The organism is Streptomyces gobitricini, from assembly GCF_039532985.1.
GTDB classification, from domain to species: Bacteria; Actinomycetota; Actinomycetes; order Streptomycetales; family Streptomycetaceae; genus Streptomyces; species Streptomyces gobitricini.
Genome location: NZ_BAAASR010000018.1, coordinates 518514 through 576184 on the forward strand (window position 1 = coordinate 518514; position 57671 = coordinate 576184).

General features: G+C 74.7%; 43 protein-coding genes and 4 pseudogenes (1 of these 47 only partly in view). 21 read left to right on the forward strand and 26 right to left on the reverse strand.

Annotated features, from left to right (window positions below):
* Nucleotides 1–913 (reverse strand): DUF6777 domain-containing protein (locus ABD347_RS17745; RefSeq protein WP_344362224.1); only part of this gene is annotated, 913 nt, incomplete at its 3' end.
* Nucleotides 914–1058: 145 nt separating this feature from the next.
* Here ABD347_RS17745 and ABD347_RS17750 point away from each other — a divergent pair.
* From ABD347_RS17750 to ABD347_RS17760, 3 genes are all read left to right on the forward strand, one after another.
* Entirely contained in the window at nt 1059–1886 is an 828-nt protein-coding gene (locus ABD347_RS17750; protein ID WP_344362227.1) for a YndJ family protein, read from the forward strand.
* A 95-nt stretch (nt 1887–1981) separates the two neighbouring features.
* The gene (locus ABD347_RS17755; RefSeq protein ID WP_344362420.1) at nt 1982–2530 is read left to right on the forward strand and encodes a DUF1990 domain-containing protein; all 549 of its coding nucleotides are present in this window, start codon (nt 1982–1984) and stop codon (nt 2528–2530) included.
* A gap of 22 nt (nt 2531–2552) precedes the next feature.
* On the forward strand, nt 2553–3965 hold the full coding sequence (locus tag ABD347_RS17760; protein WP_344362229.1) for a lipase maturation factor family protein: 1413 nt from the start codon (nt 2553–2555) through the stop codon (nt 3963–3965).
* A gap of 276 nt (nt 3966–4241) precedes the next feature.
* On the opposite strand, the gene ABD347_RS17765 is transcribed toward ABD347_RS17760, so the two are convergent.
* The 3 genes from ABD347_RS17765 to ABD347_RS17775 form a co-directional block, all read right to left on the reverse strand.
* The gene (locus ABD347_RS17765; protein ID WP_336320076.1) at nt 4242–4412 is read right to left on the reverse strand and encodes a hypothetical protein; all 171 of its coding nucleotides are present in this window, start codon (nt 4410–4412) and stop codon (nt 4242–4244) included.
* Between the two features lie 260 nt (nt 4413–4672).
* A complete protein-coding gene (locus ABD347_RS17770; protein ID WP_344362234.1) occupies nt 4673–6139 on the reverse strand; it encodes an SDR family NAD(P)-dependent oxidoreductase in 1467 nt (488 codons plus the stop codon).
* A gap of 840 nt (nt 6140–6979) precedes the next feature.
* Nucleotides 6980–8233, reverse strand: a complete 1254-nt coding sequence (locus ABD347_RS17775) for a peptidoglycan DD-metalloendopeptidase family protein (RefSeq protein ID WP_344362237.1) — start codon at nt 8231–8233, stop codon at nt 6980–6982.
* A gap of 359 nt (nt 8234–8592) precedes the next feature.
* On the opposite strand from ABD347_RS17775, the pseudogene ABD347_RS17780 reads away from it, so the two are divergent.
* Nucleotides 8593–8767 (forward strand): annotated as a pseudogene (locus ABD347_RS17780) (NADP-dependent phosphogluconate dehydrogenase); the annotation flags it as partial.
* Between the two features lie 400 nt (nt 8768–9167).
* Here ABD347_RS17780 and ABD347_RS17785 read toward each other — a convergent pair.
* The 3 genes from ABD347_RS17785 to ABD347_RS17795 all read right to left on the reverse strand — a co-directional run bounded on the left by ABD347_RS17785 (nt 9168) and on the right by ABD347_RS17795 (nt 11050).
* Entirely contained in the window at nt 9168–10016 is an 849-nt protein-coding gene (locus ABD347_RS17785; protein WP_344362239.1) for a YwqG family protein, read from the reverse strand.
* Between the two features lie 66 nt (nt 10017–10082).
* Nucleotides 10083–10511, reverse strand: coding sequence for an aspartate 1-decarboxylase (panD, locus tag ABD347_RS17790; protein ID WP_344362241.1), 429 nt, complete (start codon nt 10509–10511; stop codon nt 10083–10085).
* Between the two features lie 347 nt (nt 10512–10858).
* Nucleotides 10859–11050, reverse strand: coding sequence for a hypothetical protein (locus ABD347_RS17795; protein ID WP_344362243.1), 192 nt, complete (start codon nt 11048–11050; stop codon nt 10859–10861).
* 459 nt (nt 11051–11509) lie between these two features.
* Between ABD347_RS17795 and ABD347_RS17800 the strand changes: the two genes are divergently transcribed.
* The 4 genes and pseudogenes from ABD347_RS17800 (at nt 11510) to ABD347_RS30710 (ending at nt 14352) form a co-directional block, all read left to right on the forward strand.
* A complete protein-coding gene (locus ABD347_RS17800; protein WP_344362245.1) occupies nt 11510–11737 on the forward strand; it encodes a hypothetical protein in 228 nt (75 codons plus the stop codon).
* Nucleotides 11737–13146, forward strand: a pseudogene (locus ABD347_RS30700) (ABC transporter ATP-binding protein); the annotation flags it as partial. The gene ABD347_RS17800 and the pseudogene ABD347_RS30700, both read left to right, overlap by 1 nt.
* Nucleotides 13147–13202: 56 nt before the next feature.
* A pseudogene (locus tag ABD347_RS30705) lies at nt 13203–13735 on the forward strand (AMP-binding protein); the annotation flags it as partial.
* A gap of 74 nt (nt 13736–13809) precedes the next feature.
* Complete coding sequence (locus ABD347_RS30710) at nt 13810–14352, forward strand: class I adenylate-forming enzyme family protein (RefSeq protein WP_425575679.1); 543 nt, start codon at nt 13810–13812, stop codon at nt 14350–14352.
* 432 nt (nt 14353–14784) lie between these two features.
* Here ABD347_RS30710 and ABD347_RS17810 read toward each other — a convergent pair whose 3' ends face one another.
* The 9 genes from ABD347_RS17810 to paaA form a co-directional block, all read right to left on the reverse strand.
* Nucleotides 14785–16044, reverse strand: a complete 1260-nt coding sequence (locus tag ABD347_RS17810) for a kynureninase (RefSeq protein WP_344362247.1) — start codon at nt 16042–16044, stop codon at nt 14785–14787.
* Nucleotides 16041–16889: an alpha/beta hydrolase family protein gene (locus ABD347_RS17815; RefSeq protein WP_344362249.1), complete on the reverse strand. Its 849-nt coding sequence runs from the start codon at nt 16887–16889 to the stop codon at nt 16041–16043. Before ABD347_RS17815 ends, ABD347_RS17810 begins: the two co-directional genes overlap by 4 nt.
* Nucleotides 16879–17727 (reverse strand): tryptophan 2,3-dioxygenase, encoded by an 849-nt coding sequence (locus ABD347_RS17820; RefSeq protein ID WP_344362251.1) that lies wholly within the window; start codon nt 17725–17727, stop codon nt 16879–16881. Before ABD347_RS17820 ends, ABD347_RS17815 begins: the two co-directional genes overlap by 11 nt.
* 25 nt (nt 17728–17752) lie before the next feature.
* Nucleotides 17753–18529, reverse strand: coding sequence for an SDR family oxidoreductase (locus ABD347_RS17825; protein ID WP_344362254.1), 777 nt, complete (start codon nt 18527–18529; stop codon nt 17753–17755).
* 74 nt (nt 18530–18603) lie between these two features.
* Nucleotides 18604–19764 (reverse strand): 2Fe-2S iron-sulfur cluster-binding protein, encoded by a 1161-nt coding sequence (locus ABD347_RS17830; RefSeq protein ID WP_344362256.1) that lies wholly within the window; start codon nt 19762–19764, stop codon nt 18604–18606.
* A gap of 10 nt (nt 19765–19774) precedes the next feature.
* On the reverse strand, nt 19775–20293 hold the full coding sequence (paaD, locus tag ABD347_RS17835) for a 1,2-phenylacetyl-CoA epoxidase subunit PaaD (RefSeq protein ID WP_344362257.1): 519 nt from the start codon (nt 20291–20293) through the stop codon (nt 19775–19777).
* Complete coding sequence (gene paaC / locus ABD347_RS17840; RefSeq protein ID WP_344362421.1) at nt 20290–21063, reverse strand: 1,2-phenylacetyl-CoA epoxidase subunit PaaC; 774 nt, start codon at nt 21061–21063, stop codon at nt 20290–20292. The genes paaD and paaC overlap by 4 nt, the downstream gene beginning before the upstream one ends.
* Nucleotides 21064–21094: 31 nt before the next feature.
* Nucleotides 21095–21406, reverse strand: coding sequence for a 1,2-phenylacetyl-CoA epoxidase subunit B (locus ABD347_RS17845; RefSeq protein WP_344362259.1), 312 nt, complete (start codon nt 21404–21406; stop codon nt 21095–21097).
* Nucleotides 21403–22470, reverse strand: a complete 1068-nt coding sequence (paaA, locus tag ABD347_RS17850) for a 1,2-phenylacetyl-CoA epoxidase subunit PaaA (protein WP_344362261.1) — start codon at nt 22468–22470, stop codon at nt 21403–21405. Before paaA ends, ABD347_RS17845 begins: the two co-directional genes overlap by 4 nt.
* Before the next feature lie 324 nt (nt 22471–22794).
* Between paaA and ABD347_RS17855 the strand changes: the two genes are divergently transcribed.
* The 3 genes from ABD347_RS17855 to ABD347_RS17865 all read left to right on the forward strand — a co-directional run bounded on the left by ABD347_RS17855 (nt 22795) and on the right by ABD347_RS17865 (nt 25461).
* Nucleotides 22795–23043: an acyl carrier protein gene (locus ABD347_RS17855; RefSeq protein WP_344362263.1), complete on the forward strand. Its 249-nt coding sequence runs from the start codon at nt 22795–22797 to the stop codon at nt 23041–23043.
* Nucleotides 23043–24527, forward strand: a complete 1485-nt coding sequence (locus tag ABD347_RS17860; RefSeq protein WP_344362266.1) for a class I adenylate-forming enzyme family protein — start codon at nt 23043–23045, stop codon at nt 24525–24527. The genes ABD347_RS17855 and ABD347_RS17860 overlap by 1 nt, the downstream gene beginning before the upstream one ends.
* Before the next feature lie 283 nt (nt 24528–24810).
* Entirely contained in the window at nt 24811–25461 is a 651-nt protein-coding gene (locus tag ABD347_RS17865; protein ID WP_344362268.1) for a 4'-phosphopantetheinyl transferase superfamily protein, read from the forward strand.
* Between the two features lie 51 nt (nt 25462–25512).
* Here ABD347_RS17865 and ABD347_RS17870 read toward each other — a convergent pair whose 3' ends face one another.
* The 4 genes and pseudogenes from ABD347_RS17870 to ABD347_RS17885 form a co-directional block, all read right to left on the reverse strand.
* Nucleotides 25513–25707, reverse strand: a complete 195-nt coding sequence (locus tag ABD347_RS17870; RefSeq protein ID WP_344362271.1) for an antitoxin — start codon at nt 25705–25707, stop codon at nt 25513–25515.
* 108 nt (nt 25708–25815) lie between these two features.
* A pseudogene (locus ABD347_RS17875) lies at nt 25816–25968 on the reverse strand (crotonyl-CoA carboxylase/reductase); the annotation flags it as partial.
* 22 nt (nt 25969–25990) lie between these two features.
* Nucleotides 25991–30025: an alpha/beta fold hydrolase gene (locus ABD347_RS17880; protein ID WP_344362272.1), complete on the reverse strand. Its 4035-nt coding sequence runs from the start codon at nt 30023–30025 to the stop codon at nt 25991–25993.
* A complete protein-coding gene (locus tag ABD347_RS17885; RefSeq protein WP_344362274.1) occupies nt 30018–38636 on the reverse strand; it encodes an amino acid adenylation domain-containing protein in 8619 nt (2872 codons plus the stop codon). The genes ABD347_RS17880 and ABD347_RS17885 overlap by 8 nt, the downstream gene beginning before the upstream one ends.
* A gap of 486 nt (nt 38637–39122) precedes the next feature.
* On the opposite strand from ABD347_RS17885, the gene ABD347_RS17890 reads away from it, so the two are divergent.
* Nucleotides 39123–40421, forward strand: coding sequence for a phthiocerol/phthiodiolone dimycocerosyl transferase family protein (locus ABD347_RS17890; RefSeq protein WP_344362277.1), 1299 nt, complete (start codon nt 39123–39125; stop codon nt 40419–40421).
* Nucleotides 40422–40481: 60 nt separating this feature from the next.
* Complete coding sequence (locus ABD347_RS17895; RefSeq protein ID WP_250079940.1) at nt 40482–41000, forward strand: RNA polymerase sigma factor; 519 nt, start codon at nt 40482–40484, stop codon at nt 40998–41000.
* Between the two features lie 61 nt (nt 41001–41061).
* On the opposite strand, the gene ABD347_RS17900 is transcribed toward ABD347_RS17895, so the two are convergent.
* On the reverse strand, nt 41062–41748 hold the full coding sequence (locus ABD347_RS17900; RefSeq protein WP_344362282.1) for a PAS domain-containing protein: 687 nt from the start codon (nt 41746–41748) through the stop codon (nt 41062–41064).
* Nucleotides 41749–42410: 662 nt separating this feature from the next.
* On the opposite strand from ABD347_RS17900, the gene ABD347_RS17905 reads away from it, so the two are divergent.
* Nucleotides 42411–43676, forward strand: coding sequence for a helix-turn-helix domain-containing protein (locus tag ABD347_RS17905; protein WP_344362285.1), 1266 nt, complete (start codon nt 42411–42413; stop codon nt 43674–43676).
* A 393-nt stretch (nt 43677–44069) separates the two neighbouring features.
* Nucleotides 44070–44981: a hypothetical protein gene (locus ABD347_RS17910; protein WP_344362287.1), complete on the forward strand. Its 912-nt coding sequence runs from the start codon at nt 44070–44072 to the stop codon at nt 44979–44981.
* A gap of 115 nt (nt 44982–45096) precedes the next feature.
* Here ABD347_RS17910 and ABD347_RS17915 read toward each other — a convergent pair whose 3' ends face one another.
* The gene (locus tag ABD347_RS17915) at nt 45097–48984 is read right to left on the reverse strand and encodes an nSTAND1 domain-containing NTPase (protein WP_344362289.1); all 3888 of its coding nucleotides are present in this window, start codon (nt 48982–48984) and stop codon (nt 45097–45099) included.
* 346 nt (nt 48985–49330) lie between these two features.
* Between ABD347_RS17915 and ABD347_RS17920 the strand changes: the two genes are divergently transcribed.
* From ABD347_RS17920 to ABD347_RS17930, 3 genes are read left to right on the forward strand one after another with little or no spacing between them, the layout of a single operon-like run.
* A complete protein-coding gene (locus tag ABD347_RS17920; RefSeq protein WP_344362291.1) occupies nt 49331–50191 on the forward strand; it encodes a glycoside hydrolase family 16 protein in 861 nt (286 codons plus the stop codon).
* 10 nt (nt 50192–50201) lie between these two features.
* Entirely contained in the window at nt 50202–50720 is a 519-nt protein-coding gene (locus tag ABD347_RS17925; RefSeq protein WP_344362293.1) for a hypothetical protein, read from the forward strand.
* A 6-nt stretch (nt 50721–50726) separates the two neighbouring features.
* Complete coding sequence (locus tag ABD347_RS17930; protein ID WP_344362295.1) at nt 50727–52184, forward strand: tetratricopeptide repeat protein; 1458 nt, start codon at nt 50727–50729, stop codon at nt 52182–52184.
* Nucleotides 52185–52446: 262 nt separating this feature from the next.
* Here the strand turns inward: ABD347_RS17930 and ABD347_RS17935 are convergent, their stop codons facing one another.
* A complete protein-coding gene (locus ABD347_RS17935; protein WP_344362297.1) occupies nt 52447–53052 on the reverse strand; it encodes a flavodoxin family protein in 606 nt (201 codons plus the stop codon).
* A 110-nt stretch (nt 53053–53162) separates the two neighbouring features.
* On the opposite strand from ABD347_RS17935, the gene ABD347_RS17940 reads away from it, so the two are divergent.
* Entirely contained in the window at nt 53163–53741 is a 579-nt protein-coding gene (locus tag ABD347_RS17940) for a DUF6328 family protein (protein ID WP_344362299.1), read from the forward strand.
* Between the two features lie 19 nt (nt 53742–53760).
* On the opposite strand, the gene ABD347_RS17945 is transcribed toward ABD347_RS17940, so the two are convergent.
* Genes ABD347_RS17945 through ABD347_RS17955 form a run of 3 tightly spaced genes read right to left on the reverse strand, consistent with a single transcriptional unit; the run spans nt 53761 to nt 55320 of the window.
* A complete protein-coding gene (locus tag ABD347_RS17945) occupies nt 53761–54186 on the reverse strand; it encodes an ATP-binding protein (RefSeq protein WP_344362301.1) in 426 nt (141 codons plus the stop codon).
* A 4-nt stretch (nt 54187–54190) separates the two neighbouring features.
* Nucleotides 54191–55072 carry an MEDS domain-containing protein gene (locus ABD347_RS17950; RefSeq protein ID WP_344362302.1) on the reverse strand — a complete coding sequence of 294 codons (882 nt, stop codon included), beginning with the start codon at nt 55070–55072 and terminating at the stop codon, nt 54191–54193.
* 56 nt (nt 55073–55128) lie between these two features.
* A complete protein-coding gene (locus ABD347_RS17955; protein WP_344362304.1) occupies nt 55129–55320 on the reverse strand; it encodes a hypothetical protein in 192 nt (63 codons plus the stop codon).
* Between the two features lie 327 nt (nt 55321–55647).
* Between ABD347_RS17955 and ABD347_RS17960 the strand changes: the two genes are divergently transcribed.
* Both ABD347_RS17960 and ABD347_RS17965 read left to right on the forward strand, forming a co-directional pair.
* On the forward strand, nt 55648–56685 hold the full coding sequence (locus ABD347_RS17960) for a LysR family transcriptional regulator (protein WP_344362306.1): 1038 nt from the start codon (nt 55648–55650) through the stop codon (nt 56683–56685).
* A gap of 108 nt (nt 56686–56793) precedes the next feature.
* On the forward strand, nt 56794–57671 hold the 5' portion of the coding sequence (locus ABD347_RS17965; protein WP_344362309.1) for a carbohydrate-binding protein. Its footprint extends 517 nt past the window's final position; 878 of the gene's 1395 nt are visible here — the first part of the coding sequence; its start codon is at nt 56794–56796; its stop codon lies off the right edge, out of view.

The window sequence follows — 57671 nt, forward strand, 5'->3', positions numbered from 1 at the left end:
CGGCCGCGGCCGCGAGGTCACGCTCACCGGGGGCGTAGGGGGGTGGCGCCTCGGGGCGCCTGTCCCGTGCGGCGCCGGTGCCGGTGAGGCGCTCAAGCCAGGTGTTGTTCCGGAGGTCCACGATGATGAGGCTGTGCACCACCTGCTGCGTGGGGGTGACGATCACGACTCGCCCGGGGTGGTAGCCGGCCCATGGCGCGGTCCTGCCCGCGGCGGCACCGGCGGCCGCGTCGGCACCGTCCGCACTCCCGGCGAGGCCCGGTGACCGCAGCGGGCCGCCACAGCCGCACCGCACCCTCGGCGCGCCGTACTGGTCGACCAGGACGGCGGTACCGGCCTGGAGGACCGCCGGGTACGGCACGGCCGAGCCGTCGCGGTAGCCGTGGCCGGTGACCCGGGTGTCGGCGCGCAGCACCACGGGGGTGAGGTCGCGCAGCCAGGAGGCGATTCCCGCCCGGCCGATGCCGGCGGCCTTCGCGAAGGCTTCCGCCCTGGCGTCGTCGGCGGTCAGCAGGCCGGCCTGCCGCTCGACGTCGCAGCTGGGAGCGGAGGGCGTACCGCCGTAGAGGCCGGGCGTGGACCCGGGGACGGTGACCGGGCCCCGCCCCTCCCCCGCCTGCCGAGGGGGTGCGGCGGGCCCGCCCGGTGACGAGCGGACCGTCGACGCGGTGAACGGGTGGGGCACCGGCGCGCCGGCCGGCTGGAGGCGCACCCCGCGCGGGTCCACCACCGCCGCCCCGCTCGTCTCCGCCCTGCCCCGGTCGCCGCCGCCCGGGCCGCCGCAGCCCGCGATCAGCAGACCGGCGGCCAGCAGCAGTACGGCCGGCGCGGCGGGGGCGGAGGAGGCGGAGAGGGCAGGGGGGACGGCGGTGGCGGGGGTGGCGTTCCGGCGGCGACGTATCGGTGAGCGCACGCGAACCTCCTTCTGTGGTTCCTGTCTGCCGGATCACGCGACGGCCCGCAACCCGGAGCGCCACCCGCACCACGGACTTGAACATGTTCAAAGAGAACCTTACGCTCAGCGGACTGAACACGTTCAAGAAAGGGGGTGGTGCGGCGTGTCCGTCCTGGTCGGCCTGATCGTGACGCTCGGCATGCTGGTGATCGTCCCAGCGGGACTCCGCCTGATGAACGCCCCGGACCTGGCGGCCACAGGACGCGTATGGCCACTGTTCGCCGTGCCGGGGGCCATCTGCCTGTGGCTGCCGCGCGGCGCCACGGCCGCCGCGCTCGCGGCGGGTTACGCGCTGGGCACCGTCCTCCTCGCCCTGCACGCCCCGCGCCGCCTGCTCCGCACGCGCTCGGTGGCGCCCGCCGAGGTCGCCGTGCTGACCGCCCTGGTCAGCCCGTCGGTCGCCGCACTCGCCCTGGTCGCCGAACGGCTGGGGCACCGGCTCTTCGGCTTCGGACTGGACATCCTCGCGCTCACCGTCCCCCACTTCCACTTCGCCGGCTTCGCCGCCGCCCTGGTGGCCGGACTGGTCTGCCGCGCGGTGGACCGCCCGGCAGCCCGCTTCGCCGCGCTCAGCGTGCCGCTCGGCACCCTGCTGGTCCTTCTGGGCTACTTCCTGAACGACTGGGCCGAACTGGCCGGCGCGCTCGTCCTCACCGCCGGCATGTGGACCGTCGCCCTGCTCACCTGGCGCGACGTCGCCGACGGAGGGCACGACCGGCTCACGCGCGTACTGCTCGGCGTCTCGGCCGCCGTCCTGGTGGCCACCATGCTGCTCGCCCTGAGCTGGGCACTCGGCGAGGCGACCGGCCTGCCCCACCCCGACCTGGCCTGGATGGCCGCCACCCACGGCCTCGGCAACGCCCTCGGTTTCGCCCTCTGCGCGGTACTGGCCTGGCGACGGCTCGAGGAGACCAAGGAGACCCCGGCATGACCCGCCCGACCCGACAGACCCGACAGACCCGGCTGACCCGGCTGACCCGGCTGACCCGGCTGGCCAGGCTGCCCCGCCTGGCCAGGCTGCCCCGCCTGGCCCGCGCCTTCGGCACCCCGGCCACCACACCGGCCGCCCTCTCCGGCTTCACCTACCCGGAGGTCGGCGCCACCCGGACGCTCCCCCTGCCCACCGGTTACCAGCACCTGCGCCACCGGGCCCTGATCGGGCACGGCCGGAACGCCTTCGAGACGGCGGGCGCGGCCGTCACCACCTGGGCCATGCACCGCCGGTCCGGCGCCCGGGTGCGGGCCGGGTCGGCGCGTGCCGAACCGGGCACACCGGTGGAGATCGCGCTCGGCGCGGGACCGCTCCAGGTCGGCGTGCCGTGCGAGGTGGTGTGGGCGGCGTACGACGAGGACCGTGTCGGCTTCGCGTACGGGACCCTGGCCGGGCACCCGGAGAGCGGTGAGGAGTCGTTCGTGGTCGAGCGGCGGCCCGACGGCTCCGTCTGGTTCACGGTCACGGCGTTCAGCCGGCCCGCCCGCTGGTACACCCGGGTCGCCGGGCCCGTCGTACCCGTGCTCCAGCGCGCGTACGCCCGGCACCTGGCCCGTACCCTGCGAAAGATCGCCACGGGCTGAGAGACGGCCGATACTGGGACCGATGGAGTGGTTCTGGTTCACATCGTCCGACTACTGGCTGAGCCGACTGGTCTTCCAGCGGGCACTCGCCGGGGTCTACCTGGTCGCGTTCCTCTCCGCCGCCCTGCAGTTCCGGGCGCTGATCGGTGAGCGGGGCATGCTGCCGGTACCGGCGTATCTGCGCCGGGTCCCGCCCAGAGCGGCGCCCAGCGTCTTCCACCTGCACTACTCGGACCGGTTCTTCGCGCTCTGCGCGTGGACCGGGGTGGCGCTCTCGCTGGCACTGGTCGCGGGGGCGGGCGACGCGGTGCCGCTCGGCGTCTCGATGCTGATGTGGGCGGTGCTGTGGGCGCTGTACCTGTCCATCGTCAACGTCGGCCAGACCTGGTACGGCTTCGGCTGGGAATCGCTCCTGCTGGAGACGGGCTTCCTCGCGGTCTTCCTGGGCAACGAGGACACGGCCCCGCCCGTACTGATCCTCTTCCTGCTGCGCTGGCTGCTGTTCCGGGTCGAGTTCGGGGCGGGCCTGATCAAGCTGCGCGGCGACGCCTGCTGGCGCGACCTGACCTGCCTGTACTACCACCACGAGACCCAACCGATGCCCGGGCCGCTGAGCTGGTTCTTCCACCACCTTCCCAGGCCGCTGCACCGGGTGGAGGCCGCGGCCAACCACGTGACGCAACTCGTCGTCCCCGTACTGCTCTTCACCCCGCAGCCCGTGGCGAGCGCGGCGGCGGCGCTCATCGTCCTGACCCAGCTGTGGCTGGTGCTGTCGGGCAACTTCTCGTGGCTGAACTGGATCACGATCGTGCTCGCCCTGTCGGCCGTGGACGGCTCCCTCGTCGCCGACGCGCCCGACCTGCCGCATCCGCCGCTCTGGTACGGGATCCTGGTCATCGCCGTCACCGCTCTGGTGGTGGTCCTCAGCCGGCGCCCGGCGCGCAACCTGCTCTCGCGCCGGCAGGCCATGAACCGCTCCTTCGACCCGCTGCACCTGGTCAACACCTACGGTGCCTTCGGGACGGTCGGGCGGATCCGGCTCGAGATCGTGATCGAGGGCACGGACGAGCCGACCGTCCACCCCGGCACCCTGTGGCGGGAGTACGAGTTCAAGGGCAAGCCCGGCGCCGTACGGCGGCTGCCGCGCCAGTTCGCCCCGTACCACCTGCGCCTCGACTGGATGATGTGGTTCGCCGCGCTTTCCCCCGCGTACGCCCACGGCTGGTTCGCGCCCTTCGTGGAGCGGCTGCTCGAAGGGGACCGCGACACGCTGCGGCTGCTGCGGCACAACCCGTTCCCGGACGCGCCGCCGGTGCGGATCCGCGCCAGGCTGTACCGCTACCGCTTCACGACCTGGCACGAACTGCGGGCCACGGGCGCCTGGTGGCACCGGACCCATGTCCGGGAGTTCCTCCCGCCCACCCGGCTGTCCTGACCGCAGGTGAGGCCGCGGGGAAGGGCCGGCCCGTCGGAGGCCTCGGGGAACGGCGGCGCCGGCGAGCCGAGCCGAGCTGAGCGGAAGCCGACGGCGTTCGGCCCGCCCTCGCCCTCTCCGGCCCTCTCCGGCCCCGCCCCGCCGCTCGCCGCGCCGCGTCCGGCTCCCGCCCGCCCGTCCCTGTGCTGCTCCGGACGCGCGCGTGCCCCCCGCCTGGGCGGCGGGGGGCACGGGGCGCACGGTGCGGACCGGCCGCGCGGGGCGGGTCCTGGTCGGTCAGTCGATGCCGGGCAGGATGTGCGGCTCGGCGAGGTCGTCCTCGTAACCGGCCAGCCGGATCGGGGCCGAACGGGCCCAGACTTCGAGGCTGCCGAGGGTGTCGGGTCTGGCGGATCGTTCGCCGTGTTCCGCCGGCCGCTGCTCCTGCTTGATGAGTTCTGGTGTCACCGCGCACTCCTTCGTGTCGCGAACCTATGAGGACATGTACTGCCGTCGGTCGCGGTGGCGCCGGTACTCGGGCGGAAACGCAGCCTTGGTGGCAGGCTTGTCCCCGGGGCCCGCCTGAGGGGGTTTCGTGGATCCCTGGCGGCGAGCCGTTCGCCTCAGAGTAACCAAATGAGCGCGCTTCCGCTCGATGGAACGCGTCACATAGTCAGGTTCCGGACACGTTGCCCGCTTCCGGACAAGGCGCGGCGGACCTGTGACGCTCACCACTTGGAGGGCGCGTAGTCCTTCAGGAAGCAGCCGTACAGGTCCTCGCCCATCTCGCCGCGCACGATCGGGTCGTAGACCCGGGCCGCGCCGTCGACCAGGTCGAGCGGGGCGTGGAAGCCCTCCTCGGCGAGCCGCACCTTGTCGGGATGCGGGCGCTCGTCGGTGATCCAGCCGGTGTCGACCGCCGTCATCAGGATGCGGTCGGACTCGAACATCTCCTGGGCGCTGGTGCGGGTGAGCATGTTGAGCGCGGCCTTGGCCATGTTGGTGTGCGGGTGGCCGGCGCCCTTGTAGCCGCGGCTGAAGACGCCCTCCATGGCGGAGACGTTCACCACGTACGTCCTGCGCGCCGAGGAAGCGGCCATCGCGGCGCGGAGCCGGCTGATGAGGATGAACGGCGCGGTGGAGTTGCACAGCTGGACTTCGAGGAGTTCGACCGGATCGACCTCGGAAACGGTCTGGATCCAGCTGTTGGTGTCGTGCAGGTCCGGCACCAGGCCGCCCGCGTCGATCGCGGTGCCGGCGGCGATGCGCTCCAGCGACGCGGAACCGCTGACCAGGGCGAGCTCCGTGACGTCCTGGGCGGTCAGGGCGTCGCCGCCGCGGGGGGACGGCAGGGCGGCCATCGTCTCCACGGTGCCGCTGCCGAAGGTGCCGATGACCTCGGCGGGCGGCAGCTCGCCCGCCGGCAGCGGGGCGGACTCGGCGGCGACCAGCTCGCTGTACGCCTGCGGTGAGCGGCGGACCGTCTGCGCGGCGTTGTTGATCAGGATGTCCAGCGGGCCCTGGGCGGCGACCGAGTCGGCGAGCGCGACGACCTGAGCCGGGTCGCGCAGGTCGATGCCGACGATCTTCAGGCGGTGAATCCACTCGTCGCTGTCCGGCATCGCCTTGAAGCGGCGGATCGCGTCGTTGGGGAACCTGGTGGTGATGGTGGTGTGCGCACCGTCCCGCAGCAGACGAAGCGCGATGTACATGCCGATCTTGGCGCGGCCGCCGGTGAGCAGGGCGCGCCGGCCGGTGAGGTCGGTGCGGGCGTCACGGCGGGCCCGGTTCTCGGCGGCGCACTTCTGGCACAGCTGGTGGTAGAACGCGTCGACCTCGACGTACCGGGTCTTGCAGATGTAGCAGGAGCGGGGTCGCTGGAGCACGCCCGCGATCTCACCGGCGACGGAGGAGGACGGCAGCAGACCCTGCGTCTCGTCGTCGATCCGTTCGGCCGAGCCGGTCGCGGTGGCCTCGGTGACCGCCTTGTCGTGCGCGGTCTTCGCGGCCCGGCGCTCCTGACGGCGGCGCTGCTTCACGGTGCGGTAGATGCCGGCGGTGGCACGGCGGACGGCGACGGCGTCCGGGTGGTCGACGTCCAGCGTGTCGAGCTCCTCGAGGACGCTCAGGCAGACGGCCAGGCGCTCGGGGTCGATTCCCGGCCCGTACGCCTGGCTCTCTTCAGTCACCGTCATGGCCGTTGCGTTCCTCGATCACTCGTATGCCACGTTTACTTTTCAAAAGCCGCACTTTACGTCAGCGGAGGGCCCGCCCGCCAAACGGACGTCCGGGTCGGTTGCCCGTCCGGTGCCGGTACGGAAACCGGTGCGGTGTCCGTCCGGTATCCGTCCGGTATCCGTCCCGGTAGCCGTCCGGTAGCCGTCCGCCGGGGGCGTACTCCCTCCCGTACGGGAGGGCAGGACGAACGTACGCGCGCCCGGGCGGCGGCGGGCCCGTCACGCGGAAGGGGGCCCGCCGCCCCTGCCGCCGTGGCCAGCGCGTCCTTCGCCGTCCCGTGGGTGGCCGTACCGTCGAGCGGCGTGGCCGCCGCGCCGCGCGTGGTGGCGCAGGCTGCCGGCCGGGCCCGGCCCGGTGCGGCCGCGCCCGGTGCGGCCCGGGGTGACCGCTGGGCGCGTCGGCAGGCGTCTTCGCCCCCGGCCGCCGGTGGCGGCGCGGTTGGCCGGCCGGCCGGCCGGACCGGCACCGGGCGGGGCGCGGGGCGCGGGCCGGGGGTGTGCGGTGGGCGTGGCCATCGGTACCGGCCCGGCGTTCACCAAGGCGGTGGCGGCGGGCTTTCCGGCCGACGCGACGTACCGCCGGACCAACGGCCGAGCCGCCCGGCGGTCGTGACGCTTGCGGCGCGGCGGGCACCGCCGCGGGCGCCCTGGCGGGCCTCCCGGCCGGCGGCGCCCCGGTTCGGTGAGCGGTCGATCGGTTAGCGGTCCCGGCACGGAGTGGCGGGCACCGCGATCGCGCCGGCGTGCGGCGTGGTGGCGGCGGGCGGGCCGATCCTCCTCACCGCCGCGCCGCCGCCGTCACAGCCGGACGCCGCCCGCCCTCAGATAGGCCAGGGGGTCGATGTCGGAGCCGTAGCCCGGCCCCGTACGCACCTCGAAGTGGAGGTGCGGCCCGGTGCTGTTGCCGGTCGACCCCGACCGGGCGATCCGCTGGCCGCTCGTGACCCGCTGCCCCTCGCGCACGGTGAGCGCGGAGAGGTGGGCGTACTGGCTGTACCTGCCGTCCTCGTGGCGGATGACGACCTGGTACCCGTAGGACCCGCCCCAGCCGGCGGAGATCACCCGGCCGCTTGCCACGGCCTTCACGGCGGTGCCGGTCGGGACCGCGAAGTCGACGCCGGTGTGGTAGCCGCTGGCCCAGGAGGAGCCGGCCTTACGGTAGGCGGTGCTGGGACCGGCGTCCACGGGCGCGCTGAAGCCGGCGGTCCGTGGCTTGGGCACGGCGGGCTTGGCGGTGACCGGCTTGGCGGGGGCCGGTTTCGCGGGGGCGGGCTTGGCGGTGACGGGCTTGGGCTTCGCGGGCTTGGGCGCCGCGGGCTTGGCGGCAGGGCGCTTCGGGGCCACCGTGGGCGGTCTCTCCGGCGCCGGCCTGGGCGCTGTGGCACGCAGCGTCAGTTTCTGGCCCGGCATGATGAGGTCGGGGTCGCTGCCGATGACCGTGCGGTTGTCCTCGTACAGGCGGTGCCAGCCACCTCGGACCTTCTCGGTCTCGGCGATGCCGGAGAGGGAGTCGCCCCGGGCCACCGTGTAGCTCTCACGCTTGCCGGGGACGGTGGTGGGGGTCGCGGGGGGCGACTGTGGCCGGGCTTCGCTCTTCGGCCGCGCCTGCGACTGCTGGCGCGCTTGAGCCTGCGCCGCCGCTCCCGTCCGCGGAGTGATGTCGGGCGCGTCGCCGCCACGGGTGAGCCCGGCCTTGACCGAGCAGCTGGGCCAGGCAGCAGGGCCCTGGCCCTTGAGCACCTTCTCGGCGATCGCGATCTGCTGGTCCCTGGTGGCGAGGTCGGCGCGCGGCGCGTAGCGCGTGCCGCCGTAGGCCTCCCAGGTCGACTGGGTGAACTGCAGCCCGCCGTAGTAGCCGTTGCCGCTGTTGATCTTCCAGTTGTTGGTCGACTCGCAGGCCGCGACCTTCTCCCAGACGTCCACCGAGGCCGCGTGGGCCGCGCCCGCTCCTATCAGCGGCAGCGCCATCCCGGCGCCGCTCGCCGTGACGGTGAGCGATGCCCGGTTGATACGGCTGGGCTGATACCGGCGGTGTCGTCCGCGTACGGCCATGGGTCGGTCCCCCCCTTGCACACGTCAGCAGCCGCCCAAGCTAGGGCCACTCGACAGGCCGTGACAAGGGGGCGCGGGGTCCGTCAAATCGCCGCACGGGAGCGCACGTTGGGCGCACAACGGTGAACGTCCTGCTCGCGCGGCCCGTACGGACGCGTGCGGGCACGGCACTCGCCCACGTAAGAAACCCACCGGGGAGGGGGCGGCGGCGTTGTGGCGGGCGGGCTGCATCATCCGGGCGGCGTTCCCGGACCGACTCCGGGGCGCGTACGCGTCGGAGCCGGAGCCAGGAGCAGGAGCCGGAGCAAGAGCCGGAGCCGGAGCCGGAGCCGGAGCCGGAGCCGGCGAACCTACCGAACGACGCGGGCTTCGCGGCGGAGCTCGGCGCGCCCCGGGGACGACTGGCCTGCGATCGTGGCGGCCGCCGCCCGGCGGGGCGTGCCCACGCCGGGCTTCGCGGCCGCCCTCGCGTTCTCCGACGCGCTGCGGGCGTCCCGGCTGCCCACCGCGCCCACGCAGGGGCAGCGCGACTTCTCCGAGGCGGGCGGCTGACGTCAGCTCGCCGGGCCGGGTTCCGGCTCCGGGCCCGGAACCGGGTCCGGTCCGGGCGGCTTGGGCACCGGGTCGGGGGCGGGCCCCGGCGGCGGCGGCCCCGGGTGGGGTGGCGGCGTCGGGGTCGGTACGGGGCCGGGGGCGGGGCCCGGTTCGGGGCCGGGCGGGCCGGGCTGCGGCACGGGCGTCGGCGGGACCGGGTCCGGCGGGCCGGGCGTCGGCGACGGTGCGGGAGGCACGGGGTCGGGCGGATACGGGTTAGGGCTGGTCATGTCGCGCTCCCTCGACGGTTCGTCCGTGTTCCTTCCAGGTTCTCGCGCTGCGCGTTCCCCCGCGCGGCGGGATCACTCATCGGGTGGCTGGCCGTGCGGCGTGGGTGCGGTCAGCCGCACTGCCAGGTGAACATCGCGCGGTCGAAGCGGCGCGCGGCCAGGTCCTCGGGGCGTATCAGCCAGTAGAGGGCGCCGCAGTCGCCCCACATCATGCCGACGTCGTCATCGGTGTCGATCTGGGCGAGCAGCAGCCAGCGGAGGGCCTCATCGTGGATGCGGGGGTCGTTCCACGGCGGGCTGCCCAGAGCGCCGCGGGCCACCTCGGTCTCCACCTCGTCCTGCACGGGGTTCGCATGACCGCCGATGCGGTGCTCCGTCCCCCCGGCGTGGTCCGACAGGGCCTCCAGGAAGTCCTCGCTCCACACCGGGTGGTCGTCGGGCATCGGCGCGAACTCCCGGTAGACCACCGGGTGCCAGGGGTACGGCGCCGTCGTCTCCACCCGCGCCGTCAGCGGCACCTCGGAATACGGGCGTATCCCCGCCGGCGCCGCCCGCTCCACGAGAGCGGCGCCGGCCGGCACGTACAGCACGCGCGCACCCGCCCATGTGCCGGGCTCATCGGGCGCGACCACCGCGTGGCCGTCGTCCAGCTGCCCGTCGAAGTAGAAGAACGCCAGCGTGCCGTCCGTCGGCAGGGCCATGCCGAGGGAGCCGGAGGGGAGCGCCGCACAGTCGAACGACGCCACGAAGGCGAGCGGGCCGTGGCCCTCCCAGACGGGCCACGGCGCGTCCTCCGGCAGCTCGGGCAGCCCGCCGAGCCTGCCGGCCACCGGGTCGTCCCCGGTGGCCTGCTCCAGGCGGAGGCCCGGCCGCAGCAGGCCGGTCCACCGCTCCGCGATTCCTTCGGGCAGATACTCGCGGGCCAGCGTGCGCAGCACGTCGGGGGTGCTCTGTGTCATGGGGACGATGATGCACGTCACCACTGACAATGAGCCGGCCGCGCCCCCTTCCGGCCGCCGCCGGGCTCAGCCGCGCGCCGCCGGAACCGCCTGGGGGCTCCGCTCGGTGTCACTGCCGGGCACCGGCTGCGACGCGTCGGAGCCGAGCTCCACGATCCGGTTGGCCGCGTCGACGTGGACGACCCTCGGCACCAGCGAACGGGCCTCGGCGTCGTCGACCTGGGCGTAGCTGATGAGGATCACCAGGTCGCCGGGGTGCACGAGGTGCGCGGCCGCGCCGTTGATCCCGATGACGCCCGAGCCGCGCTCGCCCTCGATGACGTACGTCTCCAGACGGGCGCCGTTGTCGATGTCGACGATGTGCACGAGCTCGCCGGGCAGCAGGTCGGCAGCCTCCATCAGATCGGCGTCCACGGTGACCGATCCGACGTAGTGGAGATCCGCCTGGGTCACGGTGGCACGATGGATCTTGGACTTGAACATGGTGCGCAGCATGTTGGACTCCTGGAAGACGGCTCCCTGCCTGCTTTCTGCAGGTCAAGGGCGGTCTCTACTCTACAACTGGCACACGCCGGACTCGAGGGCTGTGAGGAACATCGCTGCCCTCTGGCAAGGAGGCTCCCGCCTGCACTTCCGCACGAACGAGGCTGTTATGCCGTCGCTGAGAAGCCATGCGTCAACCGCCTTGCGCCGACCGTTCGAACGGGCCCGCGCATGGGTCCTGACGTTGAGAAAAGCCGACACTGTGCACCTGTCACCTCCCGCTCGCTGTTCCCGCCTGCTCCTGACCAGGGGGCTCTTGCTCGTCGCATGCGGTTCCGGCTCCGGCTCGTCCGCGAAAATCAGGAGGCCACGCCGCTGCCGGCGGCATGGAAGGGTGCTCGACCGGGGCGCCGGGCGCCCCGGTCGAGTGCACTGCCGGTCAGCGGGTCTATCTTCGGCCTGCCGTATCCCTTCTCCGCCAGGAACCCGGCCTGGGCCATGGGGGTGGCGTTCTCGAAGAGACGGTTGAGGAGTTCTCCCTCCCATTCCACCGACTCCACTTTGGTTCCGCCGGAACGGTCGGATCGCCCCGACAATGCCCGACGCGCACCCAATCCGGTACTGTTTAATTTTCACCTACTCGCTGGATTCGTACCTCCGAGGCAGACTTCGTTTTTCTCGAAAAACAAGTAGCTTCCATGCCGCGGCAGGCCCGCACCCCATTGCACTGCGGTGGGAAAACCCGATGAACCCCGACCCACGACGCCACCGACATGCCATCTGAGCAGGGGCAATGCCCGACCGACCCGGCGCGCCGCCGTCCCGGCCGCGGCACCTCGCCAGGCACCGGATGATCACACACCGGCCTCAACCCGTGGGCCGGCGCCCTGCTCGGACCTCCTGCACGCGGCATGCCCGCATAACGCATCGGAGAGCGGCGACCGCTTCCCGTGGCGCCAAGGGACAGCGACTGGGTGCGGATCTGGCGCACGGAGGCGTCGCGGTAGGCCGTGGCCAGTTCGGCGAACCGGCCGCGCTCCTGGGCGACGCCGCCGCTGTCCCGTATCCGTGCCGCGGACCACATCCTCGTCCTGGACGCCGGCCAGGTCGTCGGCCGGGGCAGCCACGAGCAGCTCCTGCGGGACTGCTCGTTCTACCGCCGGATCTTCGCGCCCTACCTGGAGGAGCCGGCCCCTGCCGGCCCGCGCACCGTGGGCGCCAAGGAGGAGAGCCACTGATGGCGCACTTGCTGGAGGGCATCGAGGCGGACGGCTACGACCGCCGCTACCGCGACCGCGAGTTGGCCCGCCGTATCGCCCCGTACTTCCGCGGCAGGGGCGGCACGGTGGCGTTCGTGGCCGTCGCCGTGGTCGTCGCCGCGACGGCGGGCAGCGCCGTACCCCTGCTGCTGGCCAGAACCGTCGACTCCGCCCTGAACGACGACGGCGGCGGCCGGGTGGCCTGGCTGGTGACGGCCATCCTCATCTCGGGCACGATCGCCTGGCTGTTCACCTATCTCCAGGAACGGATGGCCGGAACTCTGGTCAGCGACGTCGTCCTCAGCCTGCGCCTACGCGTGTTCGAGGCGGCCATGCCACAGGGCATGACCTTCCACGACACCTACGCCAACGGTGTGGTGGTCAGCCGGGTCACCAATGACACACAGGCGTTCGCGACGCTGATCAACCTGGTGCTCAGCCTGCTCGGCCGAGTACTGATGATCGTCATCCTGCTGACCGCGCTGTTCCTGATCAACGTGCCGCTGGCCCTGCTGACGACCCTCGTCGCCGCGGTCGTCGTCGCCGTCAGCCTCGCCTTCCGGCGCGCCGCGCGCAGCGCCTCCCTGCGACAGCAGGAGGCACTGGCCGAGGTCAACGGCTATGTGCAGGAGACCCTGCGCGGCATCGCCGTGGCGCGCAACCACAGCCATCAGCAGGCCGCGCAAGCCGGACTCGACGAGGTCAACCACCGCTGGTTCCGGGCGAGCGTACGACTGAACCGCATGTTCAGCGGCATCTTCCCGCCGCTGATCTCGCTGACCGGGCTGGGCACGGTCGCCGTGGTCCTGGTGGGCGGCCATGGCGTGGACTCCGGCAGTGTGTCGGGGGGCCAGTGGGTGCTGTTCCTGGAGGCGCTGGCCCTGTTCTGGTCGCCGCTCACCAGCATCGCGTCCTTCTGGAGCCAGCTCCAGCAGGGCCTGGCCGCCGGGGAACGGGTCTTCGCGCTCGTCGACCGCGAGCCCGCGGTGCGTCAGCGCGACCGCCTCCCCGTCCCGCGCCTGCGCGGCGAGATCACGCTGCGCGACGTCCGCTTCGGCTACGACGCCCAGCACCCCGTCCTCAAGGGCGTGAGCCTGACCGTCCCGGCGGGCCGCACCCTGGCGCTCGTCGGACACACCGGGGCCGGCAAGTCCAGCCTGGTGCGGCTGATCACACGCGCGTACGAGTTCCAGGAGGGAAGGATCGAGGTCGACGGTCAGGACGTACGCACCCTGGACCTCGAGCAGTACCGGCGCTGCCTCGGTGTGGTGACGCAGACCCCGTTCCTCTTCTCCGGGACGGTCGCGGACAACATCGCCCGCGGGCGGCCGGGCGCCACCCGCGAGGACGTGGAGGCCGCCGCACGCGCGGTGGCGGAGAGAAACAGGACGCACTCGGCGGCGGCGAGGAACGGGACCCGCTCGACGACTGCGTCCTCGTCCCCGTGGACGAGCCGGACGGCGCCGCGGACCGCCCCGGACGGCAGGGCTCCGCCCGGGAGCCCGGCGACGACGAGCCACGGACCGCCGCACCCGACGCCCCCTTCCTGTACCAGTACACCTCCGGCTCGACCGGGGAGCCCAAGGCGGCCGTCCACACGCAGCGCAACCTCGTCAACGGCGGCGAGATCTACACGCGCGCCTACGGCGTCACCGAGGACGACCGCGTCCTGGCCGCCGTCCCGCTGCTGCACTCCTTCGGCATGGTCGCCGGACTGGTCACCGCTCTGCGGGCCGGGGCGCAGCTCGTTCTCCTCGGCCGCTTCACCCCGCACGGCTCCTGAGCGCCCTGGACGAGCACGCCTGCACGGTGCTGGTCGCCGCCCCCATGGCCTACGACCTGACGACACCCGCGACCGCCGGCTCCCGTCCCCCGCGGCCGCCGCGTGCCCTGCGGCTGTGCCTCTCCTCGGGGGCCGCCCTGCCGCCGGCCGTGGCACAGCGGACCAGGGAGCGGCTGGGGCTGGACGTCCAGCAGGTCTACGGCTGGACGGAGGCCGGAGTCATCGCCGCGCACCGGCCCGAGGACGGCGCCCCGGCGCGGACCGCGGCGTGGGCCGTCCCCTGCCCGGCGTACAGGTCCGTGTCGTCGACGAACACGGACGGGAGGTACCGAGGGGCGAGGAGGGGGCGCTGCTGGTCCGCACACCGGCGATGTTCACGCACTATCTCGGCCACCCCGAGGCCACCCGGCGGGCCTTCCGCGACGGCTGGTACGCCACCGGCGACGTGGCCCGCCTCGGCCCGGACGGCCACCTGCACCTGGTCGGCCGCAAGGACTCCTTCATCAACGTGGGCGGCAAGAAGGTGAACGCCCTTGAGGTGGAGCAGGCCCTCCTCGCCCACCTGTCGGTCGCCGAAGCGGTGGTGTGGGGCGAGGAGACGGGTGACACCGGCGAACGCGTACGGGCCACCGTCGTCGCCCGGACTCCGTTGCCCGCGGCGGAACTGACGTCCCACTGCCGTGCCCGCCTCCTCCCCCACCAGGTCCCCACCACGGTCGACTTCGTCTCCGCACTGCCGAAGAACCCCATGGGCAAGATCCGACGTACGGCGGTACGCGCCGCCCCTGGCGCCGACGGCAACCGCGTGTAGGGGCGCCGCGCCCGGCAAGCCAACCGGCACGCCCAGGACTCGAAAGAGGGCCCCCGCCCGGGCTTCCGTGCGAACGAGACCGTTGTGACGCCACCGACCAAGCGCCTGTTCGGACACACGCCTCGCGATGTCCAGAAACCGATGCTGACACGCCGACTCAGCTGACGCCCTATCAGGGACATGAGGAGCACAGGGATGAGTCGACGCGGCGGGGGGGGCGCCGGCCACGCCGGGCCGCGACCGTGACGACCTGTCCCTGGTCCTGATCACCCACGTCCTGGACACGGGCGCCCTGGCCCACGCCGTCACCGTCCCGGACGCGGGCGCGTTCGTGGAGCGGGGCCCGGCGCGGCGTGTGCTGACCGGGCGGCGGCACTCCTTCGCCGTCTCCATGACGCAGACCACGGTGGGCCTGGCCGCCGCCCGGCCCCCTCAGGTCACCGGTCCCGCCGCGGGTGGCGCGGGGTCGTAGGCGGCGTCCCGGGTGAGGTCGCGCAGGCGCAGCGCGGCCGTCAGGAGGTCCCGGTGGGTGGTGAAGAGGGCGTTGACGCCGAAGCGCAGCAGGTCGGGTGCGCGCATGTCGGCGATCACGCCCCGCTCGGCGAGGGCGACGACCAGTCCGCGGGCGTGCGGATGGCGCAGGGTGACCTGGCTGCCGCGGCGGGCGGGGTCGGCCGGGGTGACGGAAGTGAAGCCGAGGGGGGTGAGGAGTGCGTCCGCGCAGTCGAGGAGGAACCCCGTCAGCGACAGGCTCTTGGCGCGGACGTCGGCCAGGTCGACGCCGTCGAAGGCGGTGAGGGCCGCTTCGAGGGCGAGCAGCGACAGGACCGGCGGGGTGCCGATGCGGGCACGGGCGATGCCGGGGGCGGGCGTGTACTCCTGCGCCAGGCCGAACGGGTCGGCGTGTCCGGTCCAGCCGGGCAGCGGCGTCTCCAGGACGGCGTGGTGGCACCGCGCCACGTACAGGAAGGCGGGGGCGCCGGGGCCGCCGGAGAGGAACTTGTAGCCGCAGCCGACGGCCAGGTCCACGCCGATCGCGTCGACGTCGAGGGGCAGGGCGCCGGCCGCGTGGCACAGGTCCCACAGCGCGAGGGCGCCGGCGTCGTGGGCGGCGCCGGTCAGTGCCCGCATGTCGTACAGCTCCCCGGTGCGGAAGTCGACGGGCGAGTAACTGACGACGGCGACCCGGTGGCCCTCGGCGGCGAGGAAGCGCGGGAGGTCCGCCGGCTCCACCCGCCGTACCTCCAGGTCCCGGCGGCGGGCGACCGCGTCGGCGAGGTAGCGGTCGGTGGGGAAGTGCCCGGGGTCGGTGACCAGCAGGGGGCGGTCCGGGCGGAGCGCGGCGGCGGCGTCGAGCGCGGTGAACAGCTGCACGCTGGTGGAGTCGCCCGCGACCGTCTGGCCGGGCGCGGCCCCGATGAGCGTGCCGATGGCGTCCCCCACCCGCAGGGGCGCCTCCCACCATCCGTTCGCGTTCCAGGAGCCGATGAGGCCGGTGCCCCACTGGCGCCGCACCACGTCGTCCAGGGCCGCGGGGACGGCGGCGGGCAGCGGGCCGAGGGAGTTGCCGTCGAGGTGGACGACGTCCGGAGGGAGCAGGAAGCGGGCGCGCAGGGGCGCCATGGGGTCGTCGGCGTCGAGCCGTGCGGCTCGAGCGCGCAGGGCGGCCGGGGCGGACAGTGCGGTGGTCATCGGTGTGCGGCCTCCTCGCCCGCGCGGCCGGAGTCCTTCGGGGGGAAGGCGGCGGCCATGTCCCGGAGGGTGTCGGCGACCGCGCGGGCGCCGGGCGCTTCCGGTTCGATGAGGGTGTAGTGGCCGGTGCCGGGCAGGACGACCGTCCTGAGGTCCCGGTGCACGGCCGCGTAGTCGCCGAACTGGGTGAGCGGGACCTCCTCGTCGGCGGCGCCGTGCAGCAGCACGGTGGGGACGCCGGTGGTGCCGGCGTCGCGCAGCAGGGTGAGCGGGTCGACCTCCGGCAGCCGCTGCGCGAAGTGCGCCTGGCCGCCCAGGAGTTGGAGGGCGGCGTCGTCGCTGAGGCGGTCGCGGCGGGTGGCGGTGAGATCGGTGATCGGCGCGAGGGCGAGGACGCTCGTCGGCAGGGTGCGGGTGTGCCAGCGGGAACCGGGCGGCAGCAGCCCCCGGGCGGCGCACCACAGCGCCAGGTGGCCGCCGGAGCAGTGGCCCGCCAGGACGTAGGGCCGGCCCTGGGGCAGGGTGTCCACGATGCGGGCCACGTCGTCGAAGGTCTCGGGGTAGCCGCCCGCGCCGCCGGAGCGGCGGAAGCCGGGGAGCAGCACCTCGAAGCCCTGCCGGGACAGCCAGGCCGCGAACGGGGTCAGGTGCATGCGGTCGTAGCGCCAGTAGCCGCCGTGCAGCAGGACGACCAGCGGGGCGCCGGGGTCGTCGGACGGCCAGGCGTCGTAGGACTGGTGGGGGTGGTCGCCGTAGCGGCCGTGCACCGGTGCCAGGACCGGCTTCAGGCTCAGGACCCGCTGCTCCTCCTCGGCCGCGAAGGCGGAGACGACCCTAGACGTCACCGCGCACCTCCCACAGTTCGGGGAAGACCGGGCGGGTCGCCCGCTGCTCCAGCCAGGCGAGCCCGGCGGAGCCGGCGCTGCCGGGTTTGGCGCCCATGGCGCGGCGGACCACCAGGACGTGGTCGAAACGCCAGCGGGTGACGAGTTCGGCGATGTCGGTGAGCAGTTCGCCCAGCGCCAGGTGGGGGTGGTGCTGCGGCCCGGCGTAGATCTGCCGCCACGCCTCGGTCACCCCGGGATCGCCGGTGTACGGGCTGGTCACGTCCCGTTCGCGGACGTGGAGCGGGACGGGCAGGCCCTGCCGGTGGAGGTAGTCCAGTACCTCGTCGTACAGGGACGGTTCGCGGTAGGTCTCGGCGAGCGCCTCGTGGACGGCCGGGTCGCCGCGGTGGGCGCGCAGCAGCCGGGCGGACTTGTCACCGAGGAGGAACTCCATGTGCCGGTACATCGCCGACTGGAACCCCGACGCCTGGCCGAAGGCGGCCCGGAAGCCGTTGAACTGGGCGGGCGTCAGAGCGGCGATGGGTGCCCAGGCGCCATTGAGAGCGGTCAGCGCGCGGCGGCTGCGCGTCAGGGCGTCCAGGGCCGCGTGCAGGTCGTCCTTGGCGAAGGCCACCCGTGCCGTGCGCCACTCGTGCACGATCAGGGTGAACCACAGTTCCATCACCTGGGTGGTGACGAGGAAGCCCATCTCGTCCGGGGCCTCGGTGAGGGGGCGCTGGAGGGAGTTGAGGACGGACGCGTGGACGTACGTGTCGTAGGGGCTGGCGCCCGCGAAGGGCCGGGTCAGGGCGTCGTCCGTCACCGGCTCGTCGAGGGCGGACGTGCGGTGGTTCATCACATCTCCTAGGGGTGCGGGCGGGTCACACACCGAGGTGGGCGCCGCCGGAGGCGTCGATCCACTGGCCGGTCACCCAGCGGGCGTCGTCGCTCGCGACGAAGGAGACGACGTCGGCGATGTCCACCGGGTCGCCGAGCCGGCCGAAGGTGGAGGCCTCGGAGTAGCGGCGGCGGATCTCCGGGACGGCGAGGGTGGGGTTGATCTCCGTCTCGGTGTAGCCGGGTGCGACGGCGTTGACGGTGATGCCCCGGGGGCCCAGTTCCTGGGCGAGGGAGAGAGTGAGGTAGTCGAGGGCGGCCTTGGTCATGGTGTACGAGACGATCGCCGGGAAGGCGACGCGGGTCGCGACGGAGGAGATGTTGACGATCCGGCCGCCGTCGCGCAGGCGGCCCAGGCCGCGCTGGACGATGAAGAACGGTGCCTTGGTGTTGATCGCGAAGACGCGGTCGTAGTCGGCCTCGGTCACCTGGGCGAGGGGGCGGGGGAGGGTGATGCCCGCGTTGTTCACGAGGATGTCCAGGCCCACCAGGGCGTCCTGCTCCGCCAGGGCGGCGTCGAAGGCGGACCAGAGGGTGTCGGCGTCGCCGGGGACGCCGAGTTCGGCGTGCACGGGGAAGGCGCGGCCGCCGTCGGCCTCGATCTCCTTGACGGTCCGCTCGGCGGCCGTCCGGTCGTGGCCGTAGTGGACCGCCACCAGGGCGCCCTCGCGGGCGAGGCGGTGGCTGATGGCTCTGCCGATGCCCCGGCTGCCTCCGGTGACCAGGGCGGTCTTCCCCTCGTGGCGGGCGGTGGCGGTCATCGTGGGTCTCCTTCGCTGAGTGGTGGGCGTGGCGTGGCGTCGCCGTGCGGAGGTGGCGCGGCGTGGTGTGCGGGTCAGGCGTCGAAGTCGAGGGTGATCTCGGGGCTGAGCGGCCGGGCGCGGCAGACGAGGGTGTAGCCGGCGGCGCGGTCCCGCTCGTCCAGGGCGTACTGACGGTCCGCCGTCACCCGCCCGGACAGGACCTTCGCCCGGCAACTGCCGCAGACGCCTTCGCGGCAGGCGTACGGCACGTCGGGGTGGGCGCGCAGCAGCGCGTCGAGCAGGGCCGGGTCGTGCGGCAGGACGCTGGCCGCCCGGCGGCGACCGTCGAGCAGGGCGGTGATCCGGGTCTCCCCCGGCTCCGGTGCCGGTCCGGCCGGTTCCGGTTCGGCCGGTTCCGGTTCGGCCGGTTCCGGTTCGGCCGGTTGTGGTGGCCGCTGTGCCGTCCCACCGGTCGTGAACAGCTCCCGGCGGACGAGCGCCGGATCGGCGCCCTCCTCGGCCAGGACCCGCCGCGCGGTGTCGACGAGGCCGGGCGGCCCGCACAGTGCGTAGGTGGTGTCCGGGCCGGGGCGGGCGTCCGCGGCCACCAGCAGGCGGCGCAGCCGGGCCGCGTCGAGCCGTCCCGCGAGCGGTCCGCCGCCACCCCCCCGGTCCTCGCGGGTCAGCACGTGCAGGACGGTGAAGCGGTCGACGAACTCGTCCTTCACCTCGGCCAGTTCGTCGGCCAGCAGGGCGTCGGCGGCGGTACGGACCGAGTGGACGAGGGTGACGCGGCAGGCCGGATCCCTGCGCAGCGCGTGGGCGGCCATCGGGGCCAGCGGGGTGATGCCGGTGCCGCCCGCGAGGAGGACGTGGTGGGCGCCGGGCAGCTCCGGCAGGGCGAAGGCGCCGGTGGGCGGGGAGAGTTCGAGGTGGTCGCCGGGTGCGAGGCGGGTGGCGGCGTGGGTTCCGAAGCCGTCGGGGTCGCCCCGCTTGATCACCAGACGGAGTGTCCCGGGGGCGTGCGGGGGCGGGCAGACCGAGTAGCTGCGGCGGAGTTCGCGGTCGCCGTGGCGGTGCCGGACGACGACGTGCCGGCCGGGGTGGTGGGCGAAGACCTCGCGCAGGGCCGCGGGCACGACGAAGGTGACGGCCACCGTGTCGGCGGTCGGGTGGCGGACCTCGGTGACGCGGAGCCGGTGCCAGCGGGTGCGGGGGGAGGCGGCGGGCGGGGCGGGGGCGGTGGTGTTCACGGTGTGTGCCTCACAGCGCGGTCAGGTGGGGGAAGGGCTCGCGGCACGCCGTGCACCACAGCACCGACTGGCAGCGGGAGGGCCCGAAGGGGCTGTGCGGCCGGGTGGCCCGTGAGCCGCAGTGCGGGCAGGGCACCTCGCCGAGACCGACGAGGACCGGGCCGGGGCCGCCGGGGGCCGGGGTGACGGGCGGGGCGATGCCGTGCGCGGCGAGCTTCCGCCGGCCCTCGGGGGTGATGCGGTCCGTCGTCCAGGGTGGCGCGAGCACCTGCCGGACGCGGCCGTCGGGGTGGCCGCAGGCGGTCAGGACCTCCCGTACGGCGGCGGCGATCTCGGGCAGCGCGGGGCAGCCCAGGTAGGTGGGCGTGATCTCCACCTCCAGTACGCCGTCGGCGGCCGGGGCGACGGAGCCCACCACACCGAGCTCCCCGAGGCCGATCAGCGGCAGCTCCGGGTCCGGGAGCGCCGCCACCCGTTCGCGCACCTCCTGGGCGGAGCGGCGGGAGGTGTCCGGTACGGTCCCGCTCACCAGGTGCCCCCGGGGAACTGCCGCCGTGCCGACTGCAGTTCGGCGATGAGCGGCCCGAACTCCTCGGTGTGCAGCCCCGAGCGGCCTCCCGTGGCCGACCAGGCGGGCCGGGGCACGGTGAGCCCGGCCCCGGTGACGACCTCGGTGACCCGCCCGAGCCACGTCTCGCGCAGCGGCGCCGGGGAGGGCACCGTGCCGGAGTCGGCCAGGCGGCGCAGCACCTCGTCCTCCTCGAAGAGTTCGGCGGTGTACGGCCACACCCGTTCCAGGCCGTCGCGCAAACGGCGGGCGCTCTCCTCGGTGCCGCGCCCCAGCGTCACCGTCCAGCGGTCGGCGTGCAGCCGGTGGTAGGCGACCTCCTTGGCGGCGCGGGCGCCGAACGCGGCGAGGTCGGGGTCGGCACAGTGCGCGAGGGCCTCGTAGTACAGGACGGCGTAGTGGGTGTAGGCGAGCTGCCGGGCCACGGTCGCCGCGAAGTCGCCGTTGGGGAGTTCGGTCAGCAGGGCGTTGGTGAACTCGCGGTCCGGGCGGCCGTAGGCGAGGTCGTCCTCGGTGCGGCCGGTGCCGTCGAGCCGTCCGGCGCGGGTGAGCAGCGCGCGGGCGTGGCCGATCAGGTCGAGGGCGATGTTGGACAGGGCGAGGTCCTCGTCGATGGTCGGCGCGCGGGTGATCCACTGGCACAGCCGCTGGCCGAGGACGAGCGCGTCGTCGCCGAGGCGCAGGAGGTGCCGGGCCAGGTCGGGTGCGACGGACGGCGGTCCGCCCGGCAGGGGTCCGGGTCCCGGGCGTGCCGCCGGGGCGTCACTCGTGATGCTCACCTTCGGGGCCTTTCTCGGTCAGCGGCGGGAAGTGCTCGGGGTAGCGGTAGGGCTTGTGGCGGGCGCCCGCGAAGTACGGGTCGCGTTCGTCCGGGGAGGCCGTGTGCACGGCGTCGGAGCGGGTCACCCACACCGACAGCGGGTCGCCCCGGCGCGTGTACAGGTCGCGGGCCGCGGCCAGTGCCGCGTCCGGTCCGGCCGCGCGCACCGAGCCCACGTGCTGGTGGGCCAGGCCCCGGCGGGCCCGCACGAAAACCTCCCAGGACGCCGGTGCGCCCTCCCGTGTCCCGCTCATCCGTCCTCTCCTCCCTGCGCGTCCTCGACGGCGGCGTACGCTGCGGCGCCGTACGCGGTGGCGTACGCGGTGGCGTCGTACACGGCGGTGGCGTACGCGGCGGCGGCCTCACGGACCCAGGCGCCGTCCTCGTGCGCGGCCCGGCGGTGCGCGACGCGCTGCCGCGCCCAGTGGGTGTCGTCGCCCAGTGCCTCGCGGTAGGTGTCCCAGTCGATCGGGGTGAAGTCGTAGTGGCCGCGCTCCTCGTTCCAGCGGATCGCCGGGTCGGGCAGCGTCAGGCCCAGGCGTTCGGCCTGCGGGACGCAGGAGTCGACGAAGCGCTGGCGCAGCTCGTCGTTGGTGTGGCGCTTGATGCCCCAGGCCATCGCGCGGCGGGAGACCGCGGCGCCCAGTGCGGCGGTCCGCGCGTCCGCGCCGCCCGCCTCGGTGTCGGGCGGCCCGAACATCAGCGCCACGGCCGGCAGCCACCAGCGGTCGACCGCGTCCTGGGCCATCTCCTTCTGCTCCGGCGTCCCCTCGCACAGGGCGCGCATCAGGTCGTAGCCCTGCCGGACGTGGAACGCCTCCTCCTGGCAGACGCGGCGCATCGCCCGGGCGTACGGCCCGTAGGAGGTCCGGCACAGGGGCGCCTGGTTGATGACGGCGGCGCCGTCCGTCAGCCACGCGATGGCCCCGGTGTCCGCCCACGTGAGCGCGGGGTGGTTGAAGGTGGCGGAGGCACGCTGCTGCCCGCGGTGCAGGGCGTCCAGCAGCTCGGCGCGGTCCACGCCGAGCGTCTCGGCGGCGGAGTACAGGTACAGGCCGTGGCCGGCCTCGTCCTGGACCTTGGCGATGAGGACCGACTTGCGGTGCAGGGACGGGGCGCGGGTGAGCCAGGCTGCCTCCGGCTGCATGCCGATGATCTCGGAGTGGGCGTGCTGGGCGATCTGGCGGACCAGCATGCGGCGGTATCCGTCGGGCATCCAGTCGCGCGGTTCGATCGTCTCACCGGCGGCGACGAGCGCGTCGAAGTGCGCGGGCAGGTCGCCCTCGTCCACGGCGGGGGCGGTGGTCGGCGCGGTCACCGGGCACCGCCCGTGCGTCCGGTGACCGCCGCGGCGGTGCCGTGGCGCGGGCACCGTTCGGGGGTGCGGACCCGTACCGGCTGCCTGGGCACGCGCATCACTCCTTCGGTTCGGGACCGCCCGCGCGGGGCAGGGCGGAGCGGGTGGCTTCGTTGCGGTAAGAGGCCCCGGGCGCGGCCCGGCTATCCCCGCCGCGCGCGGTTCGGGCGCGTGACAAAGCTCACGGGCCGGCCCGGGGAGTGCGGCCCGGCCCCGTCCGCCTCTTCAGGTGGTGACAGTCGTACACCGCGCGGCGGCCGGCACGCCGAGGCGAAAGGGGAAACCATGAGCACCATCAGGGAGTTGCTGGTCGAGATCACCGGTACGGCCGAGTACGCCGACCAGGTCGGCGACGACGTCGACCTGGCCGCCAGCGGCATCGACTCCGGAGATCTGGTGCGTCTCGTGCTGCTCGTCGAGCAGCGGCTCGGCGTGGAGATCACCGCCGAGGACATGGAAGGGCTGCGCACCATCGCCGACTACGAGCGTTTCGTGGCCGGGCGCACGGTCGCCGGCGCGGGCGGCGGTGCGTGATGTGGCTGACGCAGCTGCTGGAACGCAACCGCCAGTGCCGGCCCGACCGGACCGCCCTGGTCGACGAGGAGCGCAGCGTCACCTGGGCCCAGTTCCACGACCGCACGGTCGAACTGGCTCTCGGACTGGCCGAGTTGGGCATCGGGCGGGGTGACCGGGTCGCCGTGCTCGCCAAGGACCGGATCGAGGTCCTGGAGAGCTACTTCGCGCTGGCCCGGCTCGGTGCGCTGTTCGTGCCGCTGAACCACAGCCTGGCCGAGCCCGAGGTCGCCGGCATCGTCGAACGCGTCGGCGCGGTGGCCGTCATCGGGGAGTCGGACCTGCTGGACCGGCACCCCGAGCTGCCGGCGTCGGTGCGGATCCGGCTGGCGCTGGACATGCCCGCCTTCGCGGCGCTGGGCACCCTGGCCGAGACGCGGGAGCTGCCGCAGGTCGCCGACACCGACCCGATCGCCGTCCTGCACACCTCGGCGACCACCGGGCAGGCCAAGGGGGTGACCGTCGACAGCGGGTCGTTCCGCGCGATCGCCCTCGGCTGGCTGGTGATGGCCCGCCCCACCGACGACATCGTCATGGTCAACTGCTGTCCGCTGTACCACGGCAGCATGGTCGTGTCCCTGACCTACCTGGCGGCCGCTGCCACGGTCGTGCTGATGCCCGGCTTCACGCCGCAGCGGGCGCTGTCCGCGGTGGAGCGGCACCGGGCCACGCACATGTGGCTGGTGCCGCAGATGCTGCGCTTCATGCTCCAGGCCAAGGGGTCCCACCGCACCGACCTGTCCTCCCTGCGGGAGATCCTGTACGGCGCCGCCCCCATGCCGCTCGACGTCTACGCCGACGCGGTCCGGCGGCTCGACTGCGGCTTCCGGCAGGTGTACGGCATGACCGAGGTGGGCGGCCCGTTCGTCACGCTCGGTCCCGACGAGCACCCCGCCCCCGGAGACGTCACCGCCCGCATCCCGTGCGGCCGGGTCGTCCCGGGCATGTCCGCCCGCGCGGTGGACGAGGGCGGCCGGGAGGTGCCGCGCGGCGAGATCGGCGAGATCGTGGTACGCGGGCCCGGCGTCATGCAGGGCTACTGGAACGACCCGGAGGCCACCGGCGAGATCACCCTCGACGGGTGGATCAGGACGGGCGACCTCGGCTTCGTCGACGACGAGGGCCGCATCAGCCTGGTGGACCGCACGAAGGACGTCATCATCCGCGCGGGCCAGAACGTCTACCCCTCGGAGATCGAGCGCGCCCTGATGGCCCATCCGGCGGTCCGGGACGCGGCGGTCGTCGGGATGCCCGACGAGGACTACGGCGAGGTGCCGCTCGCGTACGTCGCCCTGGAACCGGGCGCGGAGGCGGACGCGGCGGCGCTGCTCGCGCATCTCGCGGGGCTGCTCGCGCCGTACAAGCGCCCGCGGCGGGTGGAGTTCATCGAGCAGGTGCCGCGCAACCCCGCCGGGAAGATCGTCAAGAAACTGCTGCGGGTGTGAGCGCGTGCGGCGGGCGGCGATGACCTCGCGCCCCGCGCGGACCGGGCCGGCCGGGGCGGAGACGTCCTGGCCGGCCCGGGACGGTCATGAGGCCGGGGATGCGGCGGGCGGTGGGGTCGGGCGGGCGGCAGGAGGCGCCCCCGGCCGGGCGGCGGGCGGTGGGGTCGGGCAGGCGGCAGGAAGTACCCCCGGGCGGGCGGCGGGCCGAGGGCCCGCCTGGGCCGCGGATGACGAGTCCGCGAGGGCGGCAGGCGGAGCGTCCGCCGGGGCGGCGGGCGGTGAGGTGACAGCGCTGCGTCCGCTGCTGGCCGCCGCCGGGCTCGGGCTGGGCGTCGCGGCCGTCTCCGAGCCGGGTCCGGAAGCGGCCGGGCCCGCCGAGGCGGCCGCGGCGGCGTCGATGCCGCCGAAGCGCCGGCTGGAGTTCCTGGCAGGGCGGCGGGCAGCCCGGCGGGCGCTGCGCGCGGTGGGGCTGGAGTGCGGGGAGATTCCCAGGTCGGGGCGGCTGCCGGTGTTCCCGCCGGGCCGGGTGGCGTCGATCTCGCACAGTGCCGGAATCGCCGTCGCCGTGGCCCGCGCCCCGGGCCGGGGCCTCCCGCTCGGCTGCGACCTGGAACTGCGTCCCCTCCCCCGCGGCGCGGCGCGCCTGGTGCTGCGCGCGGACGAGGAGGCGCTGCTCGCTGCGGGCGCGGCGGCCTGGTCGGTGACGGAGCTGTTCTCCGCGAAGGAGGCCGCTTGGAAGGCCCTCGTCGGGCCGGACGGCGAACGTCGGGCCGGACCGATGCGCAGCCTGCGCGACCTGCTGGCCCGCCCCGACGGGGACGCTCTGCGCGTCTGCCCGCGCGCGGAACCCGCACACGCGGTGCGGGTGCGGGTGGTGCGCGTCGGGGCGGGCGTGTTCAGCTACGTCGCCGGCCGGGCCGACGCCCACGGCTGAGCAGGTCTCCCGCCCCCGGCGCACCGGGGGCGGGAGACCCCGCGTACCGGGTCAGCGCTGCGTGCCGCCACCGTCCCGGTAGGAACGCCGTACCGTGTCGGCGGCCTTGTCGGTCTTGGCGTCGTACTTGTTGCCGGTCCGCTCGTCGGCCATACGCTCGGCGCCCGACACGCCCTTGTCGGCCTGGTCGGGGTGGCCCTTGGCCATCTGCTTGGCCTTGTTCATCATGTCGCCCAGCTTGCCCATGGGGGTACCTCCGGGGTGAGGTGTGCGTCGTACCCCGCCGCAGGTACCCCTCTGAACGGGAGCGAATCACCCCGGTCGCCCACGGGACGGGTACGGGCCGATGACGCGGCCCACGGGCGGGACGTCGACCACCTCGGTCCGAAAGGCGTCGACGGGCTTCCCGTAGCGCTCACGGCGGATGAGCGAGGCGTACATATTCGTCGGGACGGTGCCGGTCTCGGGCGCGTCACCGAGGTCGTACGGGTCCTGGGCAGCTCTCACGCTGGTTCTCCTCGACACGGCTTCAAGGGAGAGGAGATGTGGAGACCCGGTCGCCGGGGCCGCGCAGGGCCTTGGCGACCGCTTCGCCGATACGGGCGATCGGTTCGGGTTCGGTCATCTCGTAGTGGCCGCAGGGCACGTGGTGGTCGTGGAGGGTGCCGTCGACGTAGGGCCGCCAGCTGTCGGCCTTGCCCGACAGCACCGCCAGGTCCGCCGGGAAGTCGGTGGGCCGCTCCTCGGCGGCGCTGAAGAACAGCACGTCACCGCGGTAGACGCCGGGGGCGAACTGGGGCGCGATGCGCAGGTTGTTGCGCATGACGGCGGCGATGGCGGCGGCCTCGGCGCGGGTGACGGGGACGCTCGCCGGGTCGGCGGAGACGCGGGCGTCGATCCGCTCAAGGACGGTCTCCACGGCCGCCCCCGCGTCGACGGGGAGACCGGCCACCCGCGACAACAGGGCCGCCACCTGGCGTTCGGCCGCGTCGGGGTCGTGGGCGGTGCCGTGCGGCTGGGGGGCGTCGAGCAGGGCGAGGAGTTCGACGCGCTCGCCGTCGCGCTGGAGGGCGCAGGCCATGGCGTGGGCGACGAATCCGCCGTAGGACCAGCCCAGCAGCCGGTACGGACCGTGCGGCTGCACCTGGCGCACCAGGTCGAGGTAATGGGCGACCATGGCGGCGGCGTCCGGCGCGGGCGGCCGGGTGCCGTCAAGACCGACCGCCTGGATGCCGTAGACGGGCTGGTCGCCGCCGAGGTGCGGCAGCAGGCCGGTGTAGCGCCAGGAGACGCCGGCGCCGGGGTGGACACAGAACAGGGGCGTGGCGGTCCCCTCGGCCCGCAGCGGCAGCAGCGGTCCGAGCGCGGTGGGGGTGGTCCGCGGCGCCTTCCCGTCCTGCTCGTCGGCGGCGGCGAGGACGCCGGCCACGGTGGGCGCGGCCAGCAGGGCCGCCGCCGGGACGTCGAGGACACCGGCCTGGCGCAGCCGGCCCACGAGCAGTACGGCGCGCATCGAGTCGCCGCCGAGGTCGAAGAAGTTGTCGTGCAGGCCGATGCCGTCGATACCGAGAGTGTCCTCCCAGTGCCGGGTGACCTCTCGTTCGCGTTCGGTGCGGGGCGGTACGTGCTCCGTGGTCAGCCGGGGCCGCGGAGCGAGGCCGGGGGCGGTCTCCTCCGCGGCCGGGGTGTCGTCCGGGGTGGAGCGGGTGCCGGGGGCGTCGATCCAGTGGCGTCGGCGTTCGAAGGCGTACGGGGGCAGCGGGGCCCGCCGGGGCGTCCCCGGCACCGGGGGCAGGGCGCTGTCGACGCCCGCGCTCCACAGCCGTCCCAGCGCCTCGGCGAGGACGAAGCCGTCGGACGCCTCGGCCTTGGCGTGCCGCATGGTGGTCACCGTGACCGGTGCCGCGTCGGCGAGCCGGCCGGTGGCGAGCTTGGTCAGGGTGTCGCCCGGCCCGATCTCCACGAGGACGGGGCGCAGGGGGTCCCACAGGGCGGCGATGCCGTCGGCGAACCGCACGGTGTCGCGGGTGTGGTCGAGCCAGTGGCGTACGGAGGTGGCCTGGGCGTCGGTGACCCAGGTGCCGGTGACGTTGGTGACGTACGGGATGCGCGGCGGGCGCAGGGTGACCTGGCGCAGGTGGGTCTCGTAGGCCGGCAGGACCGGGTCCAGGACGTGGGAGTGTGCGGCGACGGGGATGCGCAGGCGGCGGTACGGGACGTCCCGGCGGGTCAGTTCGGCCTCGAAGCGTTCGACGGCGTCGAGGTGTCCGGCGACGGTGCAGGCGCCGGGGCCGTTGGCGGCGGCCAGGGACAGGCCGTCGTCGAGCAGCGGGCGGATCTCCTCGGCCGGGGCGGCGACGCCGACGGTGGCGCCGCCGGCCGCGCTGATGAGGCGGATGCGTTCGGTGACCAGGGGCAGCATGTCGGCCAGGTCGATGACGCCGGCCAGGCAGGCGGCCGTGTACTCGCCGAGCGAGTGGCCGATCAGCGCGTCGGGGCGGACGCCCGACTCGATGAGCGTGCGGGCGAGGGCGTACTCGGTGACCACGAGCCCGAGGAACGCGGCGGTGTCGTCGGGCCGCCGCTCCTCGAAGAGGGCGGTACGCACGTCGGCGCCGAGGACGGGCCGCAGGATGCGGGCGCACTCGTCGACGTTGTCGCGGTAGACGGTGTGGTCGCGGTACAGCTCCGCGCCCATGCCCGGGTACTGGGTGCCCCCGCCCGGCAGCAGGAACGCCACGCGGGCCGGGTCGTCGGAGAGCGGCGGGGTGGTGGGGGCCGCGGAGCGCAGCGCGTCGAGCGCCTCGTCGCGGGAGGCCGCGGTGACGGTGAGGCGGTGGCGCAGCGCGGGCCGGTCGGTGCGCAGGGAGTGCGCCACGTCGTCCAGGCGCAGGTCCGGGCGGCGTTCGAGGTGCCGGGCGAGTGCCTGGGCCTGGCCGCGCAGGGCGCCGGCGGTCCGTGCGGACAGCGGCAGCACCAGGCGGCGGCCGTCCTCGGGCGGGCGGGGGGGCACGGAGGCGGTGGGCGGGGCCTCCTCCAGGACGACGTGGGCGTTGGTGCCGCCGATGCCGAAGGCGCTGACGGCGGCCCGGCGGGGGTGGCCGCCCTCGGGCCAGTCCTCCAGTGCGGTGGGCACGCGGAACGGGCTCGCGTCGAAGTCGATGAGCGGGTTGGGGCGGTCGAAGTGCAGACTCGGCGGGATCTGCCGGTGTTCCAGGGCCAGGACGGCCTTGATGAGCCCGGCGATGCCCGCGGCGGCGCCGAGGTGGCCGATGTTGGTCTTCACCGACCCGAGTGCGCAGAAGCCGGTCCGCCGGGTGCTGTGCCGGAACGCCTCGGTGAGCGCGGACACCTCGATCGGGTCGCCGAGCTTGGTGGCGGTGCCGTGCGCCTCGACCAGGCCGATGGTGTCGGCGTCGACCTCCGCCTGGGCCTGCGCGGCGAGGATCACCTCGGTCTGCCCGGCGGCGCTGGGCGCGCTGAAGCCGACCTTGCGGCGGCCGTCGTTGTTGACGGCGCTGCCGCGGATGACGGCCCGGATGCGGTCGCCGTCGGCGACGGCGTCCTCCAGCCGCTTGAGCACGACGGCCCCGACGCCGTCGCCGGAGGAGGTCCCGGCCGCGTCGGCGGCGAAGGCGCGGCAGTGGCCGTCGGGCGAGAACGGTCCGTCGGGCACATGGCGGTAACCCAGCGCGGCCGAGGGGTTGAGGGAGACGGCGGCGGCGAGCGCGGTGTCGCACCGGTGGTCCAGCAGGTCCTGGCAGGCGGTGTGCACGGCGACCAGCGCGGTGGAGCAGGCCGTCTGGAGGGACACGCTCGGTCCGGTGAGGCCGAGTTCGTAGGAGACGCGGGTGGCGAGGGTGCCGAGGGAGTTGGCGGTGGCCGCGTGGACCAGCTCCACCGAGCCGGGCTGCCCGGCGAAGCGCGGGTAGACGTGGGCCGGGTAGTAGCGGCTGTCGCCGGCGCCCGCGTAGACGCCGAACGCCTCGGCCGTACGGTCGCCGCCGAGGCAGCCGGCGTCCTCCAGGGCGTGGTAGGCCGTCTCCAGCAGCAGCCGCTGCTGCGGGTCGACGACGGCGGCCTCGGCGGGGCTGTGGCCGAAGAAGCCGGAGTCGAAGCGGTCGATGCCCTCGACGGCCGACACCATCCGGATCAGCGTGGGGTCGCCCAGGTCGCGCGGGTCGCCGCCGGCGGCGAGGAATTCCTCGTCGGTGACGGGCCGGATCGCCTCCCGGCCGGCCGCGAGGTTCTCCCAGAAGGCGTCGAGGTCGTCGGCGCCGGGGAAGCGGGCCGCCATGCCGATGACGGCGACGGCGGGGAACTCGGGGAGCTCGGGGAACTCCTCGTCGTGGGGTGTGCTGGTGTCGTGCACGGCCTGTGCTTCGTCCTCTCCCGGCTCGGTGGGGTGCGGCGTGGGCTTCGCCCGGTCGCCTCGGGGCTCGGCGGGGTGCGGCGTGGGCTTCACCCGGTCGCCTCGGGGCTCGGCGGGGTGCGGCGTGGGCTTCACCCGGTCGCCTCGGGGCTCGGCGGGGTGCCGCGTGGGCTCGCTCGCCCTGTCACGCACGGCCCCGGTCCTTGCCGTGCCGTGCGGTGCGGCGCGCGCGGGCGGCGCGCTGCCGCTGTGCCTGCTCCTTGGCGCGGTCCAGGCCGCCGGCCTCCTGCCGTGGCGGCTGTTCGGCGGCCGCCGGGGCACCGGCCCCCGCGGCCGACAGGTGGCGGGCCAGGTCCCGGACCGTGGGGTGGGCGAACAGGTCGACCACCGACACGTCGGTGCCGAAGGCGCGGTTGACGGCGGTCTGGGCGGTGACGAGGAGCAGCGAGTTGCCGCCCAGGTCGAAGAAGTTCTCGTCCCGGCCCACCCGGTCGCGGCCCAGCACGCCGCACCACACCTCGGCGAGCCGGCTCTCCAGCCGCCGCGCTTCCTCTCCCGCCTGCGCCTCGTCCGGGCGTACGGCGGTGCCCGCCGAGCGCAGCGTCCACGCGTCGTCGGACAGGCCGGCCGCACGGGCGCCGTCGGCCGCCGCGCGGTACAGGGCGCCCAGGTCGGTGCCGTCCTCCAGGCCGACGCGGGCGGCCACGCGCCGCGTCCGGCGCACGGGGGCGACGACGTGGCTGCGGACCCAGGGGGCGGTGCGGTCGGCGCCGATCAGCAGGTGCGGTTCGTCCAGGGTGCGGGCCAGGTCGAACGAGCGCAGCGCGGCGGGCGCGTCGAGCAGCCGGTAGCCGCGGGCCTCGGTGAGCGCGGTGAGTCCGTATCCCCGGCTCATGCCGCGCTCGCGCCACATGCTCCACGCCAGCGACTGCGCGGGCAGTCCGAGGCTCCGGCGGTACAGGGCGAGGGCGTCCAGGTAGGCGTTGGCGGCGGCGTAGGCGGCGTTCATGGCGCCGCCGAAGAAGCCGTTCACCGAGGAGAAGGTGACGAAGGAGGTGACGGGGTGGTCGGCGGTGAGCCGGTGCAGCGTCCACGCGCCGCTCGTCTTCGCCGCGAGGGCCCGGCGCCAGGTGGCGGCGTCCAGTTCGCCCACGGGGCGTTCCACGAGGGTGCCGGCCAGGTGCAGCACCGACTCCAGGGGCACGGCCCATGCCTCGGCGGCGGCCTCCACCGCGGCCCGCACCTGGTGTTCGTCGGTGACGTCGGCGCGGGCGTAACGGACGTCGCCCAGCTCGCGCAGGCGGGGCAGGGCGTGGGCCTCGGACTCCGGTGTGCGGCCCACGATCAGGAGCCGGGTGCCGGGGGTGCGCAGCAGATGTGCGGCGATCTCGGCGCCGACGCCGCCCAGGCCGCCGGTGAGCAGGGTGAAGCCGTCGTGGGCGGGCGGCTCGGCGTGGGGCGGGGTGTCGGGCAGGGCGGCGAGGCGGCGTACGTAGCGGTGTCCGTCGCGGTACGCCACCTCCGCGCCGTCCGCGGTGACCGTCGCCTCGGCCGCCAGCAGGGCCAGCGGGTCCGTGCCGTCGTTCGGCGCCAGGTCGAGGTGCGTGCCGCGCAGCCGGCCGGACTCCTCGGCCAGCGACTTGAGCAGCGCGCCCGCCATGGCGTGGGCCGGGGACGGGCGGTCGCCGGGGCGTACGGCCTGGGCGCCCGCCGTCACGTACACGAGGTCGACGGGGCGCTGCCGGCCGGGCCGGGCGGCGAGGGCACGGGTGAACGCGAGCAGCTCCTCCGCACCGGTGGTGTCCCGCGGCGCCGTCTCCGGAGCGCGGGCGCCGCGCAGCCCGTCGAGGTGGAGGACGGCGTCGACCGGCCGCCGGTCGTCCTCCAGCCGCCGCAGCAGCTCGGCGTAGTCGGCTTCCTCGGCGGGCCGCACGCGGTGGTGCGCGGCGTCGAGCCGGGCGTACGCCGGCCCCTCGCCGACCACCGTGCACAGGCCCCCGCCGGACCGCAGGACGCCGGCGAGCCGTTCCGCGAGCCGCCGCACCCGGGGGTCGCCGCCGGCGAGGACGAGGGTGTGGCGGCCGGGCGGCGCCGTCCGGGCCCCGGGGCGTTCCGTCCGCTGCCACACCGGCCGCAGGAACCAGTCGGGGAGGGTCGCGGCGGTGCCCAGCAGGAGCTGGGTCCGGCGGACCTCGTCGTCGAAGGCGCCCGCCTCGAAGCTCTTGCGGAGCCTGGTGCGCTGGATCTTGCCGATCTCCGTCTTGGGGACCGCGTCCCGCTCGACCGGGATGAGGAAGGCCGGGCTGACGCCGATCTCCCGGGTCACCTTCCCGGCGATCTCACGCAGGGCGCCGGTGGTGACCTCCGAGGCGGGGTGGAAGAAGAGCGCGAGTTCGTCGGTGGGCGACGACGGATCGGAGCGCACCGCGACGGCGGCGGTGAAGCTGCGCTCGACGTACGGCAGTTCCTCGACGCACGCCTCGATCTCGTGGCTGTAGTGGTTGACGCCGTTGACGATGATGACGTCCTTGGCACGACCGGTGATGTACAGCTCGCCGTCGCGCAGGTACGCCAGGTCGCCGGTGTCGAACCAGCCGTCCTCGGTGAACGCCTCCGCGTTGGCGCCCGGGTTGTCGTGGTAGCCGCCGGTCACGGAGGTGCCGCGGACCTGGAACCGGCCCGCCTCGCCCTCCGTGAGGAGAGTGCCACGCTCGTCGACGATCCGCATGGCGAACCCGGGGTAGGGCAGGCCGCAGCTCACGAACGTCCCCTCGCCGGAGACGGGTTCGGCGGGCAGGACGGCGTCGGTGACCACGGAGCAGGTCTCGGACATGCCCCAGCCGGGGTGCATCACGTCCTGCGGCAAGCCGTACGGCTTCAGCGCGTGCAGGAACCGGCGGGCGGCCGAGGCCACGACGACCTCACCGGCGTTCATCACCAGCCGCATCGGCGACAGGTCCCAGGCGCGGCCGGTGAAGCGGTGGGACTGCTCGGCGAGGAGCCCGAAGGCGAAGTTGGGCGCCCAGGTGACGGTGACCCGGTGCCGGTCGGCGAGGTCCATCCAGCGCAGCGGGTCCTGGAGGATGTAGGAGGTGGGGGCGTGGATCTGGCGGCACCCCAGGTACACGTCCCGCAGGTGGAACATCACCACGCCGGTGACGTGGTCGAGCGGGATCCAGTTGAGGGAGACGTCGTCCGCCCCGAGGCCGTTCACCTGCTCGGTGGCGGCGGAGCGGGTCAGGACGTTGCGGTGGGTGAGGCGCACCGCCTTGGGCAGGCCGGTGCTGCCGGACGTCATCAGCATCAGCATCAGGTCGTCCGGTGCGGCGGTGTGCCAGTCGTGGTCCTCGGGTGCCTCGCGCAGCGCGTCGGCCGTGATGAGCCGCGGGCCGGGCCAGTCCTGGCGTGCGACGGTTGCGCGCAGCCCGGCCTCGCGGCCGGCGGAGCACACGATCCAGGGCCGGCCGAGCATCCGCCAGATGCCCTCCAGCTTGGTCAGGGCCGCCGACGGGGTGTCGTAGGAGGCGGGGACGGTCAGCGGGACGGCGACGAAGCCGCCCAGGACGCACCCCCACAGCACGGCGAGGAAGTCCTCGGTGGCGTCGCACTGGAGGATGACCTGGTCGCCGGGGCGCAGGCCCGCCCGGCGCAGACCGGCGAGCACGCGGGAGGCCTCGGGGATCAGGGAGGCGTAGGTGCGCCGGTGTTCGCTGCCGTCGGCGTGGACGTGGACGATGTCGCCCCGGTCCCGTGCGGCGGCGCGGCGCAGGGCCTCGGCCCAACCGGGCACGGACGGCTCGGTGAGGGCGGGGCCCTCGCTGACGGCCTCCGCGGCGGAGGCGGCCTCGGTGCGGCTGGCGGGGGCGGGGCCCGTGGTGCGGTCCGGCAGGCCGGTGTGGCGGCGGTCCAGTTCCTCGGGGGCGTTCTCCACCGTCACGTCGGCCGTGGTGACGCCCGGGATCTGTGTCAGCCGCTCCCGCCAGGTGCCGGCGGCGGTGCGGTCGACGGCGGGCAGGGCACGCAGCGCCGTGGTGTCGACGGTGCCGTCCTCGGCGCGGGGCAGCGCGTTGACGGCCGTGACGCGGACGGTGCCGTGGCCCGCGCGGTCCAGGAGTTCCTCGGCGCGTTCGGCGGCGTCCGCCCGTCCGGGCACCACGTACAGGCGCGGCGGGGCGCCGTCGGTGCCGGGCAGGGCACGGGCGTCCCGGATGCCGGGCACGGACAGGGCCGCGTTCTCCAGCTCCGCCGGGTCGGCCGCGGCCGGGGCGGGGGTGCGCTCGGGGAGCGCGGGCAGCCGGCCGACGCGGGTGCCGGGCTCGGCGCTCACGGTCCGCAGGACGTCGTGCAGGGCGCGGGCGAACGCCTCGGCGGTGCCGGCGTCGTACAGGTCGGTGGCGTACTCGACGTGCAGGGTCAGGCCGTCGGGGGTGCCCTCGGGGGTGTGGTGTTCCAGGACGTCCACGAAGAGGTCGAACTTGGCGGTGCCGGTGGCGGTGGGCCGCAGCCCGGCGCGGGACCCGTCCAGTTCGAGGACGGCGGGTTCGTTGTTCTGGAGGGCCAGCATCACCTGGAACAGGGGGTGCCGGCCGGGTGTGCGGGGCGGGTTGAGGTCGTCGACCAGCCGGTCGAAGGGCAGGTCCTGGTGGTCCAGGGCGGCCAGGTCGGCCGTGCGCAGCCGGGCGAGGAGGTCGCGGAAGGCGGGGTCGCCGGAGGTGTCGGCGCGCAGCACCAGGGTGTTGGTGATGAGGCCGATCAGGGGGTCGAGGGCGGGGTCGGTGCGGCCCGCGACGGGGGTGCCGAGGACGATGTCCTCGCCGGCGCCGCAGCGGGTGAGCAGGGCGCTCACGGCGGCGTGCAGCACCATGAAGAGGCTGACGCCCTCGCGGTCGGCGAGGCGCAGCAGGGCGCGGTGCAGCCCGGCGTCGGCGGTGGTCTCGACGTGCGCGCCGCCGCCGCGCGGTGTGGTGGGGCGCGGCCGGTCGCCGGGCAGGGCGCACTCCTCGGGCAGGCCGTCCAGCGCGGTGCGCCAGTGGGCGGTGAGCCGCTCCAGCCGGCCCGGGCCGTCCGGTCCGGGGGCGAGCAGGGCGCGCTGCCACAGCGCGTAGTCGGCGTACTGGGCGGGCAGCGGCGTCCAGTCGGGTGCCCGGCCGGCGCGGCGGGCCGCGTAGGCGGTGCTGAGGTCCTCGGCGAAGGGGCGCAGCGACCAGCCGTCGGCGGCGCTGTGGTGCAGGACGAACAGCAGCGTGGAGCCGAGCAGCCAGACGGCGAGGGGGCTTTCGGCGGTGAGGTCGAAGCGGTGCCGCAGCGCGGCGGTGAGGTGGGCGGAGGTCTCCGCGGCGGGGCAGTCGACGTGCCGCAGGACGGGGCGCAGCTCCCCCGGCGGCAGGATGCGCTGGTACGGCACGCCGTCGTGCTCGGCGATCACCGTCCGCAGGATCTCGTGCCGGTCGGCGAGGTCGCCGAGGGCCGCCCGGAGCGCGTCGGTGTCGAGACCGGCGTCGAGCGGGACGAGGAGCGGGATGTTGTAGGTGGCCGCTCCGTCGTCGAGCCGGTTCAGGAACCACATGCGTTCCTGGGCGTACGACAGCGGCACCCGCGCCGGGCGTACGGCGGCGCCGAGGGCCGGGCGGGGCAGGGCGCCGTCCGCCGGTACGTCGAGCCGGCGGGCGAGGGCGGCGGGGGTCGGTGTCCCGAACAGGGCGGTGATGGGGATCTCGGCGCCGGTCTCGTGCCGCAGGCGGGCCAGCAGACGGGTGGCGAGCAGGGAGTCGCCGCCGAGGTCGAAGAAGTTCACGTCGGTGCCCACGGTGTCCCGGGGCAGCTTCAGCACCTCCTCGAACAGGCGGCACACCAGGGCCTGCCGCGGCGTCCCGGGCCGGGTGCCGGTCGCGGCGGCGGTGAAGTCGGGGGCGGGCAGGGCCTGGACGTCGAGCTTGCCGTTCGCGGTCAGCGGCAGCTCGTCCACCGGGACGCAGGCGGCCGGGACCATGTGCTCGGGCAGGTGCGCGGCGGCGTGGGCGCGCAGCTCGGCGGGGTTCACCGGTGCGTCGCCGGAGGGGACGGTGTAGGCGACGAGGTGCAGGGTGCCGTTGCCGGCGCGGCGGGGCACGACGGCGGCACGGGTGACGCCGGGGTGGGCGACGAGGACGGCCTCGATCTCGCCGGGTTCGACGCGGAAGCCGCGGAGCTGGATCTGGGCGTCGGCGCGGCCGAGGTAGTCGAGGGTGCCGTCGGGACGGCGCCGGGCCAGGTCGCCCGAGCGGTACATGCGGGTGCCGGGCGGGCCGTACGGGTCGTCGAGGAAGCGGTCGGCGGTCAGGCCGGGCCGGTTCAGGTATCCGGCGGCGACGCCGTCGCCGGAGACGTACATCTCACCGGTCGCGCCGGGCGGCACCGGGCGTCCCTCGCCGTCGAGGAGGTGCACGCGCAGGTCGGCGAGGGGGATGCCGACGACGCTGCCGCGGCGCGGGTCGTCCAGGTCGGCCCGGGTGAGGCGGTGGTGGGTGACGTGCACGGTGGTCTCGGTGATGCCGTACATGTTCACCAGCGCCGGGCGGTCCAGGCCGTGCCGGTCGGCCCAGGCGCGCAGCCGCGCCGGGCGCAGGGCCTCGCCGCCGAAGACGACGTACCGCAACGCCCCGGTGTCGCCGCCGCGTTCGAGGTCGGCGTCGACGAGCTGCTCGAACGCGGAGGGCGTCTGGTTGAGGACGGTCACGCCCTCGCGGTGCAGCAGCTCCAGGAACTCGCGGGGCGAGCGGCTGACGGCGTACGGGACGACGACGACCCGGCCGCCGTGCAGCAGGGCGCCCCAGATCTCCCAGACGGAGAAGTCGAAGGCGTAGGAGTGGAACAGCGTCCACACGTCGTCGGCGCGGAAGTCGAAGTGCTCGGCCGCGGCGGCGAAGAGACGGACGACGTGGGACTGCGGGACGGGCACGCCCTTGGGGCGGCCGGTGGAGCCGGAGGTGTGGATGATGTACGCGATGTCGGACGGGCTCACCGGACCGTGCCGGTCGGCGTCGGTGAGGTCGGCGGCGGAGCGGCGGGCCAGGTCCGCGGCGACCTGCTCGTCGTCCAGGCGGACGACGGGCAGCGCGTCCCCGGCGAGGTGGGCGTGGGCGTGCTCGGTGACGAGGACGACGGGGGCGGCGTCCTCGACGACCAGCCGCAGCCGTTCGGCCGGGTGGCCGGGGTCGAGGGGCAGGTAGGCGGCGCCGGTCTTGAGGACGGCCAGCAGGGCGGGCAGCAGCCGCGTCCCGCGCTCCAGGGCGAGGGCCACCACCCGGCCCGGCCCGGCGCCGTGGTCGGCCAGCAGCCGGGCGAGCCGGTTGGCCTCGGCGTTGAGCGCGGCGTACGTGAGCCGTTCGTCCCCACAGGTGACGGCGGTCCGCTCGGGCCCGGCCGCCGCCCGCTCCTCGAACAGCTCGGTGAGGGTCCGCCGCACCGGATACCTGCGTACGGGGGTGTCGCGGGGGTGCTCGCCCGGCAGCAGGACGTCCAGTTCACCCAGCGGGGCCGTCGGGTCGGCCTCGGCCAGGCGGCGCAGCAGCGTGAGGAACCGGTCCCGGTGCAGGACGAGTTCGTCCTCCTCGTACAGGGCGGGGTTGGCGTCGAAGGCCAGCCACAGTCCGCCGGACGGGGTGCCGGGCCGCACCGAGATCTGCAGGTCGTCGACGGCGCCACCGGACAGGTGGTGCCAGGTGGTGGGGTGCCCGCCGAAGAGGGGGGACTCGTCGAACGGGACGATGTTGAGCACCGGCCCGTACAGCCGGCGTCCGGTGCCCAGCAGGCCCAGGTCGCGGCGGAGGTACTCGCCCCGGTACCGCTGGTGGCGGCGGAGCGCCTTCAGTTGGTCCGCGACGGTCCCCGCCAGTTCCGCGAGGGGCGCGTCCGGGGCGGCGGCCACGCGCAGCGGGAGGACGTCGGAGGCGGTGCCGGGGGTGCGCAGGGCGGCGCTGCCGAGGCGGCTCATGGTGGCGAGGCCGAGCGCCAGGTCGCGGGCGCCGGTCATCCGGTGCAGGTAGGCGGCGGTGGCGACGGTCAGCAGCTCGGTGCGCCGGACGCCGAGGCGGGCCGCGGCGGCGTCGAGGGCGCCGGTCTCCGCGGGCGTCAGCTCGGCGGTGCGGCGCAGGAAGGGCGCGGTGGGGGCGGCCGTACGGGAGGTGAGCCGGGCGGGCTCGGGCAGGCCGGCCAGGTGCCGCGCCCAGTGGTCGCGGTCGCGGGCGTACGCGTCGGAGGCGCGGTAGGCCGTCTCCTCCTCCCGGAGCCGGCTCACCGGCGCGAACCCGGCGGGGTCCGGCTCGCGTCCCTCGGCCAGCGCGTTGTACGTGTCGGCCAGGCACCGTCCGAGAAGCTTGTAGCTGTAGCCGTCGAGCAGGAGGTGATGGGCCCTCAGCAGCCAGAGGTGGCGGTCGGGGGCGAGGGTCAGCAGGGTGTGCGCGAACAGCGGGCCCTTCTCCAGGTCCACGGGCGTCGCGAGGTCGGCGCGGACGTGCGTCCACGCGGCGGCCCCGGGGTCCTCGGCGCCGCTGACATCCACCCGGTGCAGGGGCCAGTCGCCGGCGTCCGCGGCGGGGTGGCAGCGGGGCCCCTCGTCGGTGTCGGTGAACCGCAGGGCGAAGGTGTCGGCCTCGCCGACGACGCGCCGCAGCGCGGTCTCGAACAGCCCGGGGTCGAGGGGGCCGTGGATCTCCACCGCCTCCGCCGTGTTGTACGCGGCGCTGTCCGCTGCGAGCCGTCCGGCGTACCAGAGACCCTCCTGGGCCCCGGACAGCGGTCGACGTTCGTCCTCCTGGAGTGACATAGCACAACCCTCACGTGGCAAGCCGTAATGTCCCGGACGGCGAAGGCCCGGCCGGATCGGACGGGTGCGGCCACCACTCCGTGCCGCCCTCGCGTGTCGGTACGCGCCGGGCCTGCCCACGGGTGGAAAGGCAGGTCGCACGCCGGGGGCGGGGGCGATCACGTCACCCGGCCCCGGTCTTCCGGCACAGCACGGTGGGCCACCGCGACGGGCCGGGTCAAGCGGCACCCGGCTCTCCGGACGCCGATTCAGGGGTTTCCCTGAAGAATGCGGTGCCGGGGAGTGCGCGGCACCTTTCCCACTTCCCGGTCGCCAACTTCTAGGGAAATCACGCGACTTCCCCGCACGCCGGGTTCCGCGCTGGATTCGGCCGCGTTCCGCCGTGCACTCTCGAAAGGCCCCCGCCCCCCGCGGACAGCCGCGGCGGCATACCGATCCCGGGCCGTGGGACCCCCGAAAACGAACGACGGAAAGAAGGCTGACGGCATGCACCGTGCGCTGTGTCCGGTCGAGACGCTCTACGTGGGCCAGAGAAGCAGGGCCGTGCTCTCCTGCGCCTTGCGCGGGCCCGTGGACGTCGCCGCGCTGTCGGCCGCCTACGACGCCATGACGGAGGCCCACCCGGGGCTGCGGTCACGCATCGAGCGGGACGGCACGGGCCACCTCCTGCGCCTGCTGGACGGGGACGAGCGGCCCCGTCTGGTCACCCGGTCCGGCGACGAGGAGGCGGCCTACGCGGCGGAGCTGAACCGGCCCCTGACGGTCGGCGGTCCGCTGAGCAGGGCCGTCCTGGTCAGCGCGCCGGACGGTGACAGCCACCTGTTCGTCCTGGTGATCGACCACACCGTCACGGACGGCCACAGCAGCATCGCCCTGCACAACGCGCTGTGGGACCACTACCGGGCGCTGGTCGACGGGGAGCCCGCCGACGACGGCTCCGGGGTGCGCTGGCCCGAGCCCGTCAGCCGGCTGCTGCCCCCGGCCGACGAGGCCGACACGGCGAAGTACCTCGACGGCCGCCTGGAGGAGGTACGGCGGCACCCGGTCGCCCTGGTGCCGTACGACACCGCCACCGGCGACGGGACCGGACCGGAGGGGCGCATCGAGGTACGCCGGCTGACCCTGGACGCGGACCTCACCGCGCGGCTGCGCCGGACGGCGCGCGACGCGGGCGTCTCCGTGCACGCGTTGATCGCCGCGACCCTGCTGGCCACGGCCCGGCGGCGCCTGGACGGCGACGGCCCCCGCACCCTCGGCTGCCTCTCCCCGGTCGACCTGCGCTCCCGGCTCTCCCCGCCGGTGCCCGCCGCCGCCCTGGTCCCCGCGGTCACCACCCACCTCCAGACCCTGGAGGTGGGCGAGGAGTCCGAGCCGCTGGAGCTGGCCCGTACCGTGCACGGCCGCCTGGGCGACTTCCTCGCCCGGGGCGACCACTTCCACGAGATGCGTATCACCCCGGAGATCCCCCGCACACCAGCGCTGCAACTGGCCACGGTGATCGCCACCAACATGGGCGTCGTCCCCGGCCCGCGGCTGCCGGACGGGCTGCGCGCGCTCGACGTGCGCCTGGTGCCGGCCCGCGAGCAGTACTTCCCGCAGGCGGGCCGGAGCCCCCTCATGGCGTGCGTCGTCTCCTTCGAGGGCCGGCTCTCCATCGAGTTCCCGCACTCCACGGCCTGCTTCAGCCCGGCCTTCATGCGGGCGTTCCGCGACGACGTGCGCGCCGGCCTCCTCCGCTTCGCGACGGCGGCGGAACCCGGGCGCGCCGACGCGGTCACGGCCTGACACCTCTCCCCGATTCACGCTCCCCGCCCGCCCGGCTGCCGTAAGGAGCCTCAGTCCGACATGTCCACCGTCAGCGAACTCCCCTCCCCCCTGACGCTGCTCCCCCGCGCCCAGGCGGGCGACGAGCACGCGATGAACCACCTGCTGACCGGCATCACCCCCTACGTCGCCCGCATCTGCCGGTCCATCACCCACGACGACGGCGCCGACGCCACGCAGGAGGCGCTGCTCGCCATCTACCGCGGCCTGCGGTCCCTGCGCGAACCGGCGGCGTTCTACGGCTGGGTACGCTCGGTGACGGTCCGCGAGGCCGTCCGCACCGCCAAGCGCTACGGGGAGGAGCACAGCTGCTCCGAGCTGGAGTCGCGGCAGGAGGCGAACCCCCTAGACGCGGTGCACATCACCGACGTGCTGGAGCGGCTGTCGCAGGCGCACCGGCAGGTCCTCACCCTGCGCGCCTACGGGCTCAACGAGGAGGAGATGGCCGAGGTGCTCGCCCTGCCCGTGGGCACCGTCCGCTCCCGGCTCTTCCGCGCCCGCCGCCGCTTCCAGGAGGCATGGCAGCCCTCGGCGGCGTGAGACGCACGCCGGCGGCCGGGGCGGTGTACGTGTCACCGCCCCGGGCGAGCCCGGCTCCGTGCTACCGCACGCGCTCCGGGAGGACGCGCGGGGGCCACTGCCCGGCGGCGAACATCCCGAGCGCGTGCGCACGCGCCACCAGCGCGGGGCGGTTGGGCGCGTCGAACCTCCGCAGCATCTGCCCGACGCGGTACTCGATTCCCTGCCGGCTCAGATAGAGACGGGAGGCCAACTGCACCGTGGACTCGCCACTCGCGACCCCTTCCAGAACCTGCGCGTCGAGGGCGCTGAGCGCCGGCCCGCCGGACACCCCGTCCGAGGTGCGGCGCAGGAAGACCACCACGCCGGCCAAGGCGCCCGAGGGGTTCCGTACGGCGACCCCGGTGACTTCCGCGAGGAATTTCGCCCCGGTTCCGTCCCGGCCCGTCACGCTTTCCGTGAAACGTCGGCGACGCCCCGCGGAAAGGGCGGTGAACTGTTCCCTGAGCCGGGCGGGAACGGGTGAACGGAGAAGGTCGAGAAGACCGCGTCCGCATATCTCGTCGGCGCTCAGGCCGAATTGCCGGGCGAATTCGGGATCCGCGGCCGTGACGACCAGGTCCCCCGGTGAGGCGTGGGCGGTGCAGGTGCCCGCCGGCGCGGCACCGCGGGGCGCGCCGCTCCCGGTGGGTTCGCGGCGGGCGGGAGGAGCCGGGGTGCTGGCTTTCTTCTTGCGGGGCGAGGCGTCGGGGAAACTCGTGGTCGCCACGGACGTACCGTCCTTCTTCCTGCGCGTGGGGGGGGCTGGGAAGGGTGAACGAACGCGGAGCGGACCGATGCGCTGCGCCTGGGTGCCGGCGAGCGCCCGGTGACGGCGGGTGCCACCTCGTCGGTGGCGGGAGCCGGGTGTCCGCGTCGTCCCGGGGCGGGCCGGCGGCGGGCGCCGGGCTCCCGGGTGGGATCAGGGTGGGCAGAGGAGGCGGCGCCGAGGCGGCCGGCAAGGGAACGGGGGCAAGACCGAGGATAACGTTGTCATGGCCACTCGATCTCGGTGGCCGGACGCGGGCCCGGACGGGAACGGGGCAGCACGAAAACCTCCACGGGACGAAGAGGGGGTCGCAACAGGGGGAACGACGGTTTCGAGACTAAGGGTCGGCAACCCCTCTGGCAAGGTTTGCCAAGCGACCTCGACAACCTGTCAACTCTCGTGCGGCCGCGCCTTTTCGAGCACCGGGAACCTCCGGTACAGAACATTCCCACGGAGCCGGACACCGCCTCTGGAAGAGGCAGTTGACCTGCACGTGGCGGCTTGTCGCCTCTTGCCGCGCTCCCTAAAGTGTTGACAACTCCACGCGCCCGAGCGGGCAGGCCCGCACAGGGGCGGGGCCGCCAGAGGCCCCGCCGATCGCGCCACGGAACCAGAGGGGGGAGATGCTCGAGCAGCCGCATTTCGGCCGTCGGCTGAAAAGGCTCCGGCTGGCACGGGGCCTGAGCCAGGCCGGCCTTGTCGGCGAAGGCATGTCGACGGGCTACCTGTCACGCCTGGAGTCGGGGGAGCGACGCCCCACCGAGCGCGCCGTGTCCTATCTCGCCGGCCGGCTCGGCGTCGACACGTCCGCCCTGACCGGCCCGGCGGACGGCAGGCCCCTGACCGGGGTGCTGGCCGCCGTGATGTCGGCGCCGCCCGGCACGGACGACACGGCGGCGCTCAGCCGCGCGGTCGAGGAGGACGCGGGCGAGGATCCCGCCGCCCGCTGGCAGGCGCTGTGGCTGCTGAGCCGCGCCGCCGGCCGCGACGGCGACTACGAAGGGGAGCGCACGCGGCTGCGTGAACTCATCGAATTGAGCGACCTGCTGGCGGCACCGGACCTCCGGGCACGCTCGCGCGTGAGGTACGCCCGCTGCACCCGCGCCCTGGGCGACATGCGCACGGCGGAGCCGGCGGCGGTGGAGGCGCTGTCCATCGCCCGCGCCGCGGAACTGTCCGTCTCCGACACCCTGGCCGCGCTGATGGTGCTGATCAGCGTCGAGACGGAACTCGGGAGGCTGGAGGCGGCCGGCCGGCACGTCGAGGACATGGAGCGGGATCTGCTGCCCCGGGCCGCGCCCGCGCAGGCGGCCGAGGCGCTGTGGACGGCCGCCGTGGTGAGCAACCGCCGGGGCGACGACGCCGCCGCCCGGGCCCGGCTGGACAGGGCTCTTGGCCTCCTCCGGGGCCAGGACGACCTGACCCTGTGGACCAGGCTGCGTGCCGCCGCCACCGCCGCCGCGCTGCAGATGTCGCCGCCCCGGGTGGCCGCCGCCGAGCGCTGGCTGGCCGAGGCCGCCTCCGTCCTCGACCTGATCGGCACCCCGCTCCAGCTCCAGGAACTGCGGGCGCTCCAGGCCCATCTCGCCTTCCACCAGGGCCGGATGGAGGACGCCGGCGCGCTCACCCGGGCCCTTCTCCGCGCGCGGGGCCTGCGCCTCTCCTACCGTGACCGGGTGCGGCTGTCGGTCCTCGACGGCCGGCTGATGATCCTGGCGGGCCGCGTCGACGAGGGCATCGCCGCCCTGCGACGGCTCGGCGCGCAGGCGACGGAGTCCGGCAACCTCGACCTGGCGGCCCACATCTGGCAGGCGTTGGCCACGACCCTGGCCGACGTGCGCTCCCCCGGGGCGGTGCCGGAAGGGAGCCACCCCGGCCCCGGGGCGTGACGACCAGGCGGCTTCGCCTGCCCTCCCGGGCCCCCGCGCGACGACCGCACACGTCCACGCGCCGCCCGCCGAAGCGCGTCGTGATCGCCGTCACTCCGGCGATCGGGCGGCGGTCGGCGGACCGGGACGGCGGTCGGCGGCACGGGGCGGAAGCGGCGCGGGGCGGAAGCGGCGCGGCCGCGTAGCGGCGGAACGCCGGTCGCCGCACCGGCGATCGTGATGCCCATGGCTGCGGCTCGTCCGACGGCTCCTGGCGGCGGCGCGCAGCCGCCGGGCGTTGTTCACGGCCGCGGACCGGGTGGCTGAACAAATCCGTGCCGCGCTGAGCTGGTTCCGCGGCGCCGGGGACCGGCCCGCGAAGGCCGGGTCACAGCACGGAGAGAGGTCGTCGGGATGTTCACGAGGGGACGAGTCGCGGTGGTGGCCGCCGGGCTGGCGTTGGCCGTCGGCGGCTGCGCAGGCGGAGGCGGGGATGGCGGCAGGGCCGGCGCGCCGGACAAGGGGGCGGCCGCACCGGCGCCGGCACAGTCGCCGTCCAAGGAGCTGGTGCGGTGGATCGGCGGCCTGTGCGAGGCGACGACCACACTCGAGAACCTCCGGAAGGACAGCGCGGCGGATCTGAAGGAGATCCGGAACCCGGCAGAGGCCGGCCCGTCGGCCGAACTCCTCGCCCTGAGCTACCTCTCCGGGACACCGGACACGGTGGAGGCCGTGGACCGCGGCCTGAAGGAGCTCGGCCGGTCGGGCGTTCCCGCGGCCGACCGGCTGCGCGCCGCCTGGCTGAAGAAGCTGGCGGCCGTCCTTCCCGACCTCGTCGGGGTCTCCCCGGCCGCGGCCATGGACGACGCCGAGGGCAGTGCGGCGGGAGTCGACAAGCTCGTACAGTCCCTGACCCCACCGGAGCCGGACCTGCCGGCGCTGACGGAGAAGGACCCGCGGCTCGCGGCCGCGCACGAGGGGGCGAAGCAGTGCGCCGCGGGCTGGAGGCCCGGAGAACCCGGCGACGGGACGGACTCGCCCGCACCTGGCCCCACCGGCCCGCTGCCCAAGGCATCGGACGGCAAGAACACCGGCGCCTGCTCGGACGGCGCGTGCGAGGTCCTGGTGACCTCCACGGCGGACATCACGGCGAACGGGCTGAACGTGCGTGTCACCGTGGCCGACGACTCCGTCACCTTCCACACGGCGGGCACCGTGATGCAGCTGAGCGGCGCGGGCGGCGAGGCCGGGTTCGGTGACGAGTTGAAGGCGATCGTCGTCGCGCACAACAAGGACGGCGCCGTGCTGAAGTTCAGCACCCCCTGAGCCACCCCGAGCCCCTTGAGCCTCACCCGCTGAGCTCTGACGCCCCGCCCGGTCGCGGGCCCGGTCGCCGGGGCCCGCCACGGGGCGCGTACCGGTGATACGGCAACGGGTGCCGCTAAGGGGCGTCGCACACCGTCCGGTGTGCGAGTCGCGGCAGGCGCTCCTCCCATTCGGCACGCGTGAGCGTTCCGCCGGTGTGTTCGCAGACGTACTCCGCCGCGCGGTCCGTGTTCAGGAGCCACACCCGGGCCGTCAGGTCGTAGCCGGCGGAGGCGAGGGTGTCGCCCTCCGGGCTGAACGCGACGGAGGTGACGGTGTCGAGGTGCCCGGTGAGTTCCCCGCCGGCGGGCTCGGCACGGTCCGGTTGTGCCACGTCCCACAGCCGGACCGTGTGGTCACTGCTGCCGGTGGCCAGTGTCTTCCCGTCGGGCGAGTAGGCCACCGACCTGATCGGCCCACGGTGCCCGTCCAGTTCCTCTCCGGTCCGCCGGGCGCGGTCCGGCCGGCGGACGTCCCACAGCCGTACGGCACGGTCCTCGCCGCCGGTGGCCAGCGTCTTCCCGTCCGGGGCGAAGGCGACGGCGTTGACCGACCCGTCGTCCCCGGTGAGAGCCGCACCGGCGGGCCGCGCGCGCGCCGGGTCGTGCACGTGCCACAGCCGCACCGTGCCGTCCTCGCCGCCGGTGGCCAGCGTCTTCCCGTCCGGGGCGAAGGCGACGGAGCGGACGGCGTCCCCGTGGCCGCGCAGCGGTGCGCCGAGCGGCCGTACGCGGTCCGGCCGGCGCACGTCCCACAGCCGCACCGTGCCGTCCTCGCCGCCGGTGGCCAGTACGCGGCCGGCCGGGGCGAACGCGACGGTGACGGTGCCGCCGTCGTGCGCGTCCAGCGGTTCGCCGAGCGGGGCCGGACGTTCGGGCGCGGAGACGTCCCACAGCCGTACGCTGCCGTCCAGCGAGCCGCCGGCCACCGTGCGGCTGTCCGGGGCGAACGCGACGGCCAGTACCTCGTCCTCGTGGCCGGTGAGCATCCGCGGGATGCGGCGCGGGCGGCCCGGCTCGTCGACGTCCCACAGGCGGATCAGCGCGTCGTCGGTGCTGGCGGCGGCGAGCAGGCGGCCGTCGGGGCTGTGGGCGACGGCGGTCAGCGGGTTGGTGAAGTCCGTGAGGACGGTCGGCGGCCGGTGCCAGAGGTGGACGCGGCGGTCGGCGCCGGCGCTGGCGAGGGTACGGCCGTCGGGGCTGAAAGCCACCTCCCACACGGCCTCCGTGTGGCCGGCCAGCGGCTCCCCGAGCTGCTGCGGATACGCGGGGTTGGCCACGTTCCACAGGATCGGCGCGTTGTCCTCGCCCGCGCTCGCCAGGGTGCGGCCGTCGGAACTGAAGGCCACCGACATGACGGGCGCGGTGTGCTCGGTGAGCGGATCGCCCAGCGGCCGCGGGCGGCCCGGGCCGGACACGTCCCACAGCCGTACGGTGTCGTCGAAGCCCGCCGTGGCCAGCGTCCGGCCGTCCGGGGAGAAGGCCACCGTCCAGACGGAGGCGGTGTGTCCGCGCAGCGGCTCGCCGAGCGGCTCGATCCCGTCCTCGCCCGTGCGCCACATCCGTACGGTGCCGTCGAAGCCCGCCGTGGCCAGGGTGCCCCCGTCCGGGGCGAACGCGACGGCGCGGACGCTGCCTTTCTCGGACGCGTCGGCCTCGACGGGCTCGCCGAGCGGTGTGAGCCGGTCCGGGAGGCTCAGGTCCCAGAGCCGTACGGTCCCGTCGTCTCCGGCGGTGGCCAGCGTCCGGCCGCCGGGTGCGAACGCGACGGAGACGACGTTCTCTCCGTCGTGGCTCATCAGCGGCCGGCCGACGGGGCGGGGCCGCTCCCGGTCGCGCACGTCCCACAGCCGGACGCCGCCGCCTTTCCCGGTAGCCGCCAGGAGGCCACCGCCCTGTGGTGCGAAGGCGACCGCGCCGACCGGGCCCGTGGGGAATCGCAGCGGCTTCCCCAGCGGCTTCCCCAGGCCTCCGCGCCGGTCCGCGGAACCGGGCCCCGCGGCGGTGTCCCACAGCCGGACCGTGCCGTCGTGGCCGCCGCTGGCGAGGGTGCGGCCGTCGGGCGCGTACGCCACGGAGCTGGCGAGACCGGCGTGGCCGGGCAGCCGGGTGGCCAGCGTCCGCCCCGCGTCCGAGGCCAGCCGGGTCCGGGTGTCCGGGGTGGCGCGCATGTGGTGCGCGGCGACGTCGAGGCGGCCGGCCAGCCCGGCGTCGATCTCGCGGACGCTGTCGGCCTCGGTGGTGAGGCGGCCGAAGACGGCGTCGTCCCGTTCGGCCTGCGCGGTGGCGCGCGCCTGGAGGGCGACGACGGCGGTGCCGGTGGCGAGCAGCCCGAGAGCGGCGAGCAGGGCCACGACCGTACGCCGCAGTCGCGCGGTGCGGTGCCGCCGGCGCAGCGAGGCGGTGAGGAACTGCTCTTCCAGAGGTGTGAGTTCGGCGCCGCGGCGGTTCGCCCCGTTGCCCCGGGTCTTCACCGCGGTGCCGTTCGACCGGGCGGCGTCCTCCGGGAAGGCGTCGCGGGCGGCGTCCAGTCGGGAGCCCGCGTAGAGCGCGGCGCTCTCCCGGCCGAGCGCCTGCCAGGTGCGTGCAGACTCGGAGAGCGCCCGGTGGACGCGCAGCCGGTCGCGTTCGGCGTCGATCCAGGCGCGCAACCGGGGCCAGGCGGTGATGAGGGCTTCGTGGGCGAGGTCGACGGTGCCGTCGTCGAACGTGATGAGGCGGGCGCGGACCAGGCGTTCCAGCACCACGCGGGTGTCGGCGGGGCTGCCGAAGTCGAGCTCCGCGTGCTCGGTGGGGCGGCGGGTGTCCGCCGCCCCGTCGCCGGGCGTGATGAGCCGGAGGAGCACCCGCCGGGCCACCTCGGCCTGGGACTGCGTGAGTTCGCCGTACACCTGCTCGGCCGTCCGGACGACGGCGCCGCGCAGTCCGCCCGCCGCCTCGTACGCGGCCTCCGTCAGGACCCGGCCGCTGCGGTGGCGCCAGGTCTCCAGCAGGGCGTGCGACATCATCGGCAGTCCGCCCGGGGCGCCCTCGACCTCGTCGAGAAGGCGGTCGGTCAGGGAGCGTTCGACGATCAGGCCGTCCGCGGCGGCCGGGCGCACGATGGCCTCCCGCAGCTCCGCGCGGCTCATCGGCCCGGCGAGCAGTGTGGCTCCCTGCAACGCGGCGGTGAGGCCTGGGTGTTCGGCGCAGCGGCCGAGGAAGTCGGCCCGCACCGCGATGAGGACGCGCAGCCGGCTGCCGGTGGCGGCGACGAGGCGGTCGATGAAGGCGTCCCGGTCGGCCGGGTCGGCGCCGAGGGTGTACAGCTCCTCGAACTGGTCGACGATCAGCCAGGTGTCGGCGTCGGTACCGGGCACGGGCGTGAGCCGGCCGGCGTGGGTGCGCAGCGGATCGGGGCCGGGCGTGAAGATCCGTACGGCTGCCGGAGCGGGCCCGCGGTCCCCGTCGCCGGCGTCCTTCGGCGGGGTGCGCAGCCGGGGGATCAGGCCGGCGCGCAGGAGCGAGGACTTGCCGCTGCCGGAGGGGCCGAAGACGGCGGTGAGGCGGTGCTCGCGGTTCAGTGCGGTCAGCCGCTCCAGGAGCTGGTCGCGGCCGAAGAAGAGTCCGGCGTCGGCCAGTTCGAACCGGGTCAGACCGCGGTACGGCGGCCGGGAGTTCTCGTCTCCGGACACCTCGGCGGCGAGCTCGGCCGACACCTCGCGCCAGCGCCGCTCCCACTCGGTCACGTCGCCGCCGCACGCCTCCACATAGGCGAGCGCCACCGCTCGGGTGGGCAGTTGCTTCCCGGCCGCCGCCTGCGACAGCGTGGTCACTCCGTACCGCGCCCGCTGAGCCATGGCCCGGTACGTGGGCTTCCCCGCGGCCTCGCGCAGCGTCCGCAGCCCGGCGGCGAACCGCTGAACCGGTCCTGCCCCCGGGTCCAGTTCGCCCTCGGTGCGGCCCGGCCCTGGCTGTCCCGACACGTGCCCGCCCCCTCGTTCCGCCGCGTCGCCACCAGGGCGTCACCCGGTGCGTCCGCTCGGACGCCCACGGTAGGAAGCCGGGAGGCGCGACCGCAACCGAACTGCCGGATAACCGCGGGCGGGACACGGGCGTTCACCCGGTCTTCACGACTGGCCGCGGCCGGCCCGCCCCGCGGGTTCGCGCCTCGGGTTGTTCGGCGCCGGGACAGGGCCTGCTGAACAACGGCGTACGGCGGTCGAATGGCCGGGGGCGGTGGCCGGGAACGGCCACGGCACGGTCCGAGCCCGGGCGAAGGGGGGAGGGCTCGGGCCGCCCCCTCACACACGCGACAGCTGAAGGAGACGCATGTACGGACGAGCTCGTGCCCGGCCCCTCGCCGTGGGGTTCGGAGCGGCTGCCCCGGTGGTGACCTCGCGACGTCCACCACGGCGAACGCCGCTCCGGCGCGGCCGCCGACGGCCGCCGACGGCCGCCGAACGGTACGGCTGGGGCGCCCCGCCGCCCGAGTGGCCGGACGGGTTCGGGTACGGCTCCGAGGCTGACCCCGCCGTACCCGACCGCGACAAGTGGCGCCTGGCGGGCGGCGGCCCCGGCGAGTGCCGGCCCGGCCACAGCGGCAACGTCCGCCGCTGCGACGCGAACACCCGGGTCGTCGGCGGCGTTCTGCGCATGACCGGCGAGGCGGACGGCGACAGCGGCTGGCTCGCCTCGCCGTACGGACGGCGGTACGGCCCCTGCGAGGCGCGCGTACGCTCCCGGGCCACCGCCCCCGACAGCGGGCGGCAGTACCACCCGCTGCTGATCCTCCGGCCCGGCTCCGGCGGACATCCGCGGGACGGTGAGCACGACTACCTGGAGAACGGCGGCCCGGGTGAGCGGTGCGCCGAGGCATTCCTGCACTACCCGTACCCGGAGGACGTGCCCGTACAGCAGGAGTTCGCGCGGAAGTGCGGCGTGGACCTGTCGCGGTGGCACAACGTCGCCGTCGAGTGGACCGCGGACCATCTCCGCGGCTTCCTCGACGGAAAGAAGTGGTTCCGCTTCTCCGGCGGCGCGAACGCGGGCCGCGACTGCGTCCCGTGCGCCCCGTCCACGCGCCAGACCATCCAGCTCGACAACGTCTACGAAGACGGCCTGCAGAGCGCCGTCTTCGAGGTCGACTGGGCCCGGGTCCACCACCTGCCCGACTCCCGAACGAAAGCGTGAGGTGATCCCCATGCGGGACTTCTCCCACCGGAGCGACCCATCCGGCCCGTCCCACCCGCTCGGTCCGCCCGGTGATCCCCGTCCACCCGAGGCGGCGCGCTTCTCCGGGGCCCTCGTCTTCGCGCTCGTGGTCGTCGTCGCGCACGCGGTGGGCACCGCCTTCGGCGGCTGGGCCGTCCTCGATGAGAACTACAGCAAGCGGGAGCACGGACAGGACCTGATCATGCCGATGGGCATGGCCTGGTTCGTGGCGCTGTTCTGCTGGGGGCTGGCGGCGCTTCAGGGTGCTTGCGCCGTCCTGGCCGGCAGGCGCCGCCCCTGGACCCGTGTGGTGCTGGTCGTGTGCCTGGCCTTCGTGGCGTGCTCGACACTCCTCGCCTTCATCGGCTCGCTGGCCTCCGGAGCGCCCAGTCCGGCGGTGCTGCTGGTCTTCTGCGTCGACGGGGCGGCCCTGTGGGTGGTGCGCGGCGAGACCGCCCGCCGCTGGTTCTCCGTACGCGGCCCGGCGCCCACTCCCCCTCGAGGATGACGGCCCATGGATCACTCGACGTACGAACACGACCCGTACCGGCCGCCCGGCGAGCCGCCCCTGCCACCCCGGCCGCCCTCGTCCCCGGTCCCGGCCCCCTGCGACCCGGTGGCGGCCGCGGCCGGCAACGCCTCGATGCTCGGCATCGGCTATCTGCTGCTGGGCCACCGGCGGCTGGCCGCGCTCGCCGTGCTCGGCACCGGCATGCTTCTCAAGCTCACCGCCGCGACCGCCGAGCTCTGGTGTGAGCTTCTGCTGCTCCTGTGGTGGGCGGCCTGCACGGCCCACGGATGGTTCCTGGCCCGTAGGCGCGAGCATGTCCTGCGGAGGGGGCAGCGCAACGCCACCCTCGCCGTCACGGTCGCGGTCCTGCTGACTGGCGTGCTGCTGCGCGTCGAGGCGCACGGTATCGAGAACCGGGTGAACGAGGCTCGCGAGGCCGGTGACTGCGACGAGGCCGTCGCCGCGCAGAGCGAGGTGTGGTCCGGCCACCGGATGGCGGGAGCGACGGTCGTCGGACCCGGGGACGCGGTGGTGGAGACCTGCCAACGGCTGGAACGCGTCGCGTCCACGCTGTACGCCGCCGGGCGATCCGGGGATCTCGAGAAACTGGAGCAAGGCTTCGGCGTCCTCGCCCAGGTCCTGGCGGAACCCGGCCACGAGAAGACCGTCCGGACAACCCTGGACACCTTCCTCGGCGCCCTGCCCACCGCCAACGCGTGCGACACGGCCGACATCGCCGGCTGGCTCCGCAACCGCGAGCCCACCCGTGACGTCCTGGACCGGTCCGCCGACGCCGCGGCGCGTACGGAACCCGCCGCGCTGGCCGGATGCGGTGACGCCCTGATGGCCGAGAAGAACTGGAAACAGGCACGAGCACGCTACCAGCGGCTACTCGACACGTATCCGGACGAGCCGCTGACAGGCAAGGCACGCAGCGGCGTGAAGAAGGCCGGCCTGGCCGTCGAACTCGACGAGGTGCGCGCTCTGATCGGGGCCACCCACAGCGCGACGTCCGGCTACTGCGACAAACCCGCCGAGTACAGCGCCGCCCCGCCGTACCGCAAGGGGTCCAACCGGGCGCTCTTCCTCGGCGACACCGAGTACACCGGCAAGCTCCCCGGCGGCTGGCGCACCGACGACCCGGTCAAGGCGGCGCTCGTGGTCTGCGCGGACTCGGCGGAGAACGGCGCCGCCGTGGAGGCCTGCCACTACGAGAACGACAGGTCCGACCACTTCCCCCACCGAGTCACCTTCCACAAGGTCAAGATCCCGCTGAAGATCTACGAGCTGCGCACCGGTAAGCGCGTCGGTCCACGCTCGGTGCAGATCAGCGGCGGAAGCTGCCCGGCCGTCCTGCACTACGAGTACTACGGCACCTACGACTACGGACCGGGCGACCAGCTCGTCTCCACCACCAACTCCGGCATACGGGACGCCTTCCGCCCGATCATCACCCGCTGACGTTCCTGGACATCGACCTGACAGGACGCATCGGTCGAGCAGCCCGCCGGGGCCAACGGTTCACCCGCCCGCCGGGCGACGGGTGCGGTCGCAGCGGGACCGGTGCCCGGTTCGGCGCGTCTCCGGCGCGCGGGACACGGCCGCGTCATGATCCTGTGCGACGCCGTGGGGTGCCGCGCCCTCTCCCCGGTGGCCGTCCGACGGGGGTCTGCCGTCGGTCGCCGGGGGCCTGCTGTCGGGCGCCGAGGGCCTTGGGAGCCCCTCAGCTCGGCGGTGCGCCGAGCGGGTGCTGCTCCAGGGCCTTGGCGACCCCGTACAGGTTCGCCGCCATCGCCCGGCCCGTCCGGTCGGACCAGTCGTGGCCCCGCTCGTCGTCGAGGTAGTCGGGGCCGGCGCCCGGGCCGAGGTGCCAGTACGTCCAGGCCTGGCCGGGGACGGTGTAGCCGATGTCGCCGAGGGCGCCGGCGATCTCGCTGATCACGTGGTGGGCGCCGTCCTCGTTGCCGGTCACCACGACACCGGCGACGCGGTTGTACGCCACGGGCCTGCCCACGTCGTCCTTCTCGGACAGCATGGCGTCCATCCGCTCCAGCACCCGCTGGGCCACCGAGGAGGGGCGTCCGAGCCAGGTCGGCGAGGCCATGATGAGGATCCGCGTGTCCAGGAGCATGCGGTGCATCTCCGGCCACTGGTCGCCCTCGCCCTCGTCGCTGGTCACCCCGGGTTTGATGTTCAGGTCGACCGCGCGGACGAAGCGGACCTCCACCCCGTGGGCGACGAGTTGGCGGGCCACGACGTTGGCCAGCGCGTGGGTGTTGGACGGCTCGGGTGATTCCTTGAGCGTGCAATTGATCACCAGTGCTTTCATGCCTCACGCGTACCCAGGACCCGCAGGCCGAGACGGCGCCCGGGCCCCGATCGAGTGAGCATGAAAAGGCCCATACGGGGCAACCGGTGTCCCGAGACATGGAGGGTGCCATGACCATGACGGAGCAGCCGGCCGGGTCGAAGGGGCGGGGCAGCGGGGCCGCCACCTGCTGCGCGTGCGTGCACGGTACCGGGAACGGCCCCGTCGCGGAGCCGCCGGAGACGGCGCGTGAACGGGTCAACCGGCGGTGGAACGAGATTCTCCAGGAGACCCGGGTCGCCCAGACGGGCGTACAGATCCTCTTCGGATTCCTGCTCAGCGTGGCGTTCACACCGCTGTTCCGGGATCTCGGCACCTTCGACCGGGTGGTCTACGTCCTGACGGTGGTTCTCGGAGCGTCGGCCACCGCCTCACTGATAGCGCCCGTCTCGATCCATCGCTTCCTGTCCGGGCAGCGCATGAAGGACGAGGTGGTGGGGGCCGCGAGCCGGCTGATGATGTGCGGCATGGTGCTGCTCGCCCTGACCATCGGCGGCACGCTCCTGCTCATCCTCCACGTCGTGGTGCCGGGCCTCCTCGCGGAGGCACTGGTCGGCGTCGTCATGGTGTGGTTCGCCCTGTGCTGGTACGCGCTGCCGCTGTGGCTGCGGCGCCGGGGCGCCGGGCGCCCGGACGGCGAGGGCGGCTGAGCCCCCGGGCGCCGTACCGTCACGTCAGACTCATCGCGAACGTCACGGTGGTCCCGGCCGGCCCCGAGGCGATGGTGAGGCGGTCGGTGATCAGGCGCGTGAGCCACAGGCCCCGGCCGCGGCAGGCGCCGTTGAGGCCGGGGGCGAGGTCGGGGATGACGTCCTCGGTGAAGCCCGGGCCCCGGTCGGTGACGCGGCACTCCAGCTCCTTCCCGGTCCTGGCCAGCTCCAGCAGGCCGTGCCCGCCCGCGTGTTGGACGACATTGCCGGCCACGGCGTCCATGGCGACGACGAACTCACCACGCCGGGGCTCCGGGAGCCCGGAGAGCGCCGCGCAGCTCTCCACCAGAACGCGCAGTCGTGGGATGTCCGCGCCGCCGAAGCGGCGGCGCAGCAACAGTTCCTCGCCGGTGCCGGGCGGACCCCCGGCCGATTCCACGGTCATGGCGCTACCCCGTCACATCGAGGGCGGCGGGGTCCGCGCCGAGGCGGCGCAGCAGGCGTGCGTGCCGCTCGGAGCAGCGGATCCGTACGGGCCGGTGGGCCGGCGCCCGGTCGAGCAGGAGTACGAGTTCGGCCGCGGACTCGGCGCCGAGGAAACCCGTGCGCAGGAGGTCCACCGTGAAGGGGCCGCCCGGCGGTGGCGGGTTCCGCAGCAGGTCGGCGAGAGCACGGGCGAGCTGCTCCCGCGTCGCCAGATCCGCCTCGCCGATGACGCGGAGGGTGCCGTCGCCGAGGCCGCACCGCAGATGGCCGAGGCGGGGCAGCAGGTGCTCCGGGTGGGCCCGCCACATGGACTCCAGGACCGGTCCGGGGAAACAGCGCCGGTCGTAGGCACAGATCTCGCTGTAGAAGCCGTCCGTGAACAGGTGGCCGGCCCGGCGCTCGCGGTCCATCATCGCGTCGAGATCGGCGCCGAGGTCGGCCACCCACCCCATGTCGATGTACGTCCGCAGGCCGGTGAACCCCTCGGCGCGGGCGGCCGCGGACTCCTCGACGATGCGCTGCCACTGCCGGTCGGCGGTGAACCGCCGGGCCGGCAGGATCAGTTCCCGCATGCTGCTCAGCTCCAGTTGCGCCCTCTCGTATCCGGACGCGGGCGGCAGCCCCGGGGCTCCCTGCAGCCGCGACCGGACCTGTGTCTCGGTCAGACGCGGCGGTCCGAAGACGATGACCTTCTCGCCCCGCGCCAGTCCGGACCAGACGAACGCGGCCAGCACGTCCCAGCCGGGCGCCTCGTCGTCGTAGCACAGGAACGCGTGATGACCGGGGCCCATGCGCTGCACGGGAAGCGTCCCGGGATGGTGCTCCTCGTCGGCGAGCCCGCCCACCTCACCACCCCCGTGTAACCGCCGTGTGGCGCTACGTTACCAAGTCGCGCGGGCCTTCATTGACGGTCCCGGGTGTCGGGGTGCCCCTCGCGCGGCGCGTCGCCGGGCACCGGCCCCTTCGGCGCGGCCGGCCCGGGCGGCTCCTCCGCCCCTTCGGCGGGGCCGTCGTCCGGTCGCCTGCTCGCCTTCCGCTTCTCGTCCTCGAGCCGCCTGCGGACCTCTTCGGGCTTGTCTCCGAGCTGGTTCACGTCCCTCTCCGTCTCGTCGTCGCGGGAGTCGGGTGACTCGCTTCCGCCGTCAGCGTCACACAGACCCGCCCCACCCGCATGCGGCGGATCCGCCGCCCCGGGACGACCCCGGCGGTCGCGTACACCCTTCGGCTCACCGGCCACCCGTGACCGGCCGGCCGCGGACCAGGCGCCGGGGGCGGGGCGGCCCCGTAACCGTCTCGCGAGGAACCCGGGAGGCGGGGCGGCGGGGCGGTGACGCGGGGCTGGGTACGGGGCGCGGAGTTACCCGTATTGGTCCGGACCTTTGTATTGCCGCGTGGCTCGCCGGAGGGTCAAGCTGCCGGTATGGAACTGGAGTTGCGGCACCTCAGGACGATCAGGGCCATCGCGGACGCCGGCAGTCTCACCAAGGCCGCCACGGCTCTGGGCCTCGCGCAGCCGGCGCTCAGCGCCCAGTTGAAGCGGATCGAGCGCTCCTTGGGCGGCGAGCTCTTCGAGCGGGGGCGTCATGGGGTGCGCGCCACGGCACTCGGGGCCCTGGTGCTCGACCGCGCCAGGGTCGTCCTGCCCGCCGTGCACGAACTCCAGGCGGAGGCGGCGCGGTTCGCCCGGTCCGGGTCTCCGGCCGGCGCCGGGCGGCGTTCCCTGCGCATCGGCGGGACGCACGGGCCGCTGCTGGGCGGGCTCGTCGACCGGATCGCGTCCGCCGACCCGGGCGTCGCGGTGGTCACCCACACCTCGTGGTCCGAGCGCGAGATCGCCGCCTCGACCGTGGCGGGCAGGCTCGACTACGCGCTGATCGGCACGTGCGGTGAGAGCGCGCCGCCCGAGCCGGGCCGGCTGGTGTGGACCGAGGTGGCGCGCGACCCGGTGTTCGTGATGCTGGCCGCCGGCCATCCGCTCGCCGCGCGGGGGGAGGTCGGGCTCGGCGAGCTGGCCGGGGAGGCGTGGACGGACGTGCCGGGTGACGGCTGCTTCGCGGACTGTTTCGCCGCCGCGTGCGTCCGTGCCGGGTTCACGCCGGTGTCCGTGTACGAGACGGACATCGCGTCCTGCGTCCACCTGGTCCAGGTGGGCCGGGCCGTGGGCCTGTGCCGCGCGACGTTCCCCGACACCCCGGGCTTGGTGACCCGCCCGCTGGCGGGCACGCCGCTGGTGTGGCGGCACATGCTCGGACGGCACCCGAGCGCGCCCGCCGCGCTGGACGCGCCCCGGGTGGCCGGCCACCTGCGCGCGGCGCACCGGGCGGCGGTGGACCGAAGCGGGAGTTACGCCCGCTGGCTGGCGTCCCGTCCGGGCGCGGTCCACGACACCGGCACGGTCCAGGACGGCGGCACGGTCCAGGACGGCGGCACGGCGCGGGACGCCGAGCGCGGTCCATAACACCGTGCAGGGGGCCGGCTGGGATCTCCCCCGGCCCGGCCCGCGCTCCCTACGGTTTCGGGACCCCCCCACCCCACCCCCCACTCCCGAGACCGAGGAGACCTCCCCATGTTCCACCGACACGCCAGAGCCGCGTGCGTGGGCGCCGTGACCGTGGGCGCGCTGGTCCTGACGGCACTGCAAGGGGCCGCTGCGGCGCCCTCGGACGGCCACGGTCCGGTCACCGCGCCCCCACCGGCGGCCCGTTCGGCGGCCGCCGCCCTCGCCGTGTCCGCCGTACAGCCCGACGTGCTGCGTGCCATGCAACGGGACCTCGGCCTCACCCGGGCCGAGGCCCGGCAGCGGCTGGTGAACGAGGCGGAGGCGAGCGCGACCACCGCCCGTCTCCGGCAGCGGCTCGCCGGCTCGTACGCCGGTGCCTGGGTCGAGGGGCACGCGTCGTCCGTCCTGACCGTCGCCACCACCCGGGCCGATGACGCGGCGGCGATCAGGGCGAGCGGCGCCGAGGCCGATGTCGTCACGCACAGTCTGGCGGCGCTCGACCGCACCAAGGCGGCTCTGGACCGTGCGGCCCGCACCGCCGCCGACGTCGGCGTCCCCGTCTGGTACGTCGACGTCCGCACCAACTCCGTGGTGGTGCGGGCCGTGGACCCGGGGGCGGCGGCGTCGCTGGTCGGCCGGGTGAGCGAGGCCGACCGGTCGCGGATACGGGTCGTCCCGACACGGGAACGGCCGCGCCCGCTGTACGACATCAGGGGCGGTGACGCGTACTACATGGGCGGCTCCGGCCGCTGCTCGGTGGGCTTCGCGGTCACCCGTGGGACGCAGGCGGGCTTCGCGACGGCGGGGCACTGCGGCCGGGCCGGCACGACCACGACCGGGTACAACCGGGTGGCGCAGGGCTCGTTCCAGGCCTCGACGTTCCCCGGCCGGGACACGGCCTGGGTGGCGACCAACACCAACTGGACCGCGACCCCGTACGTGAA

What these genes read in the sequence shown, in the direction of transcription:
- ABD347_RS17760 (WP_344362229.1), top strand. Translation starts at nt 2,553, where the DNA reads ATGGAGTGGTTCTGGTTCACATCGTCCGACTACTGGCTGAGCCGACTG.
- ABD347_RS17775 (WP_344362237.1), bottom strand. Translation starts at nt 8,233, where the DNA reads ATGGCCGTACGCGGACGACACCGCCGGTATCAGCCCAGCCGTATCAAC.
- ABD347_RS17845 (WP_344362259.1), bottom strand. Translation starts at nt 21,406, where the DNA reads ATGAGCGGGACACGGGAGGGCGCACCGGCGTCCTGGGAGGTTTTCGTG.
- ABD347_RS17785 (WP_344362239.1), bottom strand. Translation starts at nt 10,016, where the DNA reads ATGACACAGAGCACCCCCGACGTGCTGCGCACGCTGGCCCGCGAGTAT.
- ABD347_RS17770 (WP_344362234.1), bottom strand. Translation starts at nt 6,139, where the DNA reads ATGACGGTGACTGAAGAGAGCCAGGCGTACGGGCCGGGAATCGACCCC.
- ABD347_RS17825 (WP_344362254.1), bottom strand. Translation starts at nt 18,529, where the DNA reads ATGACCGCCACCGCCCGCCACGAGGGGAAGACCGCCCTGGTCACCGGA.
- ABD347_RS17960 (WP_344362306.1), top strand. Translation starts at nt 55,648, where the DNA reads ATGGAACTGGAGTTGCGGCACCTCAGGACGATCAGGGCCATCGCGGAC.
- ABD347_RS17885 (WP_344362274.1), bottom strand. Translation starts at nt 38,636, where the DNA reads ATGTCACTCCAGGAGGACGAACGTCGACCGCTGTCCGGGGCCCAGGAG.
- ABD347_RS17945 (WP_344362301.1), bottom strand. Translation starts at nt 54,186, where the DNA reads ATGACCGTGGAATCGGCCGGGGGTCCGCCCGGCACCGGCGAGGAACTG.
- panD (WP_344362241.1), bottom strand. Translation starts at nt 10,511, where the DNA reads ATGCTGCGCACCATGTTCAAGTCCAAGATCCATCGTGCCACCGTGACC.
- ABD347_RS17860 (WP_344362266.1), top strand. Translation starts at nt 23,043, where the DNA reads ATGTGGCTGACGCAGCTGCTGGAACGCAACCGCCAGTGCCGGCCCGAC.
- ABD347_RS17940 (WP_344362299.1), top strand. Translation starts at nt 53,163, where the DNA reads ATGACCATGACGGAGCAGCCGGCCGGGTCGAAGGGGCGGGGCAGCGGG.
- ABD347_RS17870 (WP_344362271.1), bottom strand. Translation starts at nt 25,707, where the DNA reads ATGGGCAAGCTGGGCGACATGATGAACAAGGCCAAGCAGATGGCCAAG.
- ABD347_RS17935 (WP_344362297.1), bottom strand. Translation starts at nt 53,052, where the DNA reads ATGAAAGCACTGGTGATCAATTGCACGCTCAAGGAATCACCCGAGCCG.
- ABD347_RS17855 (WP_344362263.1), top strand. Translation starts at nt 22,795, where the DNA reads ATGAGCACCATCAGGGAGTTGCTGGTCGAGATCACCGGTACGGCCGAG.
- ABD347_RS17925 (WP_344362293.1), top strand. Translation starts at nt 50,202, where the DNA reads ATGCGGGACTTCTCCCACCGGAGCGACCCATCCGGCCCGTCCCACCCG.
- ABD347_RS17905 (WP_344362285.1), top strand. Translation starts at nt 42,411, where the DNA reads ATGCTCGAGCAGCCGCATTTCGGCCGTCGGCTGAAAAGGCTCCGGCTG.
- ABD347_RS17920 (WP_344362291.1), top strand. Translation starts at nt 49,331, where the DNA reads ATGTACGGACGAGCTCGTGCCCGGCCCCTCGCCGTGGGGTTCGGAGCG.
- ABD347_RS17895 (WP_250079940.1), top strand. Translation starts at nt 40,482, where the DNA reads ATGTCCACCGTCAGCGAACTCCCCTCCCCCCTGACGCTGCTCCCCCGC.
- ABD347_RS17890 (WP_344362277.1), top strand. Translation starts at nt 39,123, where the DNA reads ATGCACCGTGCGCTGTGTCCGGTCGAGACGCTCTACGTGGGCCAGAGA.
- ABD347_RS17810 (WP_344362247.1), bottom strand. Translation starts at nt 16,044, where the DNA reads ATGACCACCGCACTGTCCGCCCCGGCCGCCCTGCGCGCTCGAGCCGCA.
- ABD347_RS17930 (WP_344362295.1), top strand. Translation starts at nt 50,727, where the DNA reads ATGGATCACTCGACGTACGAACACGACCCGTACCGGCCGCCCGGCGAG.
- ABD347_RS17820 (WP_344362251.1), bottom strand. Translation starts at nt 17,727, where the DNA reads ATGAACCACCGCACGTCCGCCCTCGACGAGCCGGTGACGGACGACGCC.
- ABD347_RS17910 (WP_344362287.1), top strand. Translation starts at nt 44,070, where the DNA reads ATGTTCACGAGGGGACGAGTCGCGGTGGTGGCCGCCGGGCTGGCGTTG.